At 68.0% G+C, this 52,048-nt stretch carries 41 protein-coding genes (1 of these 41 running past the window's edge); 19 read left to right on the top strand and 22 right to left on the bottom strand.

Annotated elements, in window-relative coordinates; translation table 11 throughout:
• Positions 1 to 475: 475 nt before the first annotated feature.
• The 3 genes from VF329_10130 to VF329_10120 all read left to right on the top strand — a co-directional run bounded on the left by VF329_10130 (position 476) and on the right by VF329_10120 (position 3,300).
• Positions 476 to 1,561: an ABC transporter substrate-binding protein gene (locus VF329_10130; protein ID HEX7081361.1), complete on the top strand. Its 1,086-nt coding sequence runs from the start codon at positions 476 to 478 to the stop codon at positions 1,559 to 1,561.
• 63 nt (positions 1,562 to 1,624) lie between these two features.
• A complete protein-coding gene (locus tag VF329_10125) occupies positions 1,625 to 2,503 on the top strand; it encodes an ABC transporter ATP-binding protein (protein HEX7081360.1) in 879 nt (292 codons plus the stop codon).
• Entirely contained in the window at positions 2,503 to 3,300 is a 798-nt protein-coding gene (locus tag VF329_10120; GenBank protein HEX7081359.1) for an ABC transporter permease, read from the top strand. Before VF329_10125 ends, VF329_10120 begins: the two co-directional genes overlap by 1 nt.
• A 79-nt stretch (positions 3,301 to 3,379) precedes the next feature.
• Here VF329_10120 and VF329_10115 read toward each other — a convergent pair whose 3' ends face one another.
• The 6 genes from VF329_10115 to VF329_10090 form a co-directional block, all read right to left on the bottom strand.
• Complete coding sequence (locus VF329_10115) at positions 3,380 to 4,234, bottom strand: TonB-dependent receptor (GenBank protein HEX7081358.1); 855 nt, start codon at positions 4,232 to 4,234, stop codon at positions 3,380 to 3,382.
• Positions 4,235 to 4,528: 294 nt separating this feature from the next.
• Complete coding sequence (locus VF329_10110) at positions 4,529 to 5,908, bottom strand: aminomethyltransferase family protein (protein ID HEX7081357.1); 1,380 nt, start codon at positions 5,906 to 5,908, stop codon at positions 4,529 to 4,531.
• A gap of 479 nt (positions 5,909 to 6,387) precedes the next feature.
• A complete protein-coding gene (locus VF329_10105) occupies positions 6,388 to 8,100 on the bottom strand; it encodes an amidohydrolase family protein (protein ID HEX7081356.1) in 1,713 nt (570 codons plus the stop codon).
• Between the two features lie 131 nt (positions 8,101 to 8,231).
• Complete coding sequence (locus VF329_10100; protein HEX7081355.1) at positions 8,232 to 9,146, bottom strand: TauD/TfdA family dioxygenase; 915 nt, start codon at positions 9,144 to 9,146, stop codon at positions 8,232 to 8,234.
• A 24-nt stretch (positions 9,147 to 9,170) separates the two neighbouring features.
• A complete protein-coding gene (locus VF329_10095; GenBank protein HEX7081354.1) occupies positions 9,171 to 9,536 on the bottom strand; it encodes a nuclear transport factor 2 family protein in 366 nt (121 codons plus the stop codon).
• A gap of 41 nt (positions 9,537 to 9,577) precedes the next feature.
• Complete coding sequence (locus tag VF329_10090; protein HEX7081353.1) at positions 9,578 to 11,782, bottom strand: TonB-dependent receptor; 2,205 nt, start codon at positions 11,780 to 11,782, stop codon at positions 9,578 to 9,580.
• Between the two features lie 533 nt (positions 11,783 to 12,315).
• Here VF329_10090 and VF329_10085 point away from each other — a divergent pair.
• Complete coding sequence (locus tag VF329_10085; protein HEX7081352.1) at positions 12,316 to 13,134, top strand: helix-turn-helix transcriptional regulator; 819 nt, start codon at positions 12,316 to 12,318, stop codon at positions 13,132 to 13,134.
• 10 nt (positions 13,135 to 13,144) lie between these two features.
• Here the strand turns inward: VF329_10085 and VF329_10080 are convergent, their stop codons facing one another.
• A complete protein-coding gene (locus VF329_10080) occupies positions 13,145 to 14,302 on the bottom strand; it encodes a cobalamin-independent methionine synthase II family protein (protein HEX7081351.1) in 1,158 nt (385 codons plus the stop codon).
• A 334-nt stretch (positions 14,303 to 14,636) separates the two neighbouring features.
• Between VF329_10080 and VF329_10075 the strand changes: the two genes are divergently transcribed.
• Complete coding sequence (locus tag VF329_10075) at positions 14,637 to 17,183, top strand: TonB-dependent receptor (GenBank protein HEX7081350.1); 2,547 nt, start codon at positions 14,637 to 14,639, stop codon at positions 17,181 to 17,183.
• A 70-nt stretch (positions 17,184 to 17,253) separates the two neighbouring features.
• Here the strand turns inward: VF329_10075 and VF329_10070 are convergent, their stop codons facing one another.
• A complete protein-coding gene (locus VF329_10070) occupies positions 17,254 to 18,429 on the bottom strand; it encodes a hypothetical protein (protein HEX7081349.1) in 1,176 nt (391 codons plus the stop codon).
• Between the two features lie 89 nt (positions 18,430 to 18,518).
• Positions 18,519 to 21,500: an FAD-linked oxidase C-terminal domain-containing protein gene (locus VF329_10065; GenBank protein ID HEX7081348.1), complete on the bottom strand. Its 2,982-nt coding sequence runs from the start codon at positions 21,498 to 21,500 to the stop codon at positions 18,519 to 18,521.
• Positions 21,501 to 21,823: 323 nt separating this feature from the next.
• Between VF329_10065 and VF329_10060 the strand changes: the two genes are divergently transcribed.
• The gene (locus VF329_10060) at positions 21,824 to 23,170 is read left to right on the top strand and encodes an amidohydrolase family protein (protein HEX7081347.1); all 1,347 of its coding nucleotides are present in this window, start codon (positions 21,824 to 21,826) and stop codon (positions 23,168 to 23,170) included.
• A 46-nt stretch (positions 23,171 to 23,216) separates the two neighbouring features.
• On the opposite strand, the gene VF329_10055 is transcribed toward VF329_10060, so the two are convergent.
• Entirely contained in the window at positions 23,217 to 24,815 is a 1,599-nt protein-coding gene (locus tag VF329_10055) for an AAA family ATPase (GenBank protein ID HEX7081346.1), read from the bottom strand.
• Between the two features lie 233 nt (positions 24,816 to 25,048).
• Here VF329_10055 and VF329_10050 point away from each other — a divergent pair, with 233 nt between their 5' ends.
• The gene (locus VF329_10050) at positions 25,049 to 26,755 is read left to right on the top strand and encodes an NAD-dependent malic enzyme (GenBank protein ID HEX7081345.1); all 1,707 of its coding nucleotides are present in this window, start codon (positions 25,049 to 25,051) and stop codon (positions 26,753 to 26,755) included.
• 75 nt (positions 26,756 to 26,830) lie between these two features.
• On the opposite strand, the gene VF329_10045 is transcribed toward VF329_10050, so the two are convergent.
• The 5 genes from VF329_10045 to VF329_10025 form a co-directional block, all read right to left on the bottom strand.
• A complete protein-coding gene (locus tag VF329_10045; GenBank protein ID HEX7081344.1) occupies positions 26,831 to 28,369 on the bottom strand; it encodes an ankyrin repeat domain-containing protein in 1,539 nt (512 codons plus the stop codon).
• 46 nt (positions 28,370 to 28,415) lie between these two features.
• On the bottom strand, positions 28,416 to 29,738 hold the full coding sequence (locus VF329_10040) for a DUF1552 domain-containing protein (protein ID HEX7081343.1): 1,323 nt from the start codon (positions 29,736 to 29,738) through the stop codon (positions 28,416 to 28,418).
• Positions 29,739 to 29,883: 145 nt separating this feature from the next.
• Positions 29,884 to 31,221 carry an MmgE/PrpD family protein gene (locus tag VF329_10035; protein ID HEX7081342.1) on the bottom strand — a complete coding sequence of 446 codons (1,338 nt, stop codon included), beginning with the start codon at positions 31,219 to 31,221 and terminating at the stop codon, positions 29,884 to 29,886.
• A 28-nt stretch (positions 31,222 to 31,249) separates the two neighbouring features.
• Positions 31,250 to 32,179 (bottom strand): Kdo hydroxylase family protein, encoded by a 930-nt coding sequence (locus VF329_10030; GenBank protein HEX7081341.1) that lies wholly within the window; start codon positions 32,177 to 32,179, stop codon positions 31,250 to 31,252.
• Between the two features lie 67 nt (positions 32,180 to 32,246).
• Complete coding sequence (locus VF329_10025) at positions 32,247 to 33,326, bottom strand: glycosyltransferase family 9 protein (protein HEX7081340.1); 1,080 nt, start codon at positions 33,324 to 33,326, stop codon at positions 32,247 to 32,249.
• A 225-nt stretch (positions 33,327 to 33,551) separates the two neighbouring features.
• Here VF329_10025 and VF329_10020 point away from each other — a divergent pair, with 225 nt between their 5' ends.
• Positions 33,552 to 34,709 carry an acyl-CoA dehydrogenase family protein gene (locus tag VF329_10020; GenBank protein ID HEX7081339.1) on the top strand — a complete coding sequence of 386 codons (1,158 nt, stop codon included), beginning with the start codon at positions 33,552 to 33,554 and terminating at the stop codon, positions 34,707 to 34,709.
• A gap of 361 nt (positions 34,710 to 35,070) precedes the next feature.
• Here the strand turns inward: VF329_10020 and VF329_10015 are convergent, their stop codons facing one another.
• The 5 genes from VF329_10015 to VF329_09995 all read right to left on the bottom strand — a co-directional run bounded on the left by VF329_10015 (position 35,071) and on the right by VF329_09995 (position 39,664).
• The gene (locus VF329_10015) at positions 35,071 to 35,862 is read right to left on the bottom strand and encodes a hypothetical protein (protein ID HEX7081338.1); all 792 of its coding nucleotides are present in this window, start codon (positions 35,860 to 35,862) and stop codon (positions 35,071 to 35,073) included.
• 29 nt (positions 35,863 to 35,891) lie between these two features.
• Positions 35,892 to 36,287 carry a DUF6152 family protein gene (locus tag VF329_10010; protein ID HEX7081337.1) on the bottom strand — a complete coding sequence of 132 codons (396 nt, stop codon included), beginning with the start codon at positions 36,285 to 36,287 and terminating at the stop codon, positions 35,892 to 35,894.
• Positions 36,288 to 36,289: 2 nt separating this feature from the next.
• On the bottom strand, positions 36,290 to 37,429 hold the full coding sequence (locus VF329_10005) for a hypothetical protein (protein HEX7081336.1): 1,140 nt from the start codon (positions 37,427 to 37,429) through the stop codon (positions 36,290 to 36,292).
• A gap of 8 nt (positions 37,430 to 37,437) precedes the next feature.
• Complete coding sequence (locus VF329_10000; protein HEX7081335.1) at positions 37,438 to 38,427, bottom strand: hypothetical protein; 990 nt, start codon at positions 38,425 to 38,427, stop codon at positions 37,438 to 37,440.
• Positions 38,428 to 38,548: 121 nt separating this feature from the next.
• Positions 38,549 to 39,664, bottom strand: coding sequence for a 5-methyltetrahydropteroyltriglutamate--homocysteine S-methyltransferase (locus VF329_09995; GenBank protein ID HEX7081334.1), 1,116 nt, complete (start codon positions 39,662 to 39,664; stop codon positions 38,549 to 38,551).
• 199 nt (positions 39,665 to 39,863) lie between these two features.
• Between VF329_09995 and VF329_09990 the strand changes: the two genes are divergently transcribed.
• On the top strand, positions 39,864 to 41,264 hold the full coding sequence (locus VF329_09990) for an APC family permease (GenBank protein HEX7081333.1): 1,401 nt from the start codon (positions 39,864 to 39,866) through the stop codon (positions 41,262 to 41,264).
• Positions 41,265 to 41,307: 43 nt separating this feature from the next.
• Here VF329_09990 and VF329_09985 read toward each other — a convergent pair whose 3' ends face one another.
• Positions 41,308 to 42,006, bottom strand: coding sequence for a response regulator transcription factor (locus VF329_09985; protein HEX7081332.1), 699 nt, complete (start codon positions 42,004 to 42,006; stop codon positions 41,308 to 41,310).
• Positions 42,003 to 43,592, bottom strand: a complete 1,590-nt coding sequence (locus VF329_09980) for an ATP-binding protein (GenBank protein HEX7081331.1) — start codon at positions 43,590 to 43,592, stop codon at positions 42,003 to 42,005. Before VF329_09980 ends, VF329_09985 begins: the two co-directional genes overlap by 4 nt.
• Before the next feature lie 379 nt (positions 43,593 to 43,971).
• Between VF329_09980 and VF329_09975 the strand changes: the two genes are divergently transcribed.
• The 10 genes from VF329_09975 to VF329_09930 form a co-directional block, all read left to right on the top strand.
• Positions 43,972 to 44,793, top strand: coding sequence for a DUF3450 domain-containing protein (locus VF329_09975; protein HEX7081330.1), 822 nt, complete (start codon positions 43,972 to 43,974; stop codon positions 44,791 to 44,793).
• On the top strand, positions 44,790 to 46,232 hold the full coding sequence (locus tag VF329_09970; protein ID HEX7081329.1) for a MotA/TolQ/ExbB proton channel family protein: 1,443 nt from the start codon (positions 44,790 to 44,792) through the stop codon (positions 46,230 to 46,232). Before VF329_09975 ends, VF329_09970 begins: the two co-directional genes overlap by 4 nt.
• Entirely contained in the window at positions 46,225 to 46,746 is a 522-nt protein-coding gene (locus VF329_09965; GenBank protein ID HEX7081328.1) for a MotA/TolQ/ExbB proton channel family protein, read from the top strand. The genes VF329_09970 and VF329_09965 overlap by 8 nt, the downstream gene beginning before the upstream one ends.
• 2 nt (positions 46,747 to 46,748) lie before the next feature.
• Positions 46,749 to 47,159 (top strand): biopolymer transporter ExbD, encoded by a 411-nt coding sequence (locus VF329_09960; protein ID HEX7081327.1) that lies wholly within the window; start codon positions 46,749 to 46,751, stop codon positions 47,157 to 47,159.
• An 8-nt stretch (positions 47,160 to 47,167) separates the two neighbouring features.
• Entirely contained in the window at positions 47,168 to 47,581 is a 414-nt protein-coding gene (locus VF329_09955) for a biopolymer transporter ExbD (GenBank protein HEX7081326.1), read from the top strand.
• 21 nt (positions 47,582 to 47,602) lie between these two features.
• Entirely contained in the window at positions 47,603 to 48,208 is a 606-nt protein-coding gene (locus VF329_09950; protein ID HEX7081325.1) for an energy transducer TonB, read from the top strand.
• Positions 48,209 to 48,212: 4 nt separating this feature from the next.
• Positions 48,213 to 49,460, top strand: a complete 1,248-nt coding sequence (locus tag VF329_09945; GenBank protein HEX7081324.1) for a tetratricopeptide repeat protein — start codon at positions 48,213 to 48,215, stop codon at positions 49,458 to 49,460.
• 66 nt (positions 49,461 to 49,526) lie between these two features.
• A complete protein-coding gene (locus VF329_09940; protein ID HEX7081323.1) occupies positions 49,527 to 50,216 on the top strand; it encodes a DUF3450 domain-containing protein in 690 nt (229 codons plus the stop codon).
• Positions 50,217 to 50,302: 86 nt separating this feature from the next.
• Complete coding sequence (locus VF329_09935) at positions 50,303 to 51,781, top strand: MotA/TolQ/ExbB proton channel family protein (GenBank protein HEX7081322.1); 1,479 nt, start codon at positions 50,303 to 50,305, stop codon at positions 51,779 to 51,781.
• Between the two features lie 238 nt (positions 51,782 to 52,019).
• On the top strand, positions 52,020 to 52,048 hold the 5' end (the start) of the coding sequence (locus VF329_09930) for a TonB-dependent receptor (protein ID HEX7081321.1). Its footprint extends 2,425 nt past the window's final position; only the first 29 of its 2,454 coding nucleotides appear in the window; the start codon lies at positions 52,020 to 52,022; its stop codon lies beyond the right edge, outside the window.

Below are 52,048 nucleotides of genomic sequence, written 5' to 3'. Positions count from 1 at the left end.
GCATCCGGAGACGGCGGCGCTGTTGCGCAAGCTGATGGAGGAGCGGGGGCTGGAGGTGCCGCCGCCTGGTCGGACTCTCGACTCGATCTGCATCACCGACCTTTGCAAGTAGCCGCAAGCTGAACGAGCCGTCCGGGAGCGCGAGCTCTCGGCGGCTTCTATGTCCCTGGGGCTCCGGTCCGATTCCTGCCGCCGCATTTGCATGAGGCTCGGCAATCGGACTAGTCTAGCCGTTGAGCGAGCGGCTGCGGCGGCGGGAAATCCGCCTTAGAATCAACGGGCAACGCTTCCCCGGGCGCACCGCGGCCGCTCGGCCCGCGGGTGCGCCCGGTTCGTGCGCGGCGGCGAACGCCGCCGGTCAGCGTGCCGCCCGAGCCTGCTGAGAAGCCGGCGCGTCTCAGCACGCGCTCGTCGCTCGATCGTCGTTGCGATCCCGCGGGATGTGAAGCTTTGGCGAGGAAGGGGAGATCGCGGAATGCACGATGTCATCTATCGTCCGGGCCGGCGCGGAGGGCTCACGCGGCGCGCGTTCCTGCGCGGGTCGGCGGCCCTCGGCGGTGCGGCCTTGCTCGGCGGGTGCGGCGCGGAAAGCCCGTCCGGCGAAGCGAGCCCCGAGCAGGCGGCGACCGGCGCCGAGGCCGCCCCGTTCACGTTCTTGACGATCCTCCCGCTCGCGAGCCTCACGTTCGCCCCGGAGCTCATGGCCGACGCGGGCGGCTATTTCGCCGATCAGGGCCTGAACGTTTCGTTCCAGGTCACGCGCGGATCGCCGCAGGCGATCCAGCTGGTGCTGGCCGGGCGGTCGCCGTTGACGCGCATCAGCCAGATCGAAGGGATGCGGGCCGCGGCGAACCGGGCCGCGCCGGTGATGAACGTGGGGATGGTGCTCAAGGAATCGACGATTCGCTTCGTCTCGAGCGAGAAGCGGGCGCTGCGCCGGCCCGAGGACTTCGTGGGCGCGACGATCGGTATCCCATCCGAAGGCGGCTCGAGCGAGACGGAGCTCGATCTTTTCCTGGCCGCCTCCGGCATCGATCCGGAGAGCGTGCAGCGCCAGGTCGTCGGCCTGACACCCGGTGTGTTCAACCTCGTCGAGCAAGGTCGCTTGGCCGGCTACGCCGTCAGCATCGATACCGCGAAGATACTCGAGCAGCAGCAGCCCGGGGTCGTGGTCTTCAATCCGGGAGAGTTCATGGCTTCCGGAGGACAGTTCTACATGACCTCCAAGGACGGATTTGCCGCGAACCGCGGCGACATCGCGAAGTACTTGGACGCCGTCCGTGCCGCGCTCGATTTCATGATCAACGACGACGGCTTCGACCGGACGCTCGAGATCATGCGCCGGAAATATTCCTTCGACGGTTTGAACGATACCGCGATCGCGAAGGAAAGCCTCGCCGAGTACGTGCGCATCTGGACGGCGGCCGGCCGCGAGAGCTTGCTCGTGACGCTTCCGGAAAGGTGGACGCGAGGATACGAGGAGCTCGTGAACGCGGGTCTCGCGGAACCCGGTGCGACTCCAGATGCGTGGTACACCAACGAGCTCGTTCGTGAAGCCTAGCGCCGCTTCGGCCCCGAACGGAACGCTCACGTCGGCCCACGGGACCGCGAGCGGAGGATGTGGATGATGATGGGGCACGGCACCATCGCGACACGCGACGCCGAGCCGGCCGAGGCGGCGCAGACTGCGCGTGATGCGCAGCCGGTCGAACGGCCCGGAGCGGCGGCCGAGCTCGAGCTGATCGACGTCAGCAAGGAATATCAGGCGCGCCACGGGTCCGTCGTGGCGCTGCAGAAGGTCTCGCTGTCCGTGCGGCAGCGCGAGTTCATCTCGCTCGTCGGCCGATCCGGTTGCGGCAAAACGACGTTGCTGAGGATTCTCGCGGGCCTCGTCCATCCGACGGGCGGGCAGGTGCTCGCGGGCGGGGCGCCGTTATGGAAGGACGGGACCCGCGATTCGGAGACGATTCGCCGGCTCGGCATCGTTTTTCAGGACGCGAACCTCTTTCCGTGGTACACGGTCGAGGACAACATCGCGCTGCCGCTCAAGCTGCGGGGAACCGGCAAGAGTGAACGCCGCGCACGGGCGCGCGAGCTTTGCGAGCTCGTCGGCCTCACGGGCTTCGAGCGCTCTTACCCGAGAGAGCTTTCCGGCGGCATGCGCCAGCGTGTCGCGATCGCCAGGGCGCTGAGCTATCGTCCGGGAATTCTGCTCATGGACGAGCCGTTCGGCGCGCTGGATGCGCTCACGCGCGAGAAGATGAATCTCGAGCTTCAGTCGCTCGCCGCGGCATCGGGTGCGACGGTCGTGTTCGTCACGCACTCGATCACGGAGGCCGTGTTTCTCGCCGATCGCGTGGTGCTGCTGTCGCCCCGACCGGGGCGGATACGCTCGGTCACGCCGGTCGACTTTCCGCGCCCGCGCCGGCTCGAGCTGGAAACGGCCCCGCAGTTCCAGGACATCGTCCGCGAGCTGCGCCGTCAACTGGACGAGGAAACGTGATGCCAACGCGCGAGCAGCTGCTCAAAGTGCTCCCGTGGATCAGCACACCGCTGTTGCTGATCGTCGTCATCGCCCTGTGGAAGCTCGCTACCGTCTGGTTCGAGATCTCCCGCTTCGTTCTGCCTCCTCCGGAGGACGTCGTCGCCGCGCTGGTCGACGTCGTGAGCCGGCCCGAGACGTGGACCGTGCATGCGCACGCCACGCTGCTCGAGGCGGTCGCCGGCTTCGCGATCGCACTCGTGTCCGGCGTCGTCGTCGGCGCCGTGCTCGGCAGAGTGCTGTGGCTCGAAAGGGCACTGCGCCCGATGGTCGTCGCCTTTCAGGTCGTGCCGAAAGTCGCGCTGATCCCGATCTTCGTCATCTGGTTCGGCTTCGGCATGACGTCGAAGGTGATCATTGCGGCGATTCTCGCGTTCTTTCCGATCATGTTGAACGTGATGCTCGGCGTGCGATCCGTGGATCCCGGGCACCGCGACGTCATGCGCAGCCTCAATGCCGGGCGCTGGGCCACGTTCTGGTCCCTCGAGTTCCACAACACGCTGCCGTACGTGTTCGCCGGCATGGAGGTCGGCATCGTCTTCGCCGTCATCGGGGCGATCGTCGGCGAGTATCTGGGCGGCAGCGAAGGGCTCGGCTACATGGTCGTCGTCACGCTGAACGCGCTCAACGCGCCCGAGCTGTTCGCGGTCATCATCCTGCTGGCCGGGCTCGGCTACTTGTTGTTCTTCGCGGTCAACGGCGCGAAGCGCCTGATGATCCCGTGGCACGAGTCGGTGAGCCCGAAGGACATCATCTGAGCGGCGAACGATGGAGAGCGGCTGATCGCACCGCCGATCAGCCGCTCGCTGCGGAGCCGAAGTGCCTGCGCATCGAGAGCTAGAAGCTCATCTTCAAACCGACGTATGCGCGCCGCCCCAGTATGTCGTAGTAGTCCGCGCGCGTCGTGCCGCGGTTCGCGTCCGGGGTGATCGTCGCCGTCCCCGGGTCTCGTCCGACCACCGGCGGGTCCTCGTCGAACAAGTTGTCGATGCCGGCGCGCAGCTCGAACCGCTCCGAAAACGAGTAACGCGCAAAGAAGTTGAACATGTCGTACGAGCCGACTCCGAGGATGCGCGTGTCCGGATCGTCGGCGGCCGTCTCGTCCTCGATCGACGGCAGATGTCGCCAAGACAAGCCGACGATCGAGTTCGTGAAGCTGTAGCCGAACGTCGTGAAAAGCTTGTAGTCGAACTGCCCGCCCTGGTCGAGCGTGCCGGCGGCGTCGAATATCGGCGAGTCGGGGTTATCCTGCGTCTTGAACTCGTCGAGGATGCTTCCGACCGCATTGATGTAGAACGAGCCCGGCCCGACGTCCCAGGTCCAGTTGACGGTCATGTCCACGCCCGCCGTTTCGAGGACTCCCGAGTTGAAGAACGGGGCGTCTACTTGAGCACGCTCGCCGGTGACGGCGTTTCGCCCGATCAGCCTGCACCATCCGCCGGGATCGTCGAGCACGAGGTCCGGATTGCTGGCGCCGTCGGCGTTGAAGCACTTCGAATAGACGAACACCGAATCGAGCGGTGCGATGGCGCCTTCGATCTCGACGTCGTAGAAGTCGACGGACGCGACGAGGTTCTCCAGTCCGCCGGGCCCGCTGAGGACGACGCCGAGAGTCCAGGTCGTCGCTGGTCGCGCGCGGGAGCATAGCCGCGCTCGGCGGCGATGCTCATGAGACCGATCGCACGCGGCCAGTCGTGCTGTCCGTCGAGGCCGGCCGCGGCGAGGACGCCGAGCCGGGCGGCGGCTTCGCCGCCGCCCCCATGCGCTGCCTCCAGAAGAAATCGAATGCCGTCGCGGGGCAGCAGCGGCGCGCGGTCCCCGGCGATCAATCGCTTACCGAGGCGTGTCGCCGCTTCGACGTCCCCGCGCCGCGTCGCGCGAGCAAGCGCGTTGACGGCCTCGTCGTGACGGCCGCACGCATCGTGCTCTTCGGCCAGTGCGATTTCGGGAGCGACGTCCGCGGACGTCACTTTCGTACACCTCCGATCAGGTGCGCCGATACGCGGTGCGCGCCACCTCCGAGTACGGCACGGGCGACACGATCGCGCGTACCTCGATCTGCCGATGCGGCTCCACGGTCGGCTTTTTCGTGCCGCCGCCTTCCTCGCCCCAGACGACCGTGACTTCCGTGCCGGGCTCGGCGTGCTCGGGTGCGACCATCGCGAGCGACAGGATCGAGCGGTAATTCCACGTATAGCCCGTCCACGTCGAGATCCCGATCGTCTTGCCGTTCTTCGTAACCTTGTCGTACGGGAGCGTGGAGTAGACCGCCGACGGGAAGTCGATGAACTTCGCCGGCTTGCCTTCCTTGTCGACCAGCGAGCCGAGCGCTTCTTTCACGTCGCTGTCGTTCCACGCGAGTGTGACCTTCTCGCGGTGCGGCTTCTCCGCGATCTTCTCGAGCGCCTCCCGGCCGATGAAATCGTGGTCGAACTTCACGATCTGCCCGTACCCCAGGTCGTACGGCGTCAGATAGTAGTCCTCGATGTTGTCGGAGACGAAGCTGCCGCCGAGCGATGCTCGCGCCTCGTACGCGGTGGCGGGCAACCATTCCCGGTACGGCTTCATCTTCTCGCCCGAGTAGACGGCGGGGAGCGGTGAGGGGATCCAGCCCGATTCGAGCGTGTTGCTCGAATAGGCCTTCGCGCCGACCTGCCGCAGGCCAAATTCTTCCCCGGCCTCGACGATTGCCGTGCGCACCTTCTCGCCGTCCTCCCAGGGCCCGAACAGCTCCCACCCGGGCTGCCCGACCATGCCGTGACGCAGCACGCGGACCTTGCACCCCGCGATCGTCATCTCGCCCATGTTGAAGAACTTGATCGTCGGGGCGGGGCCGCCGATCAGCTTCTCGACGACCTTCGGCGCGTTCGGCCCTTGAATCTGAAATCGGTACGCCTTGCGGACGACCTGGCCGCCCTTTTGGTCGACGGCGCGCTCGTCCCGCTCGATCTTGACGTCGTAGTCGCCGGTCTCGGCGTGGAATTGCACCCAATTGTGCACGGACGGGCGGCCGACGAGGTTGAACAGGTTCTCCTCGAGGTGAAACAGCACGACGTCGCCGATCACATAGCCGTCGTAATTGCACGGGACGAACTGCTTCGCCTTGTTCGGCGTGAAGTTCTTGAAGCTGTTGACGCCGAGGTAGGACAAGAGCTTCGCGGCGTCCGGCCCCGAGACGTACATGTCCGTCATGTGATAGGACTGGTTGAACAAGACGCACGTCTGCTGCCATGCGCGCTGCTCGTCGCGCCAATTCGTGAACTCCGGGGGCACGACCGGGTAGACGTTCGGGCCGCTCGGCGAGTTACGGAGAACCTCGACGGGGTTTCTGCCTGCGAGCAGACCCTCCAGGCTTTGATGATGCATCTTTTTCGATTACCTCTCGTGCATGGGTTCGGATGAGTCGGCGAGGCGGCCGGGCCGCCGCCGTTCATTTTTCGGCGAGATCGACGCCGGCGGCGGCCGGCACTGCGCACGCGACGCGAAGCAACGCGGCGCACGTCGCGACTGACGACGAGTAGCGAATGATCAACGCTCCGGGGCTCCCTGTGAACGGAACGATCCAGGTTGGCCGACCAGTCTACCAGGGCGATCCACGCGGCGTGTGGTGTTGAAAATGCTAGTGTCGCGGGTCTACCCGCCTTCGAGCGCGGAGCGCTGCACGTTCGGGGTTCCGACTACACTTTGTCCCCGGCGCGCCGGCGCCCGGAAAAGGGTTCGTGGTGTGGAAAAGCGCCCCGGCAACGCAGGCGCCGCCGGCGATCCCGCGCGTCGTCGCGGGGACAACGACCGCAGCCGGACTCGGGGACAGGGTCGGCGGCGGTCCCGGCGGCCCGTCGCAGGTCCTACAATGCGGCGCCGCTCCCGTGCACGATGCGCCCGCCGACGATCGTCAGCAACGATCGGATGTCGAGGATCGCCTGGTCCGGCACAGCCTCCTCGTCGAAGTAGTCGGCGCTCAGCACGACAAGATCGGCGTACTTTCCGACCTCGATGCTCCCGAGCACGTCCTCCTCCTTCAAGAACCATCCGTTCGCCGCCGTGTAGAGCCGAAGCGCCTCGTCGCGCTCGAGCGTTTGGTCCGCGTTGATCGGCTCGCCCCGCGCGTTCTTGCCCGTGACCACGTAGTAAAGGCCGATCCACGGATTCAGCGGCGAGATCTGCATACCGTCCGAGCTCATGCCGACCGGAATCCCGGAGTCGAGCAGCATCCGGAACGGCGGCCCATTCGCCTCGGCCGTGCCGCTGAGCCACCGCCATCCGCCCAGCACGCTGATCCCTCCGCCGAGGGCCCGGAGCTTCTCGACGTACTCGGGAGTGATGAACGGCGCATGCGCGAGCACCCAGCGAAGCTCGGTGATGCCGGGCGGGTCCAGTGCGGCGTTGACTCGCTCCCATCCGTCGATGATCGTCATGAAGTCGGTGCGCGTGAGCGAGTGGTTCTCGTTGCGCCAGCCGGCCTCCGCGACGAGTCGAGTCCCGTTCTCCCACGCCTCCGTCGCCGTGGCGACGATCGGGCTTGCGCCGGCCGTGAACTCGCCGATGCCGACGATTCGGAGCATGTCCCCGCCGAACTCCGGGAAGACGTTCGCGAGGCGCGCCTTGAGCCCCGGCGTCGCCGGATCGGCCTCCATGTGCAGGAAATTGAGCCTGATGCGATTGATCAGCCGGCCCTCGCGATACAGCTCGAGCAGCGCATCGTAGGCGTGGTACTGATCGAAATGCGCGGCGCCGTCGGCGTCGGTCCCCGTCGCGGGAAAGCCGCCCTGATCGAGGTGCGTCGTGACGCCGAGGCTCGCGGCATAGCGAAGCGCGTCGAGCGTGCCGCGCTTCTTGTCCTCGAACGTTTGCAGCTGCCGGAGGGCGTGCAGGGCGCGGCTCGACGGGTTCGGTGCGGCGCCGCCGGCGATCGCGCCGTCGTCGCCGACCTCGATGCCGCGGCTCTCGAAAAAGGCCTTGCCGAGGCTGTTCGTCACGGAGGGGCCCGCGAACGACTGCTGAAGGTAGACCGGGTGATCGGGCGCCACGCGGTCGAGCTCCGCGAGCGTCGGAAAGCGCGGTGCGTCCGGCGGCGGCACGAATTGATTGATGTCGAATCCGCCGATCGACGTGATCCACTCGCCCGCGGGGACCTCGGCCGTTTTCGCCTCCAGAGTCTCGAGCACCGCTTCGATCGAGCGCGCGTTCTCGAGGCGCGTGTCGTGCCCCGGCCGCAACCCCAGCAGCACGATGTGATTGTGGTTGTCGATGATGCCCGGGATTGCCGTGCGGCCGCGAAGGTCGATCGTCTCGGTGCAGGGGCCGGCGCCCGCCGATTCACCCACGGCCGCGAAGCGATCGCCGACGATGCGCACCGCGGACACGACGCTGCCCGCGTCGTCCATCGTATGAACGCGGCCGTTCACGAGGAGCAGGTCCGGACCCGGCGGGCAGGTCGCGTCGTCCTGGGCCCGTGCGGGCCCCGCGAGCAGGATCGAGCCCGCGAGCAGCACCGCGCCGCATCGCAGGATGGCGGGACGGGGCGCGGTGCGCGTCCTGTCGGCAATGACCGCTTCCATGAAGCTTTCCTCCCAGGCGAACGGCCCGCCGGCAGTCTAAGCGCTGCCCGCGTTTCGGCACAACGCCGGTACCGGGAGGAGCGCTTAGCCAGGCTCGGCGAGAGCGCTGTGCCGGGCGGTCGGCGCGCTCGTCAGGCGCTCGCTCGGGCCGGCAGCGGATCCGTGGACGCGCGCTCGGGGCCGTGCTCGTTGATCGTGGTCCGGCGGAGGTCGCGGACGTGTGCGAGGTCCTCGAAGGTGCCCGCGCGGTGGAGCGTGCAGCGGTTGTCCCAGATCACGAGATCGCCGCTTCGCCACGCGTGGCTGTACACGTATTTCGGCTGTGTCGCGAAGTCGAGGAGCTCGTCGAGCAGCGCACGCCCGGCGTCGACCGGCCAACCGACGATGTGCGAGGCGTGCGCGCCGATGTAGAGCGCCTTGCGCCCATAAGGCATTTCCCGCACCAACGGGTGGCGCACCGGCGGCATGCGGCGGCGCATGTCGTCCGTGATCTCGTCGAGCCCCGCGCGCTCGCGCGAATACCAGAGATAGTGCTCGGCCTCGAGCCCTTCGATACGCGCCTTCGTCTTCGCGGGCAGATCGTCGTAGACGACGCGCGTGTCGACGAACTCGGTGTTGCCGCCGTCGGGAGGCAGCACGTGCGCGCGCAGCAGCGACCACTTCGTCGGCAGATCGTTGAACGAGCTGTCGGTGTGGAACAGAAAGTTCGCGCGGTTGTACTTTCGGCGCGTGGAATCGGCCGAGAGCAGGCGGCCTTGCGCGTCGAGGTTCGAGGCATCGTACAGCTCGCGCCGCAGCCGGCGCTCGACGCCGGGGACGCCGAGCTCCGGAGGCAGCTCGAGCGGGCCGAACGCCCGGCTGAACGCGATGTGCTGCTCGTCGTCGATGTGCTGATCGCGGATCGCGAGGACCGCGTACTGCGCCATCGCCTGCTCGACGAGCGCCTTCAGCTCCGACGTCGGCGGCTGCCGCAGATCCGCTCCGATCAGCTCTGCCGCGAAAAGATCATGTAAGGGCTTGACTTCCATATCACCGTCAGCGTCCATACCGTGTCCCGCGGGACGCCACCTTTACCGGGCGTGCCACCATTCGCGCAGGCTCGTGCAGCGCCCGGCGTCGTCGAACTCGAGCAGGAAAATGCCGTTCAGCTCGGCGGCCGCTCCGGTCGACGCGAGCTTGAACTTCGCGGACCATCGGGCCACTCCGGTGCGCCCGAGGACGCCGACGACCTTGCTTTCGAAGCGGATCTCGCGTTGGTCCTTCGTAACCGAGGACCAGTAGCTGCGCACGCCCTCCGGGCCCCGAAATGGATCGGCAAACGGGGTCTCGAAATACAGGGCATCGCGGGCGAACAGCCGAGCGGCGGCGTCCGCATCGCGAGTTTCCCAGGCTTCGCCGTACCTCGCGAGCCAGCGCTCGAGATCGTCGTCGTTCATGCGTACATGTTACCCGGCCGGGACCTAGCGGTGCAGTCGGCTCAGAATTCCTTCGTGAAGTCGACGCCCCACCGCCGCGGCTTCGCCTTGAACAGGAAACCGCCAGGCGAGAACTCGGCGTTGTACTGCACGTCGTTGAAGTTACGCTGCCAGCCGGTCACCGACCAGCTGTCGCCGCGAACTCCGATGCGCCAATCCAAGAGGTTGACCGGGTTACGCACCGTGATGTTGTCCGGCTCCCAGTACGTGTCGCCGATGCGCTGATAGTCGGTGCGCACGAAGAGCTCGAGCCCGGAGTCGCCGAGGGGACGGTTGAGCTGTGCGCCGAGATTCACCGTGTCCTCGGTGACGAGCGGCGCCTCGTTACCGACGTGGTCCGGATCGACCGCCGCCTTGATCTCGCTGTCGGTGGCGCCGTAGCCGAGGAACACGTCGAAGTAATCCGTAACCTGCGCCGTCACGTTGAGCTCGAACCCGCGATAGTCGACCTCGCCGAGGCTGCCGAGGTTCTGCGTCGAGCTCTCCGCGAGGAAGACGAAGAAATAGCCGCCGTCGGCGTCCGTGTCGAACACGCTGAAGTTCAAGTTCACGCGTCCGTCGGCGAGCCGGCTCTTCACTCCGAGCTCGAGCGTGTCGGCGACCTCCTCGTCGAACAGGTCGCCGACACCGAGGAAGCCGGCTTCGAGCGCGGCTTGGCCGACGCCGGTCTGGTTGAATCCGCCGCTGCGGAATCCGCGGCCGTAGCTGCCGAAGATCGTGAGATCGTCGGAGGGGAGGAAGGTCAGTGTCAGACGCGGCTGGAGCTCGTCCCATGTGTGCTCGCGGACCTCGCCGGTGAACGTCTCGAGGCCGAGGGGCGCGAGGAACGGCTCCGGCGTCAGCGTCGTCTGCTCGCGCGTATCCTCGTCGTAGCGCAGCGCGAACGCGAGCTCTGTCCGGTCGGTGATGTCGTATGCGATCTCGCCGAACAGCGCCCAGGCGAAGTTGTCCTGCGCGTCGGCGAGGAACGTCGTCTGGAAGCTGTCCGGGAAGCTCACGGGATCGAACGGGAAATCGCCGCGCGGCGTGCGAAACACGGGGAACGCACCGAGCCCCCGGTCGACGATATTGCCGGTCGAGATGAAGCGGTCGGTGGTGATCGCATACGCTCCGGCGATCCAGCGCAGCCGCTGATCGTCGCTCGACGTGAACCGCACTTCCTGGCTGACGGTCTCGACGTCGAGGAACTGGCTCTGCGCCCAGTCGTCGCCGAAGAGCGCGCGGAAGAGTGATTCCTCGATCGGCAGAAAATCGAACTGGTCACCGGTCAGGATCTCCTCGATCGTGTCGAACGACGTGATCGACGTGAACGTGCCGGCGTCGAGCTCGTAATCGAGCTTGAACGCAAGCTGCCCGAGCTCGCGCTCGTTCATGCCCGGATTGTTGACGCGCACCGGGAGGCTCGTGTTGTTGACGTCGTTGTTGAAGTCGATGTTGAAGTAGAGCGCCTGCGTGTCGACTTCCGAATAGTAAAGGCGCGCATCCGTCTGCAGCCGGTCGTTCGGCTCCCAGAGCAATCGAAGGCGGCCGGAGACGTCCTGGAACGGGTCGGCTTCGTCGTTCAGATAGGTGTTCGGGATGTAGCCGTCCGTGTCGAAGTACGAGAGGGCGGCGTGATAGCTCAGCGTGTCCGAGCCGCGGAGCGGGCCGCTGCCCATGACCTGCGCCGTCGTGCCCGGGCCCGAGTCGTACCCCAAGCGTACCCTTCCCTCGAACTCGTCGCCGGGCTCGCGGGTGGTGATCACGATCGCGCCGCCGATCGCGTTCCGGCCGTACACGGCGCCTTGCGCGCCCTTCAGCACCTCGATCTGCTGCACGTCGAAGAGCTCTTGAGTGAACTGCGCGGGGTTCGACATCAGCACGCCGTCGACGAGCACGGCGACGGAAGGCTCGCTGTTTCTCGCCTGCGAGATGCCGCGGACCGTGATGAACGACGTCCCCTGATTCTGCGTTTCGACGAGCGTGACGTTCGGCGTGAGCGAGATGAAGTCTTGAGGGCGCTCGATGCCGGCGGACTCGATGTCCTGCTCGTCGAAGACCGTAATCGTGACCGGCACCTCCTGGAGGGCCTCGGCCCGGCGGCGGGCGGTGACCACGATTTCCTCGAGATCGTCGGGTTGCGCCGCGGCCGGCTCGGCGGATGCGGCGGCGATCGCGCCGGCCAAGAGCGCCGTGCGAACGAAGCGATCAGCGTGGCTTGCGATCATGTCCTGACTCCCCTTCCATCTCCGGCCGATCCGCCGGTCGATCTCACGAAGCCGAAAGCGTCGGCGGGTGCATTCCTCCGGGGGCCCGGCGTGCTGGGTGCCCGGCCGGGCGGGTTTGGGCCTGCGATCGAAACCGGACGAATGCACAGGGGGAAAGCGGGTCCGGCTCCGGCCGCCTACGCGGGCGTTGAATCGGGCGTCGCCGCACGTGTGGATGTCGAGATCCGGGATCGCTCGTGGGCGCGAATCGACCGCGGGTGCGTTCGCGCAACGGCCGCGAACGCTCATCTCGACCTCGGCACCCGGAAACGACCGCAGGCCCAAATTCTCGGTATGCGCAGCGGGGCGGGACGGCGAGCCGGGAATCATCGCCGCAGATCGGGTCGGCAGTGGCTCGAAGCATCCGCTCGTCTCGCCCGCGTGGTCGACACGCAACGCTAGCGAATGCGCGGCGCCTTGACAATTCCGGTCGTTGTGCTAGTGGGGAGATTACTGGTAGAAATTGCAACATGACGGCGGCTCGTGAGCACAGGATGGATTCTCGAAAGAGGCAGCTGAGCGAGTTTCTGAAGAGCTGCCGGGCCCGCGTCGCGCCGGCGGACGTCGGCCTGCCGGTGGCGGACCGGCGCCGGACGCCGGGGCTGCGCAGGGAGGACGTTGCGGCGCTCGCCGGCGTCAGCGTGACCTGGTACACGTGGCTCGAGCAGGGGCGCGACATTCAGGTTTCCGATGCGGTTCTGGAGCGCATCTCGTCGACGCTGCACCTCTCCCGGGACGAGCGCGAGTACCTGTTCGCGCTCGTGCAACATCGCCCGGCGCCGCCTCGAGGATGGCACGACGTGGAGGTGAGCGCGGCCGTCAAGCGTATGATCGATTCGCTCGCGGTGCCCGCGATCGTGATGACGGCGCGGTGGGACGTCGTCGCGTGGAACCGGCTCGCGGTGCTCACGTTCCGCGACTACGACCACATTCCGCAGGAGCGGCGCAACCTGCTGCGGATACTGCTCGTGGACGAGCAAGTGTACACGCGCGATCCGGAGATCTTCGACGCGATGGCGCACAGGGTCATCGCGAAGTTTCGTGTCGACTACAGCCAGTTCACCGGCGATCCGGACTTCGAGGAGCTGATCGCGGAGCTCGAGCGCACGTCGGAGACGTTCAGGCGCTTGTGGAACAGCTCCGAGGTCGTCGGCCGGTCGCAGGCCGTCGTTCGCCACCCGCAGCTCGGCGGCGTCACGCTCGAGCACACCTCGTACGTGCCCGAGGGGAGCCCGGGGCTGCGGCTCGTGATCTACGCCCCGTACGACGAGGAGAGCGCCGCGAAGATCGCGGCGCTGAAGCGCCGGCACTGAGCGCCGGCCGTCACGCGCGCGGCCGGCGCCCCCACAGCTCGTCGCTCGCGAGGCGCGCGCCTTCGACGAGTGCCTCGAGCTTCGCCCACATGATCGAAGGATGCACGCGCTCGATGTTCTCGATCTGCGCGAAGCCGCAGTCCGTTCCGGCGATCACGTTCTCGCGGCCGACGAGCTCGGCGTAGCGGACGATGCGATCGGCGACGAGGCGCGGATGCTCCACGGTCGTCGTGTGGTGGGTGACGACGCCCGGGATCAGGATCTTGCCTTCCGGCAGGCGGCCGTTCCGCCACACTCGCCATTCGTGCTCGTGACGGGGATTCGCCGCCTCGATCGAGTACGCGCCCGCGTTCACCTGAAGGACGAGGTCGACGATCGCATCGAGCGGAGCGTCCGCGACGTGCGGCACGTGCCAGCTGCCGAAGCACACGTGATAGCGGACGCGCTCCGGCGGAATGCCGTCGAGCGCGTAATTCAGCGCCTCGATCCTGAGCTCGGCCCATTCGCGATAGCGCGCCGGGTCGATCCGTACGAGGTCGTCGTACATGTTCGCCAGGACCGCGTCGTCGACCTGCAGGACGAAGCCCGCGTCGTGCACGGCCAGGTACTCGTGCCGCAAGGCCTCCGCGATCGCGAAGACGAACTCGCGTTCGCTCGGATAGAACTCGTTCACGCCGTTGTACGCGGTGCTCGCCGGCGCGACGGCGGTCATGAACACCTCCCGGGCGCCGGCGCGCGCCGCGGCGTCGCGCAGGTTCGCGATGTCCCGCGCCGCGCAGCAGCGCTCGTCGCGGTAAGCGATCGGGCCGACGCACGCCTCGGTCGGCATGCCGTTCAGCGCGCGCGGCATTTCGCGCGCGAAGAAGTCCGCGAAGCGCTCCCGGTCGCGGCCGAGCCAGCGCAGCGGTATCGGCTGATCGGCGCGAATCTCGAAGCCGGTGAGGCGCTCGAGGATGTACGCCGCCCAGCTCGATTTGCCGAACTCGCCGTCGTTCACGACGTCGAGGCCGATCGCGACCTGCCGTGCGACGACGTCCTCGACCGCCGCGCGCAGCCGCTCGTCGCGGGCGGCCCGCTCCTCGTCCGTGCCCGGCTCGCTCGGCAGTCCGGCGGGACGCACGAGGCTGCCCGCGTGCGTCGTCAGAATTCGGTTCTCGCTCCGCAGCATCGGCCTCCTCGCGCGCAGTGCGACGGAGTGTAGAGGGGCGGGGCGGATTTGCCGATAGCCCGGCCGCAAGCAGATCGCTCAGTGGCCCGTCGGAACGGAACCGGAGAGCTTGTGGTATCGATGCGACAATTTGGGGGAATCCCTATTAGTATTACTACCAGTATCACTGATGGCTGGTTGGGATTCTCAAGGCTGGTACACAATCCGGCCGAACCGGCGTCGAAACAACAAGAAGATTCCCATCGATGCCGGAGATGTTGCGAAGGCCCATCAACGGGGGAGTCCGAAGATGTCGCGACGATTGCATGATGCAAGGGGCCGTAAAAGTTCCGGCATGCGGTCCATGATGCCGTCCCATTCCCGCGCGCGTTGGTTGATTCTCACCGGGCTTGCGCAGGCCTGCGGCGCGGTTTACGCGCAGGAGCAAACCGGCCCGCTCGAGGAGATCATCGTCACCGCGGAGTTTCGCGAAGCGAACGTGCAGGAGACGCCGGTCGCGATCACGGCCGTGAACTCCGAGATGCTCGATGCGCGCAGCCAGACGAACATCGTCGACGTCGCGGCGCAGGCGCCGAACGTCACACTGAAGCCGGCGGATCAGGGGAGCGGAAACGCGATGATCGCGTTCATCCGCGGCATCGGCCAGACGGACTTCAACTATGCGGTCGAGCCGGGCGTCGGCATTTACGTCGACGACGTCTACTACCCGAACTTGACGGGCTCCATGGTCGATCTGCTCGACGTCGATCGTGTGGAGATTCTGCGCGGGCCTCAAGGCACGCTGGCGGGCCGCAACTCGATCGGCGGCGCCGTGAAAATCTATTCGCGCGCGCCGAGCCCCGACGGCGGCGGCAGCCTGTCGATTACCTACGGCGACTTCGATCGCGTCGACGTGCGCGCGAGCGCCGATTTGACGGTCGTCGACGAGAAGCTCTACGCCCGCGTAGCCGGCGCGAGCAGCACGCGCGACGGTTACGTCACGCGTCTCGACTACCGATGCGTGCATCCGGAGTCGGATCTGCCGACCTACATCGCCGGCGGCGATCTCTCCGACTGCGAGATCGGCACCGAGGGCGGCCGGTCGTTCACGGGCGGGCGCGTGTTCTTGCAGTGGCTGCCGAGCGATCGCGTCACGGTCGACATCATCGGCGACGTGATCGACGACGAGTCGGAGCCGGTTCCAAACGTGCTGATCCGGGTGAACGAGGCGCGAAACAATCCGAACCTCGGTCAGCCTTTCGGCATTTTCGGCGATCCGATTCTCACCGAAACCGGCCAGCCGAGCTACAACGGCGCCGACTTCGACGGTGACGGCCTCGCCGACGGCACGTTCCACGACGTGGACGGCGATTACACCACCACCGACGACCGCGTTTATTACAGCAACGCGTTCGTCACCAGCGGCCCGTTCGCCGGGGATCCGGTCGTCAGCGATCCGTATGTCAGCTACGCCACGTATCTCGATCCGGAGCAGCCGCTTCCGAATCGGCCGTTCTCGCCGGTCGCGATTCCACCGGTCACCACGCTCCAGCAGCGCGGCCTGTCGGTGCAGATCGACTGGGACATCACCGACAACCTTCAGTTCGAGTCGATCTCGGCGTTTCGCGAGTACGACTCGGATTGGGCGCAGGACGTCGACGCCTCGCCGCTGAACAGCCAGAACCTGCTCCAGCGCCTCGAGCATGATCATTGGACGCAGGAGTTCCGTTTGAACGGCACCGCGCTCGACGGTCTGCTCGATTACACGTTCGGCGCGTTCCACGTCGATCAGGACGGCACGCTCGAGGCGAACGTCAACCTGTATTACGCGCAACTGAACTTCATCCACGGCCCCGATCCCACGCCCTCGGAAGCCTCCGCGCTGTTCGCTCATACGTCATGGCATCTCTCGGACGCGCTGAACCTCTCCGTCGGCGTGCGCGCTTCGGATGAGAGCAAGACGTACATCTACCGGCGCCGCAATCCGGACGGCACGCTTCCGCAGGTGTGCAACGGGCCCCCGGCGAGCGTCAACACGTTCCCGAATTGCGTGCTCGCGGGGCTGTTCAACGTGAGCGGCGAATTCGACGACTCGCGCACCGACTGGCGCCTGGCGCTCGACTGGCGGCTGACGGACGACGTCATGCTGTACACGCAAGCGGCCACGGGCTTCAAGGGCGGCGGCATCAACCCGCGGCCGTTCTTCCCGATCCAGATCGAGTCGTTCCAGCCTGAGGAGCTCACGTCGTACGAGATCGGCGCGAAGACGCTCCTCTTCGACGGCCGCGTGCGGTTGAACTCGGCTGTATTCTTCAACGACTACACGGACATTCAGATCAATCAGACGCAGTGCGAGGTCCCGCCGTTCATCGACGCCGACGGCCTGGGCGCGCCGTGCATTCAGCCCGGCAACGCCGGAGATGCCGACGTCGAAGGTCTCGAAATCGAAGCCGAGATCAGTCTCGCGGATGCGTGGCTGATCGACTTCTCGTTCGCGGCGCTCGACTTCCAGTACACCAGTCTCGCGCCGAACGTCGCGGTAACGCTCGACATGGTCACGCCGTTCACGCCCGAGACGACGTGGAGCTTCGGTGCGCAATACGAGGCGCGGCTCCCGGGCGGCGGCACGCTGACGCCCCGGATCGACGTCGCGTACCAGGACGAGATCTATACGGAGCCGCTCAACAATCCGGCGAGCCTGATCGACGACTACACGCTCACGAACGCACGTCTCACGTGGCGTTCGGCGAGCGACGAGTGGGAGGCGGCGCTCGCGGTCACGAACGTGACCGACGAATTCTACTTCAACAACATCTTCGAGCAGTTCGACAGCTCCGGCACGGTGTCCGGAACGCCCGGGATGCCGAGGATGTGGGCGCTGAGCCTGAAGCGTAACTTCTAGCCGGCGGCGCGCGGTCCTGGGTCGCGCATGACACGAACGGCGGGGATTGCCCCCGCCGTTCGCCTTCACGTCACTCTTCCGGGCGCTCCCAGCCCTGCTCGAAGTGCTCCTCCCAGTTCTGCGCCCACGGCCGGCCGAAGTAGTCGACGTAGCCCTCGTCGAGCGGCGTCAGCTGTGTGGGCCTCCCGTCCGGCCCGTTCACGATCGTGCTCTGCACGCGGCATTCGACGAACGTGTAGCGCCGCTCGGGAGCGTCGATGCCGGCGGCGTAGTTCCACGGCGTCACGATGTGGAGCGGCTGCTTGAACGCCTCCGGATCGTAGAACGTGGCCTCCACGACGAGGCCGCCGCCGTCCTCCTGCGGTCGGATCACCTCGATCACCTCGAGTGAGTTGCTGAACTCGAACATCGAGTGGGTCAGCGTCCAGCCCTGGACGTTCGCGGTCCATGCGACGAGCGTGTCGCCGTCCCAGAAGCCGACGGTCTCCCCGTACCACTGCGGGACCTGCTGCACGTGCTTCTGGCCGATCAGCACCTTGCGGATGAAGTTGTCGGCGACGCCGGCGAGGAACTGCACCTGGTGCGGCGTCACGAGGACCTCGATGTCGTTGATCGCGTATTCCGTCCACCAGCGCATCAGGCCCTCCGGGTAGCAGAAGGCGGCCATCCACTGCGGCGCGTTGCTGACCGCCTCATGGTAGTTCATCTGCGTCATCCGCTTCTGATACTCCGGCGTCAGCAGCGACAGGATCGTCGCGGTCTGAACCCCGCGGCCGTAGAGCCATTGATCCTCGTACCCGCCGCGCCGGTACCAGCCGTCCCAGTCGGGCAGCGTCTCGCGCGTGTGCCGGGTGGGCCCGCCGTGCGCCTTCGCTTTCGCGAGCAGCGCGGCATAGTGCTCGGCCGCGGTCTCGTACTCGTACGGGCTCACGATCTCCTCGACCGGGCGGTCGACGCTGCAATCGCCCCACTCTCCGAACCGCCCTTCGGACCACGTCTCCGCCAGCTGCTCCGGCGTGTTGCAACGCTGGTAGCGCGGATCGGTCCAGTACTTCCGATCGAAGTAGAAGTTCTCGGTCGTGAAAAGGTCGACGGGCAGGGGCTCTACGCCCGGAGGCGGCGGGTGATCGGCCGCGCGCGCATCTTCGGTCTGGGACCGGGCGGCCGGCATCATCGCGACCGCGGCCGCCAGCACCGCGCCCGACACGGCGCGATAGGAGGTGTTCCGTGATCTCTTCTTCGGCATGACTCGCAATCCGGCAAGTAGTTAGGCGGCCAGCGAAGCGGGACTTCGCCGGAGTGACTCGTACTGAGACCCCGCGACCGGGGCGGCGTTCACGCGAGCGCGTCGGCGATCACGCGAACCGCGTGCACCGCTTCGCGCGCGGCGCCGTCGCGGATCTGATGGCGGCAGCTCGTTCCGTCGGCCACGATCACCGTGTCCGCGTCCGCCGCGCGAACCGCCGGCAGCAGCGCGGCCTCGGCCATCTCGAAGGAGACTTTGACGTGGCGCCGGTCGTAGCCGAAGGCGCCCGCCATCCCGCAACAGCTCGACGCGACGACGTCGACATCGAGACCGGGCACGAGCCGCAACGCCCGCGTGACGTCGCCCATCGTGCCGAAGGCCTTTTGGTGGCAGTGGCCGTGCACCAGGGCCTTCGAGCGGGCCGCTTTGCGGAGCGGAAGGCGCAGCCGGCCCGCTGCCGCTTCCCGCACGAGGAACTCCTCGAGCAGGAACGCGTGCGCTCCGAGCCGCTCCGCGTCGCGGCCGGGAAGGAGCACCGCGAGCTCGTCGCGGAGACCGAGCAGACAGGCGGGCTCGAGCCCGATGACCGGCGTGCCGCGCTCGACGTGCGGCGCGAGGGCCGCGAGCAGACGCCGCGCCTCGGCCCGCGCATGCTCGACCATGCCGGCGGCGAGGTAGGTCCGACCGCAGCAAAGCGGCCGGTTGCCGTCCTCGGCCCGCGGCGTGGCCGCGTGGACCGCGTAGCCGCCGGCGAGGAGCACGTCGATCGCGGCCCGAAGGTTCTCGGGCTCGAACCAGCGATTGAACGTGTCCGCGAGCAGGACGACTTCGCGGCCGGATGCCGCGCCGGTCGCATTGCGTCCGTTCGCCGCGTCAGGAAGCGCCGGCGCGCCGCCGCCGGTCAGGGCGGCGCGAGCTCCGCCGGCCCGGGCGGCGACGTCGGCCGCATCGCGGAACGGTTCCGAATGCCAGACGGGCAGCGAGCGGGACGCGGCGAGCCCGAGCACGAGCGCCGACACGTGCGCGGCGCCCGGCACGCGGTCGCGCAGGTTCAATAGCGGCGCGAGCCGCGCCGCCCGCGGGGCCCAGCGCGGCAGATGAGCGATCAGCAGCTCCTTCGCGCTGCGCCGGCGCTTGCGATGGTACTGGTGCAGGAACTCGATCTTCATCCGCGCCATGTCCACGCCGGTCGGGCACTCGCGCTTGCAGCCCTTGCACGAGACGCAGAGCTCGAGCGTGCGGTACATCTCCTCCGAGGTCAGCGCATCCGGGCCGAGCTGGCCGGACAGCGCGAGCCGCAGCGTGTTCGCGCGTCCCCGCGTCGAATCGCGCTCGTCCCCGGTTATGCGGAACGACGGGCACATCGTGCCGGCGTCGAACTTGCGGCAGTAGCCGTTGTTGTTGCACATCTCGACGGCCGCGGCGAACCCGCGGCTCGAGGCGGCGCCCGCAACATCGTGCGCGGACCAGTCGAGCCCGGTGGCGATCGAAAGCGTCGCGTAGCCCGGCTTGAAGCGAAACAGGGCACGGTCGTCCATCTTCGGCGGAGCGACGATCTTGCCGGGATTCATCAGCCCGTTGGGGTCGAACGCCCGCTTGATCTCGGCGAAGGCGGCGGCGAGCCGCGGCCCGTAGACGCGCTCGATCCATTCGGAGCGAACGAGGCCGTCGCCGTGCTCGCCGGAGTACGAGCCCTTGTACTCGCGCACGAGCGCGCACGCTTCCTCCGCGATCGCGCGCATCGCCGCCGCGCCTTCCGGCGTCTTCATGTTCAGGACCGGGCGCACATGCAGGCAGCCGACCGAGGCGTGCGCGTAGAACGTGCCGCGCGTGCCGTGCTTCTCGAACACTTCCGTCAACCGCTGCGTGTAGTCCGCGAGGTGCTCGAGCGGGACGGCGCAATCCTCGATGAACGACACCGGCTTCCCATCGCCCTTCATCGACATCATGATGTTGAGGCCGGCCTTGCGTACCTCCCAAACGTCGCGCTGCAGCGCGGGCTCGGTCACGTCGACGACGCTGCCGGGCAATCCGAGATCGCCCATCAGCTCGCTCAGCCGGGCGAGCTTCGCGAGGGACTCGGCGCGATCCGCCCCGGTGAACTCGACGAGCAGAATCGCTTCCGGCTCGCCGCGCACCGTCGCCTCGACCGTGGTGCGGAACGCGGCGATCCCGCGCGACAGCTCGATCATCGTGCGGTCGACCAGCTCGACCGCGTCCGGCCCGAGCTCGACGATGTGCTGCGCAGCCTCCATCGCCCGGTGGAAAGTCGGAAAGTGCACGACGCCGAGCGTCTTGTGGCGCGGAAGAGGGGACAGCTTGAGCTTGATGCTGCGCAGCCAGCCGAGCGTTCCTTCCGAGCCGACGAGCAAGTGCGCCATGTTGAACGGCGCGTCGCTCGCCGCCATGTCGAGGTTGTAGCCGGCGACGCGACGCTGCACCTTCGGCACGCGCGCGGCGATCTCGGCGTCCTCGCGGGCCCGCAGGCGGCGAATCGTCGCGACGAGAGCTGCGTAGCGTCCTCGTTCACCCTCGTCGCCGGGGCGCACCTCGCCGAAGCGCAGCATCTCGCCCGTCGGCAGCCACGCGTCCGCCTCGAGCACGTTGTGCACCATGTTGCCGTAGCGCAGCGAGCGGGCGCCGCAGCTGTTGTTGCCGGCCATCCCGCCGATCGTGGCCTGCGCGGAGGTCGAGACGTCCACCGGAAACCACAGGCCGTGCGGGCGTAAGGCGGCATTCAGCCGATCGAGGACGACGCCCGGCTCGACGCGAACGAAGCCGGCTTTCGTGTCGAGCTCCAGGATCCGGTTCAGCCGCTTGCTTTGATCGATCACCAGCGCTTCGCCGACCGTCTGTCCGCACTGCGAGCTGCCGGCGCCGCGGGGAAGCACCGGGACGCGCGCATCGGCCGCGATCTCGAGCGCCCGGAGCGCGTCATTCGCGTCGGCCGGCACGACCACGCCGATCGGCTCGATCTGATAGATCGACGCGTCGGTGGAGTAGCGGCCGCGGGAGAATCGGTCGAAAAGGACCTCTCCGCGGAGCTCTCGCTTCAGGCGTGCGTCGAGCATCGGGAGATCGGTGCGCAGCGCGGGAACCCGCTCCGGGCGCGGGCGCTGCGAGGACCCGCCGGCGGCAAACGCACGGCGCGGCGCGAAGCGGAGCGAACGGGACGAGGTCACGGTGCGTGCTCGGTCATCGGCCTCCAGTATATCGGCTTCACGTGCGGCGGCTGCTCGGCGCGTGCGATCGTGGCGGTCCTGCGGGTGCGTCGCGCGGCTGTCGCTCTCCGCCGACCGGTTCGGCGGCCTCGGGCCGGCCACCCGAAAAAATCTTCCGCGCGGGCCGGCGGTTCGGGCTGCCGGGACGCGGGCGCCGTGTATGATCGGCCGATATGCGACAGAGACGACTCCTACGGGGCCTGCTCCTTTGCGCGGGCCTGACCGCGATGACCTTTGCCGGGGCCGTCGGCGCGCAGACCGGCCGGCCGCGCGCGATCGCGTTGGTCGGCGGCACGCTGATCGACGGCAGCGGCGGCACACCGCTCCACGACAGCGTCGTGCTGATCCGCGGCGAGCGGATCGAGCGCGTCGGCACGCTCGACACGCTGAGCGTTCCGCAGGACTACGAGCGCATCTCGACGGAAGGTATGACCGTGCTGCCGGGACTGTTCGATCTGCACGTCCATCTGCTCTACAACGGTCACCCGGATGTCGATCACTGGTTCGCCGCGTACGCGGCGCGATTCGAGGAGGTGACGATCCCGGCGTCGGCCGAGCAGACGCTGCTCGCCGGCGTCACGAGCGTGCGAGATTTGGCGGCTCCCACCGACGCGATACTGGCCGTAAAGCAGCGGATCGACAGGGGCGAGCTGCCCGGTCCCACGATCTACGCGTCGGGCGCCGCGATTCAGCCTACGGAGGCGCCGACCCGGCCGCACATTCTCGCCGTTTCCGGCCCCGACGACGCGGCCGCGAAGACGAAGCAGCTGGCGCAGGCCGGAGTCGATCTCGTGAAAATCCTCGGCGCCGAGGGACGCCCCCTCGAGGAGATTCGCGCGATCGTCGACGCGGCCCACGCGGCCGGGCTCAAGGTCGCGGCGCACGGCCGCAGCGACGCGGAAATCCGCATCGGTCTGGCCGCGGGCGTCGACGAATTCGAGCACATCGGCGTCGAGAGCGACGAGCTGCCGCCGGACGTCGTCGCGGCGATCGCCGAGCGCGTCGCGACGGGTCCGCCGCTCTACTGGTGCGCGACCGTCGGCGTGCTGCTGAACGGGGACGAGCTCGCGGCCGATCACGAGTTCCTCGACGATCCGCGCCACTTCGCGGGCCTGCCTCCCGAGATCGCCGACGACGTGCGCCGCGCCGTCGCGAAGGCCGAGATCGTGCCGCCGCCGCCCCGCGTCGCAGCCGTCGTCGAGCGCAAGATCGAGCAGCTGCGCGAGCTCGGCGTGCGATTCGTCGTCGGCAGCGACATGGGCACTTTCGGGCTCCCTGCAGCCGAAGCGCTCTGGCGCGAGCTCGAAGCCTGGGTGCGCGAGCTCGGCATGCCGCCGATGGAGGCGGTCCGCTGGGCAACGGCCGATGCGGCCGAATACCTCGGCGTCGGCAGCGACTACGGCACGATCGTGCCCGGCAAGTTCGCCGACATCATCGCCGTCCGCGGCAATCCGCTCCTGCACATCGACGTGCTGCGCGATCCAGCGATCGTGCTGAAGCACGGCAAGCGCTACAAATGAGCGCACGCATTCGGCACGTGCGCGACGGCCGAATGCGAGACGCGCGTCACCTGCGCTTGGCCGGGATGCGCGGGACGGCCGCTTGCGCGCGGATCGCGGCGCCGAGCTCGTCGTAGCGCACGCCGGCGGAGGTGTCGACCCGGATCACGGCGACGCCCTCGGCTGCCGCGGGCCGCTCGACTTCCCTGAGCTGCGCGTCGAGGACCGCGCCGGTGGCTTCCGACGCGTCCGCGCGCGCGGCGGCTCGCGTCGCGATCCGCTCGCGCAGCGTCTTCTCCGACGCAACGCACTCGAGGATCGCGGCGCGCGCGCCGCATCGGGCGGCGAGCGCGACGAACGGCGCGCGCCGCGCGCGAGTCAGGAACGTCGCGTCGACGATCACGTCGAGCCCGCCAAGCAGCGCGTCCTCGGCGAACGCGGCGAGCGCGGCGTAGGTCCGGTCGGTCGCCGCGCGGCCGTAGCGTCCTTCCCCGACGCCGAGCTCCTCGTGCACGTCCGGCGCGACGCCGTGCAGGCGCTTGCGCTCGAGGTCGGAGCGGATCCGGAGCGCCGGCAGCCGGGGGACGAGCTCGTTCGTGACCGTGGTCTTGCCGCTGCCCGAAAGGCCGTGCGTCAGCACGAGAAGCGGCGCGCGCGGCTCGATCAGGCGGCGGGCCGCGTCGAGATACGGCCGGACGCGGTCTTCCGCGGGTCCGCTTCGCGCGGATTGAGCCGCCTTGATGGCGCGGACCTTCGCCCGCACGAGCGCCCGGTAGACGAGGTAGAACGTGGCCGTGCGCGTGCCCGAGTAGTCGCCGGTGATCTCGAGATACCGGTTCAGGAACAGCAAGGCGAAATCCGGCCGCGAATGCACGATCAAGTCCATCGCGAGGAACGCGGCCTCGTCGAGGACGTCCACGGCGCGCAGCGACGCGTCGAACTCGAGCATATCGAACGGGCGCAGCCGGCCGTCGATGACGGCGACGTTCTCGAGGTGCAGGTCCCCGTGGCCGTCGCGTACCGCGGAGGCTCGGCGCTCGGCGAAGACCGGAGCCAGGCGTCGGGCTTGCGCTTCCGTCCAGCGGCGGAAATCCGCGATCGGCTCCGCCACGCCGGCGCGCGCGAGCGCCTCTGTGAGCTGGTCGAGGTTCTCGAGCGCGAGGCCGCCCGGAGGCCGCCCCTCGGCCCGCTCCGCGGCTTCGTGGAAGCGGGCCAGATCCTCGGCGAGGCGCAGAATCGCTTCCGGTCGGATCGCGTTCTGCGCGAGCATTCGGTCGGCCGTCGCGTCGGGATCGAACCGCCGCAGCTCGATCGCGTACTCGATCGCTGGCGTGGCGCCGATCGACGGCTCGTCCGGCGTCCCGCCGATCGGCACGACGCCGAGATACAGCTCCGGGGCGATGCGCCGGTTGAGCCGCAGCTCCTCCTCGCAGAACCTGCGGCGCTGTTCCAGGGTCGAAAAGTCGAGAAACGGCAGCTTTACCGGCTTCTTGATCTTGTAGGCGAACGCGCCGGCCAGCAGGACCCACGAGATATGCGTCTCTATGAGCTCTACGGAGTCGGCCGGATTCGGATAGCGGTCCGGCGACCGCAGCGCGGCCACGAGCCGCTCGGCGCGCCGCATGCCGTTCGCGCCGTTCGTCCGCTTGCCGTTCGCCTCGCGCATGGAGCCAGTCTAGCAGCGGCCGCACGCCGATCCTCTCTCGGGAAGGCGCAGCGATCGGCGGCCGGAAACCGCGGCCTCGCCGGGCCGCGGCGAAAGTCGGGCGTCCGCCTCGGAGGTACCCTGCCGCTTGAATTTGTATACACTGTCACGCCCCGGGGGCGCCGCGAAAAGTCAGCCGGGCGTCGCATGGTCGTGGACGACACGGGCTCGAGGCCCGCCGGAGTGCTGTTGAGTTGACCGCCGAGAATCGTGCTTGCCGAGGACGCCGGATCGAAATTTCGGCGCGGGGAACCGACCTGATCCGCAACCCGCTCTTGAACAAGGGCACGGCTTTTTCCGCCGAGGAGCGCCACCGATTCGGTCTCGAGGGCTTGCTGCCCGTGAAGGCCAAGAACATTTCCCAGCAGGCGGCGCGCATCTACGAGCAGCTTCAGAACCAGCCGGACGATCTCCAAAAGTACGTTCTCCTCAGCGCGCTGCTGAATCGCAACGTTCACCTCTTTTATAGAGTGCTCGTCGATCACCTCGAGGAGCTGATGCCGATCGTCTACACGCCGACGGTCGGCACGGCCACGCAGCGCTTCAGCCGAGTGTTCCAGGGCGGCGGCGGCGTCTGGATCACTCCGGACATGAAGGGCCGGATGGCCGACGTGCTGAGCCGGGTCGTCGCGCGAAAGGAGATCCGGCTGCTCGTCGTCACGGACAACGAGTCGATCCTCGGGTTGGGCGACCAGGGCGCCGGCGGAATGGCGATCTCCGTCGGCAAGCTCGCGCTCTACACCGCCGCAGCCGGCATTCATCCGGCGCAAGCCCTGCCGGTGAGCCTGGATTTCGGCACCGACAACGACGAGCTGCTCGCGGACGATCAGTATCTCGGCTGGCCCGCGCGCAGGCTCCGCGGCAGCGAGTACATCGAGCTCGTCGACGAGTTCGTCGAGGCCGTGGCCGCGGTGATGCCGAACGCGCTCGTGCAGTGGGAGGATTTCCGCAAGGACAACGCGCTGACGATCCTCGATCGCTACGTCGACCGTATTCCGTCTTTCAACGACGACATTCAGGGCACGGGCGCCGTGGTCCTGGCCGGCCTGAACAGCGCGCTCCGGATAAAGGGGGAGCGGCTGTCCGAGCAGCGCATCGTGATCCTCGGCGCGGGAGCGGCGGGCCTCGGTGTCGCGCGGCAGATCAAGACCCAGCTCGCCGAGGAAGGCGTCGGCCACGCGGAGCGTCTCGCGGAGGTTGCCGTGCTCGATCGGCACGGCTTGCTCGTCGACGACGGACGCATCATGGATCCTTACAAGCGGGAGCTGGCCTGGTCGCCGGCGCTCGCGGAGCGTCACGGGCTTCACAACCCTCGCGAGCGGATGCTTCTCGATGTCGTGCGGAAGTTCCGGCCGACGATACTGATCGGCGTCTCCGGGGTCGGCGGTGCGTTCAGCGAGGAGGTCGTGCGCGAGATGGCCGCGCACGTCGAGCGCCCGATAATTTTTCCGTCCTCGAACCCGAGCTCGAACTGCGAGGCGAAGCCGGCGGATCTTTACGCGTGGACGGACTGCCGATGCCTCGTGGCCGCCGGCAGCCCGTTCCCCGACGTCGTCTGCAACGGGCGCCGGTACAGGGTCGGTCAGGGTAACAACGTCTTCATCTTCCCGGGGCTGGGGCTCGGTACCCTTGCCGCGCGCGCGCGCCGGGTGACCAATGGCATGACGAACGCCGCGTCGAAGGCGCTTGCGGCTCGCGTCACCGACGAGGAATGCGCGTCGGGCCTGCTCTTTCCTTCGATCGACCGGCTTCGCTCCGTCTCCTACGCGATCGCGGTCGCGGTCGCGCGCCAGGCGCTCGAAGACGGCGTTGCGGACATTTGCGCCGAGGACATCGAGCACGAGGTGGCCGCGGCGATGTGGGAGCCCGCATATCCGGAGTACGAGCCGACTGCGCGTTGAGCGCAGCCGCTGCCGTCGAGCGGCGGCCCGCCGCGGGTGAGGCGGGCCTCGAGCGCGTGAGCAGCCGGGGCTCGATCAGCGGGCGCCGGTCGCGGTCTGCGCCGCCGCACTGGAGGCCGTACGCTGCTCGCCGAGCAGCTCGCGGAGCAGCGCGGCCGTGCTTTCGCGGACCACGCCTTCCTTGCCGGCGAAACCGAAGCCGCCGGCCAGCCCGAGCGCCGTTTCGAGCGGGGTGAACCCGTCGCCGTCCTCGACGTCGAGGCGCGCGCCGTTCGCCGCGAGGAACCGGATCACGTCGTCGTAGCCCTGCAGCGCCGCGCCGTGTACGGCCGTCCTTCCGCGCGCATCGACCTCGTTCACGTCGAGGCCTGCGTCCATCAGGATGCGGATCGACTCGATCGCCTGCGCCTCCGTCTTGTAGCGGCCCGTGGTGTCCTGCTCCTGCGTTCCTAGGCCCGCGGCGGCCATCAGCGGGTTGATGCCGTCTTCCGTGGCGAGCGTCGGATCCGCACCGTTCGCGAGCAGCAGGCGGATCGCCGGAACGTCGCCGGCCTTCGCCGCGCGCAGCAGCGGCGTCGTGCCGGTGGTCAGCATCGTGTCGTTCCCGCGGTCGAGCTTCGCGCGGTACGGCGCCATGCGCTTCAGCCGGACATTCACGTCCGCCCCGTGCTCGAGGAGCAGCTCGGCGACGTCGAGCGCGGTCAGCTCGTTCTCGAGCACGTGCGGTGCGGGCCGGTTCGAGCTCGGCATCGTATTGAAATCGATCGCGGCATAGAGCGCGCTGCGTCCGGTCTCGTCGACGAGGTTCGGGTCCGTGCCCGCCTCGACGAGCGCCGCGGCCGCATCGTAATGGCCGTTGATGAGCGCCGACACCACTGCGCTGATCCCGTCCGGAGTCACGGCATTCACGTCGGCGCCGAGCTCGGCCAGCACGCGGATGCATTCCACGCAGCCTTCGCGGGCCGCAAACAGGAGCGGGGTCATCGCGCCGGGCGGGAGCCACTTCGCGCGCGGCTCGGCCGTGTACTGCCGTTCCCACTCCTCGAGATTCGAGCGCGCATCGACATCGGCCCCGTGCTCGACGAGAAGCCGCAGCATGTCCGGGTGGCCCTGCGCGGCGGCCCACATCAGCGCCGTTTGCCCGTGCCAGCTCTCGCGTGCGTCGACCTCGGCGCCGCGCTCGAGCAGGACTCTCGCCGCGTCGACGTCGCCGGTGCGCGCGGCCGTCATCAGCACCGTCTCGCCGTCGTTGCCGATCTCGTTCGGCTGCGCGCCGGCGTCGAGCAGGCGCTCGATCATTTCGGCGCTGCCGTTGACGGCCGCGAGATAGAGCGGGGTGACGCCGTAGCGATTGCGCGCCGTCGGGTCCGCACCCGCGTCGAGGAGCCGCTCGGCCAGCTCCGCATCGTCGTTCCGCACGGCCCAATGCAGCGCCGTCGTCCCGTCCGCTTCCGCCGCGCTCGCGTCCGCGCCTGCGCGAAGCAACGCGCTCGCGCGAGCGTCATCTCCCGATTTGACCGCCTCGACGAGCGGCGGGACGCCGGCGAAGGCGGCGCCGGCCGCCGCGGACAGCGCCGCGGCCCACAGAATGCGACGCATCGAACCGGCACTCATCCGAACTCTCCTCGCCCGCCCGCGGGGCGCCCTCCGCTCGCGCGGCCTACAGCTCCGCGATCATCCCCGTGCTGTCCCCCAGCGACTCCATCGGCACGTCCGCCTTGTCGAGCATCGTCAACAGCAGGTTCGTCATCGGCGTATGATCCGCGCACTTCACGTGCTGCCCCCCGGTGAGGCGCGCGCGGCCGCCGCCAGCGACGATGCTCGGCAGCGGATAATGGTCGTGCGCGTTGCTGTTGCTCATGTTGCTGCCGTAGAGCAGCATCGAGTGATCGAGCAGCGTCCCGTCGCCGTCCTCGACTGCGTCCAGCTTCTCGAGGAACCGTGCGAACAGGCCGACGTGGTAGCGATTGATCCGCGCGTTCATGTCCATCTTGTCCGGGCGGTTCTGGTGATGCGACACGGCGTGGTGGCCTTCGACGACGCCCACTTGCGGGTACGTTCGGTTGCTGATCTCCCGCGCCATCATGAACGTGAAGACCCGTGTGATGTCGGCCCGGTAGGCGAGCGTCAACAGGTCGAACATGATGTCGACGTGATCCTCGTACACGAACGGGATGCCCGGAGGCGCCTCCGGAATCTCGAGGTCGCGGTTCGCGGCGATCTGCGACTCGGCCCGCTGCAGCCGGCGCTCGATCTCGCGGACGCTCTCGAGATAGATGTCGAGCCTTTCCCGGTCCCGCGGCCCCAAGTCGGACCGGAGCGTCCGCGCCTGCTGCGAGAGCGCGTCGAGAATGCTGCGGTCCTCGCGCCGCCGCGCGATCTGCTCCTCGATGCTGCCGCCATCGCCGAACATGCGCTCGAACACTTTGCGCGGATTGATCTCCATTGGCAGCGGCGTGGTCGGGGTCCGCCACGACAGCGTGTTCATGTAGATGCAGCCGTAGTCGCGGTCACACGCGCCGATCAGCGAGGAATGGTCCTCGGTGGCGAGCTCCATCGACGGGAGCATCGTCTCCTGCCCGATCGCCATCGCGGCGTACTGATCGGCCGTGACGCCCGCGTAGGCGTCCACGCCCTGAGTCGGCTTCGGCCGGACCCCGCTGAGCCATGTGGTCGGGCTCAGCGAGTGAACCGCCGTGGTGTCGGCCGCTCGATGGTGGAGGCCGCTGACGATGGAGAGCCGATCGCGAAACGGTTCGAGCGGCTCGAGGATGTCCTTGAATTCGAACTCGCGGCCGACGCCGTCCGGCGTCCACCGGCTCATGATCGCGCCGTGCGGCACGTAAACGAAGCCGAGACGCGGCCCTTGCTTTGCGTTGCTCGCGAACGCGGGCACCATCGCATCGAGCAGCGGCAGCGCCAGCGCGGCGCCGGCGCCGCGCAAGAACGTTCGCCGGGGAAGAACCTTCTTCGTCAAGAACATGCTCTGTCTCCGATGCGGCGCAGGGCCGGCGGGCACTGCACGCGAGAACGTTTCGCGGCCGAGGCGTTCGCGCGGCATGCCCGAGCTTAGCAAGATTCCGCGGCGCGATCACCGGGAGCCGCCACGGACGCGATCCACAGCGGGTTCACGGCACGGCGGCGCGTACGAGCTCGCCGACGTCGTCCAGCTCTTCGATCCGCCGGCAGCGCTCGATCACGGCGTCGATCCGGCCGGCCGGGAGCGCGCGCGCAGCCAGATCGCGGAACTTTTCCTCCAGCTGCGCATCGGTCAGCGGGCGCCGCAGGTTGCCGAGCGACTCCTCGACGAAGAGCTCGAGCACGTCGCCGTCGTCGAGCTCGACTTCGATCCGCACCTGGTCTTCGCCGATCCGCGGGTTCGGTACGGCCGTCGTCCTCGCTCTGAGGCGCGCGAGCATCGGGTCGGCGACCGCCTCGTCGGTGAATTCCTCGAGCCCGCCCTTGCCGCGGGCGAGGCCGATCGCGGCCGCGTGATAGATCGAGTACTTGCTCTGCAGCGCGCGGTGCAGCGTCTTGTGGTTGCACAGGTCGAGCACGAGCGGCGCGACCTCGAGGCGCACGGCGCGCACGCGTGCGGGGTCGAGCCGATGGCGCTCGCGCAGGCGGCTGCAGCCGTCGATGATCGGATGCACGACTATTCCGCACGCGTAAGGCTTGTACGCGTTCTCGCGCAGGCTGAAACGGGTGCCGAGCCCGTCGGTGATCCTCGTGAGATCGTGTCGCGCGGCCGCGACCGCCGCGAAGCCGCGCGGCCCCTCGATCGCGCGCTCGCCGGCGGTGAAACTCGCGGCAGCGAGCAGGGCCGCGGTATAGCCGTTCTGCGCCGCGCGTCCCGGCTGAAACGACTTCGCCATCGAGCCGAACATTTCGCGGATACCCGCCGCCTGAGTGGCCGCGAGGCCGAATGCGAAGACCATCTGCTCGGCGGAGAGCTGAAGGAGTCGCCCGATCGCCGCCGCGGCGCCGAACACGCCCGCGGTCGCGGTGATGTGCCAGCCGGCCTCGTAGTGGGCCGGATAGACGGCATCCCCGACGCGCGACTCGGCCTCGAATCCGAGGATGAACGCGTGCACGAAATCCGCGCCCGAGACGCGATGCGCGGCCGCATGAGCGAAGAGGGCGGACGCGACGGGCGGGCTCGGATGGATGTAGTTCTTCGGCGTGGTGTCGTCGAACTCGTGAACGTGCGAGGCGATGCCGTTCAGCAGCGCGGCGTGGAGCGGGTCGAAGCGCTCGCGGCGGCCGAGGACCGCGGACCGGGGCGGACCGGAGTACGGCGCGAGCACGCGGACCGCGACGTCCACGGCCGGCTCGACGCTCCCGCCGAGCGCGCAGCCCACGTAGTTGAGCAGGGCGCGTCGGGCTTCGCGGCGGACGTCGTGCGGAACGGCGTCGAGGTCGCTGCCGGCGACGTACTCCGCAAGCGCTCGCGTTTCCGACGTCACCGCATTCCGGTGCACGCGGACGAGGACCTCACGCGGCGCCGGATGCCGCGAGGATGTGATACGGCGCGAGCTCCGGCCGCCGGCAGCGCTCGAGCGGCACCAGCAACGTCGTGACGAAGGCATGCCGGCCCTCGCGCACCGAATGGCTGATTCCGTCCGTGAACACCATCCACGCCGACATCGGCGGGAAGTGAATCTCCATGAAGCCCTCCGGGCTGTCGCGGAAGCTCGGCACTTCCTTCATATGGTTGTGGATGCGGCGCATCGCCCGGTCGTAGGGGCTCGAGTCGATGACCTTCACGAGCGGATACACGCGGGCGACGCCGCGCACCACGCCGCTCCACAGCTTGTCCATCGGCGACGGCTCGAGGGTCACTTTCGGCTTGCCGCCGCGCGCCGCCGCCCAAAGCTCCTCGTGCCGCCGCATCAGCTCCGCGAAGCTGCCCTTCGTGCCCCAGACGCGGGCCCGATCCGGATGCACGTTGACGAAAAAGCGCAGGATGCGGGCGCCCTTCGTCGCGCCGTACGCGCCGGCATCGATGTGCACGAGCTCGTTGCTCGACCGGGGAGGAAGCTTGCGCCCCTGCTCCTCGACCGGGCGGAAGCTCGTGGTGCCGACGGTCCACCCGTCCGCGTAGTCCGGGAGCACGCTTCTGAGGAAGGCCTCGACCCGCTGCCCGTGCGTGCGCAGGATCGACTCCACGCGCCGCCGGGTGTCCGGGTCCGCCTCGAGGCGCGGCACAGAGTCCGACTCCGGGTGGTAGCTCAAGTTCTTCGCCTTCAGCGCGCCGGGCAAGCCGTTCCGCAGGAGATCGAGATCCTCGGCCGGCGGCAGCTCCACGGGGCAGCGCTCGAAGTACACGACCTCGGCGCGCTCGAGCGCGTCCTCGATCTGCTCGGGTGAGGCGCGGTCGAAACTGCGCAGCGTGTAGCGGGCGGCGGGCGTCGTGCCGGTCATGACTCTCGTGAGCTGCGTGAAGCTCGGTGAATTCTGCCTCGGAGCGGGCGGCGGTCCAAGCGGCGGATCAACGGATGGGCGCAACGCCCCGCTCCGCGAACGCGAGATCGAGCTTCTCGATCACGTCCGCGGTCCGGATCAGGCTCATCGCATTCGGGTCGCGCACACGGCGGCCCCAGCGAATCTCGCCGACGGAGCGCCCGAACTCGCGGCGGACGGCTTCCGGGTACTTGTCGGCGACGAGGTGCTGGCTGAAGTAGGGCCCGGTGCGGTGGCGATTCGAGGTCGCGTAAAGGCCGACGACGGGCGTGCGGACGGCCGTCGCCATGTGCGCGGGGCCCGAGTCGGGGCAGACCAGCACCGTGGCCCGGGCGAGCACGGCCAAGAGCTGCTTCAGGGTCGTCCGGCCGATCAGGTTCACGGGCGGCGCCTTCGTGAGCGCCGCGATGCCCTCGCCGTACGTGCGCTCGATCGCCGTCGCTCCGCCCGTCAGCACGACTTGCGCGCCGTAGCGGCTGCGTGCGTAGTCCGCGACCTCGGCATAGCGCTCCACGTTCCAGTTTCGGTAGTTGCGGAACCGCTGACCGGTGCACGGGCTGATCACGAGCGACGGGCGCTCGCCGTCGATCACGGACGCGGCGAGCTCGACGTCCGCGTCGCCGAGCGGAATGTCCCACCGCGGCTCGCCGCGGCCGATGCCGAGCGCTTCGGCGAACTGGAGGAGGCCGTCCATCACGTGCATGTTCGCCCGCGCGGGGATCCGCCGGTTGCAGAAGCACCACTGGAAGTCGCGGGCACGGGCCCGGTCGAAGCCGAGGCGGACGTCGGCGCGCGCGGCAAGGGAGGCCGCGTTCGCCCGCGCCGAGGCGTGCATGTGCAGCAGCACCGGAAAGCGGCGGCCGCGAAGCTGTCGCCGCAGCGCGCGGTAGCCGGCGAGGCCGCGGGCCTTGTCCAGCACGGCGAACTCGACGCCGTCGAGCCCAGCCATCAGCGCGTGCTCCACCTTGCCGATGATCCACGTGATGCGCGTCTGCGGCCACGCGTCTTGAATGGCGCGCACGACCGGAACCGTGTGGCACGTGTCGCCGATGGCCGAGAGGCGGACGATGCAGATCTCCGACGGAATCGAAGCGACGATGGGTTCCACGCGATTCGAGGGACAGAGGCGGCGCAAGCGGGGCGGTATGGTACATGATCGCCGCGAGCGGCGGCGTGCCCGCGCCCCGGCCGGCACGCCGGGTGTTCGGTACGGCGTCCGGCCCGCCCGGGCCGCCTGCCGAGAAACACGGCCGCCGCCCGAGTTCTCCGCGCCGCGCGACCTGAGCTACGCTCCCCCGGCGCGCGCCGCATCCGGTGCGCACGGGAGAGCGCGATGAATGCCGACGCCGAGCACGCCGAGATCCGGGACGCCGTCGCGCGTCTGTGCGAGCGTTTTCCCGGGGAGTACTGGAGGCGGCTCGACCGCGAGCGCGCCTATCCGGCGGAGTTCGTCGCTGCGCTGCAGGAGGCGGGCTTTCTTTCGATCCTGATTCCGGAACGCTACGGCGGCAGCGGCCTCGGCGTGTCGGAAGCGTGCGCCGTGCTCGAGCAGATTCACGCGAGCGGTTGCAACGGCGCGAGCTGCCACGCGCAGATGTACACGATGGGCACGTTGCTGCGGCACGGCAGCGACGCGCAGAAGGAAGCCTACCTGCCGGCCATTGCGCAGGGCAGGCTGAGGCTCCAGGCCTTCGCGGTCACGGAGCCGGAGAGCGGCACGGACACGAGCCGCATCCGCACGACGGCCGTGCGCCGTGGCGACCGCTACGTCGTGAACGGGCGGAAGGTCTTCATCTCGCGGACCGAGCACTCCGACCTCATGCTGCTTCTCGCCCGCACCGCGCCGCGCGGCGCCGGCCCGAAGCCGACCGACGGGCTGTCGGTGCTTCTCGTCGACCTCCGCGACGCCGTCGGGCACGGGCTCACGGTCCGCCCGATCCAGACGATGATGAACCATTCGACGACGGAGCTCTTCTTCGACGGTCTCGAGGTTCCGGCCGCGAACCTGATCGGCGAGGAAGGCAAAGGCTTTCGATGCCTCCTCGACGGCATGAACGCCGAGCGGATCCTGATCGCCGCGGAGTGTATCGGCGATGCGCGGTGGTTCGTCGACCGCGCATCGCGCTACGCGTCGGAGCGCGAGGTGTTCGGCGCACCCATCGGGCGGAACCAGGGTGTGCAGTTTCCGATCGCGCGGGCCCACGTGCGGACCGAGGCGGCCGTGCTGATGGTACGGCGCGCCGCGGCGCTGTTCGACGCGGGTGAGCGCTGCGGCGCGGAGGCGAACATGGCGAAGCTGCTCGCGTCGGAGGCGTCGTGGGACGCGGCCGACGTCTGCATGCAAACGTTCGGCGGGTACGGCTTCGCCGAGGAGTACGACGTGGAGCGCAAGTTCCGGGAGACGCGCCTCTACCGGATCGCGCCCGTGGCGACGAACCTGATCCTGTCCTACGTCGCAACGCACGTCCTCGACATGCCCCGATCTTTTTGAGCACTCGAACGAGGCCGCCCCTTTCGCTCGACGCAACGACGACGCGTCAGGAGGCGGCTCGAGGTTAGCCTTCCGAGACCGTCTGCAGCCAGGATGGCGACGACGCGCTCGCGAGCGCTCGAACGAGGCCGCTCTTTTCGCTCGATGCAACGATGACGTGTCAGGAGGCGGCTCGAGCTTGGCCTTTCCGGGACCGTCTGCCGCAGGGACGCGGCAGACGAGCCTACAGGGAAGTATCACGGCGTGTCCCGGAAAGGCCAAGCTCGAGCCGCCTCCCGTGCGCCGTCCTCAGCGAGCCGCCTCCCGTGCCGCCGTGCCCTGAGGAAACGAGCTCCGATGCTGCTGCCGCGGCGCTCTACAATCAACGCGCCGAGCATTCCGTCGGCATGCGCTTCGACCCGTCCGGCTCGCGCTTGAACTGCATCGTGCGGACGAAATGCTCCGCCAGGTACGTCGGATCCTTCACGAAGGTTTGGATGACGAGATACTCGTTCCCGTCGTCCTCGGCGATCAGGTTGTAGTACTCGGTCATCAGCGCGTCCTCGCTGTACGGGACGCCGTTCTTTCTGAGATATCCCGGCCGCAGGTGCGTCGTATCGACCTTCAGCGATCCGAAAGTCTCGATCTCCTCGAGCGAGCCTCGCAGCCGGTAGAAGCCGCGGCGCCGGCTCGTGTCGCCCGAGAACACCCACTCCGCAGTGGACCAGCCTTGCCAGCTCGGCGGCCCTTCGGGCTCGCTGCCATCGAACCGGAACAACCGGGTTTGCATGCCCGTATCGATGTCGAGCTGCAGCGTGTTGTCGTCCCGCCAAGTGATCTCCACGCGGCTCGGCAGCCGCATGATCGCCGGCGCGCCGTAGCCCTTGCATTGCTCGCCGGCGGCCTCGTCGCGCGCCGGGTCCCACGCGTCTGCGACGCGGCGCCCTTCGTCATTCAGCGGCACATAGGAGTAGTCGCCTTTCGCCGGCGTGAGCATTCGGTACACCCAGTCGTCGGTGATCAGCGAGACCCAATGCCCGGTGATGTCGAACGGCGCGGCCTCGCGCGCCGAGGCCGGCGGCACAGGCGGCTCCTCCTGCGCCTGCGCGGCGCTCCAGAGCAGCGCCGCGCACGGCGTCAGCGCCTTCAGCCGTTTTGCCCGCCTCGATTTCATCGCGCTTGGCGGCCGCGCGGGCGGCCCGATCAGTCGAACGTCTCGCCTTCGAACCCCCAGCCGAAACCGTCCGACGGGCGGAGCAGGCTGCGCATCCGGATGCGATGATCCACGGGATTGCGCCCGGGGTTGCCGGTGATGATGACGTGATCGCCCGGCTTCAGCGAATCGCGCGTGACGCCCTGGCCGCTCAGCTGCCCGGCGCCGCCCCATTCCACGCCCCAGCGCACCATCTCGCCGTTCTCGTCGGGCGCGAGCACGTGCACCCAGGCGTGCGGATTGCGAAACATGAACTGCACGAGCTCGCCTTCGATCGTGATCTCCTTGTTCTCGTCGTAGGTGGCCGTGAACGAGTGGTGGGCCTCGGCTGCGAATCCGACCGTCAGCAGGGCGGCAAAAGCGGCAATCGTCGATTTACGTCTCATCGTCATCCTCGTCCTCCTGGAGTGGAGATTGCTGGCGTGGGCCGCTCCTTCAGGCTGCGGTAGACGGCCTCGATGAACATTTCCGTCGTCCACGGTCCCGTATCGGAGCCGAAGCGGCCCTCGTAGCCGAACGTCGGCCGTTCCATCAGAACTTGCTCCAGCGTCATGCCCCGATCGATCAGCGCCTGCACCTGGTCGCGGATGATCGTGAGCATGTCGCGGTAGTACCCGACGTCCGCGGAATCCGCCAGCCGTCCGCGTCCGGGCACGATCATCGTGCCGCCTTCGGTCCGAAATTCCGGGATCGCGAGGTCGAGTATGTAGTTCAACCCGTCGATGACGCCGTCGATGTGTCCGCCGCGCTCGACGTCGATGATGGGGAAGCTGTCCATGTCGAAGAGGTCGCCGGCCGCGATCACGTCGGCTTCGCGGAAGTACACGAGACTGTCGCCGTCCGTGGTGGCCGCCGGGATGTGCACGATGCGGATCCCGTCGCCGTTGAAGAACGTGCTGAGCTTGTACTCGTCGACGAAGAACGTTTCCGTCGGTAAGGCCTCGAAAGGGGCGCCCGCCGAGACCATCCTCACCAGCACGTTCTCGTGCGCGAGCACCGCGGCACCGACGGCGGCGTCCGCAATCGTGCCGACGACGTTGCCGCCGCTGAACGTGACGCCGCTCCGCGCGAGGAGCTCGTTGCCGCCGACGTTGTGCGGCAACGCGCTCGTGTTGACGATGTAGCGGATCGGCTTCGGCGGCGCGTGCGTGTTCACGGGGAAGTGCGATATCGTCTCGGAGCCGCCGCGCGGCGGCTGCCGCACGTCGAGCTTGCCGAATTCGTTCAGCCGCGCCTGGAGATCCCCGATCGCGGCGAGCACGGCTTCCGCGGTCTGGGCCTCGCCCGCGTTCACGAGGAATATGCCGTCCGGGCCGATCGAAGCAGTGATGTTCGCGCCCGCGCCGACGAGCATCCACACGCTCTCGCGAATCGGCCACCAGTGGAGCTCGCCGGCGGCGTCCGGCTCGCGGGCAGCGCGCTGAGCGCCGGCATCGGACGGAAGGCCGGCAGCGCCGAGCGCCGCGGCGAGCATGGCCGCATTCACCCTGGTGAGGAAGCTCGCTGCAGGCCCCGACCGCTGCGCCATCCGCCGTCTCAATTCGGCGCCTCGGCTTCGCGCGCCTGCTGGAGCCTCAGCCGATACTCGGGATACATCGTCGCCGCGCCGTCGAAGTAGAGGCTGCGCGGCAGGTCGTACGCGTCGCTGAAGCTGTAGATCTGATCGTTCGTGCCCGGCAGGTAGTGCGGCACGTACCCCTCCGGTCGGACGACCTCGGTGACGACGGTGCATGGATACGGCGGGATGCGCTGGTTGAGATCGAGGCGGTACTCCGTGCTGCGAATCAGCGGCTCCGTCAGATACACCGGGTCGTAAGCGACGACCACCCACGTCAAGTAGTCCTCGCCGTCGAAGCGGCGTCGAATCAAGTACTCGGTGAGCGTCGCGAGATCGCTTTGCGGCACGCCGTTGCGGCGGTAGTAGTCCTCCTTCAGATGCGTCGTGCGGACCTTCAGCCGGTCGCCCTGAAACTCTCCCGTCGAGAATCCGCCCCACGTGTGCCCGGCATGTTCCGGCGGGTGCGGGCGTCCGTCCATGTAGATCGGTGTGCTCACGGACCGCAGCCATTCCGCATGAAACGCGACGATCTCGCGCGACGCCGGGTCCACCTCTTTCCAGATTCTGAGGTTCGACGGCCCTCTCTTGATGTAGGCGCCCGAATGGGGCCGACACTGCCATTCGGGCAGCGATTGGATCGACGCGTCCCAGATCTCGGCCCTGCGGATCGCTTCGCGGCTCAGAGGCAGCCCGACGTACTCGCCAAGGTGCGGGTTGTCGGTGTTGTCCTGAGAGCGGACCACCGCCCACTCGCCCGAGAAATCCATCTGTGCGGCGGCGGCGGGCGGCAGGACGGCCGCGAGCAGCGCGGCGAGCGCCGCGACGAGGCCCTGGAGCCCGAGCCTGTCCTCGCGCCGGCACGTGCGCCGCGGCTCGCGGTCGGAGGGCGGGACAGCGGCTCGGAGCGGGGGAAAGACCTCGCGCCCGGGTGCGCGAGCGGCGCATCGTGTGTCGAGGCGATCGTTCATCTTCAAAGGGCCGCGCCAAGCCGGGTCGCGGCCTTCTCGGGCCCGTGCGAGGCATGTTAGCCGTGGCCTCCGGGACCGGCAACCAAAGCGCCGCCCGCGACTGCCGATGGAGATCGGACCCTCAGGCGTCGGCCCAGACGCGCCGAGCCACGTCGACCACGAGCTCGAGCTTGCGCCACTGCTCGTCCTCCGTCAGCAAGTTGCCTTCCTCCGTGGAGGCGAACCCGCATTGCGGGCTGACGCAGAGCTGCTCGAGCGGCGCGAAGCGGGCTGCCTCGTCGATGCGCCGCGCGATTGCGGCGGCGGACTCGAGGCGCCCGGACTTCGTCGTGACGAGGCCGAGCACGACGCGCTTGCGCCCCTTCGGCAGGAAGCGCAGCGGCTCGAAACCGCCCGCCCGCTCGGTGTCGTACTCGAGAAAGTACCCGTCGTAGTCGATGCCGGCGAGCAGCGTCTCGGCGACCGGCTCGTAGCCGCCTTCGGAGATCCAGCTCGAGCGAAAGTTGCCGCGGCAGACGTGCGTGGTGACGAACATGTCCGGCGGCTTGTCGGCGAGCACGCGGTTGATCATGTCGGCGTAGATCGCCGGCAGGCGCCCCGGATCGTCGCCGCGGGCCCTGGACTCGGCCCGCTCCTTCTCCGAGCAGAGGTACCCCCAGACGGTGTCGTCGAACTGCAGGTAGCGGCAGCCGGCGTCGTAAAAGGCGGCGAGCACCTTGCGGTAGGCCGCGGTCGTATCCTCGAAGAACGCATCGAGGTCGGGATAGACCTCGGAGTCGATCGATTCTCTGCCGCCGCGGAAGTGCAGGACCGGCGGACCGGGCAGCGTGAGCTTCGCCGCGGTGCCCGCGACCTCGTGCAGGTACGCGAAGTCGGCGAGCATCGGGTGCGACGAGAAGCGGACGCGGCCGGTGACGGCGATGTTCTCGCTCTTCGTCTCGATGCCGTGAAAACGGATCTGCTTCCTGCCGTGCGTCAGCTCGACGCCGTCGAGGCCCGCGAGGAAGTCGAAGTGCCACCACGACCTGCGGAGCTCGCCGTCGGTGCAGGCGCGGAGGCCGAGGTCGCGCTGCTTGCGGACTACGGCCGCGATGCACTCGTTCTCGATTTCCCGCAGGCGCTCGCGGTCGATCCTGCCGGCGGCAAGATCCGCGCGCGCCCGTTTGACCGCGGCCGGCCGGAGCAGACTGCCGACATGGTCGGCTCGATAGGGCGGGTGCGGTGAAGACCCGTTCATTCGCGGACGGTTCGAGCCCATAGCGCGCCGCCTTCTGCGGCCGTCGGGAGGTTAGGTCAATTTCGGAGCGCGGGCAACGCGAGGCCGTCGGCCGCGCTCATGTGGTTAGAATGGCGCGCTAATGCGCTCGGCGCGCGGGAGACCGCCGAGCTCCACCGGGGACGAGTCACGATTACCGTGGCGCCGCACTTGGGGTGTGATGAACGATTCCGGAAAGACCGTCGGCGCGGCCGCGCCGCAGCTCGCGCGCAGGGTGGGGCTTCTGAGCCTGATCGTCTACGGCGTCGGCGACATGGTCGGCTCGGGCATCTACGGCACGATCGGCGTCGCGGCCGGGAGGATGGGCAACGCGGTGTGGATCGCGTTCATCGGCTCGATGATCGCGGCCATGCTCACCGGTCTTTCCTATGCGTCGCTCGCGTCGCGGTATCCCCACGCGGGCGGTGCCGCGTACATCGTCCACCGCGCCTACCGCGGGGCGTTTCTCGCGTATGTGGTCGGCCTCGCGGTCGCCGCATCCGGCCTGACGTCCATGGCGACCAGCAGCAACGTCTTCGCGACGACGCTCGCGACGTTCCTGGACGGCGTGCCGCTCCTGTCGGCGACCGAGCCGTGGATGGCGCTGCTCGCGTTCATCGGTGCCGTCGCTTTCGTCAACTTCATCGGGATCCGCGAATCGATCCTCGCGAACTGGGTCTGCACGGCCGTCGAGGTCTCGGGCCTCGTCTTCGTGATCGCCGTCGGCATCCGTTTCTGGGGAAGCGTCGACTATCTCGCGACGCCGCCGTCTCCAGCCGGCGGAGGCGCCGGCGCGCTGGACCTCTCGCTCGTCGCGTCCGGGGCGGTCCTCACTTTCTTTTCGTTCGTCGGCTTCGAGGACATGCTGAACGTCGCCGAGGAGGTGAAGGAGCCGGAGCGTACGATGCCTCGCGGCATCGTGATCGCCGTCGCCGTCACGGCGATCTTGTATCTCGCGGTCGCGGTCACCGCCGTCTCGGTCGTCCATTACGCGGACCTCGCGGACGCGAGCCGCGGCGCGCCGCTTCAGCAGATCACGGCCCGTGCGGCGCCATGGCTGCCCGAGTGGGTCTTCGCGTTCGTCACGCTCTTCGCGGTAGCGAATACCGTGCTGATCAACTACATCATGGGCTCGCGCCTGCTCTACGGCATGGCGAAGCAGCGCCTCCTGCCGGCCCCGCTCGCGCGCGTGCATGCCCGCGCGCGTACGCCGCACCTGGCGATTCTGACGCTGCTCGTGCTCGTCGTGGCGCTCGCCGCGATCGGCAACATCTCCCAGCTCGCATCGGCCACGAGCCTGCTGCTGCTCTTCGTCTTCTGCCTCGTGAACGCTGCGCTGATCGTGTTGAAGCTTCGGGCGAACGAGCCTCGGAGCAGGTTCGAGGTACCGATCGCCGTGCCGGCGCTCGGCGTGCTCGCCTGCGGCGGGCTCGTCGTCGCCCGGATCGCGCGCATGATCAACGACCCCACCGAGAGCTGGGTCGGCGCCGCCGTGGCGGCCGGGCTGATCGCCGTGATCGTGGCGCTCTACTACTGGCTGCGCCCGAGCGGCGTGCCGGAAACGCTGCCCGAGCCGGACTGAAAGGGGAGGTGGCGGCCGCGGGGCGCGGACTCGGGGGACCGGCTCAGTCCAGAACCTGGAGGCGATAGCCGACGCCCGGCTCGGTCAGCACGTACCGCGGCTGCTCGGTGGAGCGCTCGAGCTTCTGCCGGATCTGGCGAATGTAGACGCGCAGATACTGCACGTCCGCGCCCGTCTCGCTGCCCCACGCGACGCGCAGCAGGTGACGGTGCGTCAGCACCTTGCCGGCGTGGATCACGAGCTCGCGAAGGATGTCGTACTCCTTTCTCGAGAGCTTCACCTCGCGGCCTTCGACCGTCACGAGCCGCCGGGTCAGGTCGACGACCAGCCCGCCGCTCGTGAAGATCGGCGCGCTGCCTTCGGCCGCGAAGCGATGGCGTACCGCCGTGCGCAGCCGTGCCATCAGCTCCTGCACGCCGAACGGCTTCGACACGTAGTCGTCGGCGCCGAGGTCGAGCGCCTCGACTTTCCCCGCTTCGTCGTTGCGGCTCGAGAGCACGACGATCGGCATTCTCGAGAACTCGCGGATGCGCCTGATCACGTCCATGCCGTCCATGTCCGGCAGCCCGAGGTCGAGAATCACGATTTCCGGATTCAGCTGCCGGGCCAACGACAGCCCTTCTCCGCCGCTTTCCGCCTCGCGCACGTCGTAGTGCTGCACGCGCAGCGTGTTGCGCAGGAACCGCTGGATCGCCGGGTCGTCCTCGATGATCAGGACGCGAATGTCGCCCGCGGCGGTCATCGACGCCTCTCGCCCCGGGTTTTCGCCACGGCCACGGTGAAGACGGCGCCGCTGCGGTCCGTCCGATTTCGGGCGCTGATCTTCCCGCCCATGGCCTCGACGAACCCCTTGCAGATCGCAAGCCCCAGCCCGGCGCCCGCCCGGCGATGGTCCGCGACGCGCGCGCGGAAGAAGCGCTCGAAGATGCGCTCGAGATCCTCCTCCGGGATGCCCGGGCCGCAGTCGGTGACGGTGAGGCGCAGCTCGTCGCCGTCGTCGGCGACGGCGACCTCGATCGGCGAGCCCTGCGGCGAGTACTTCGCCGCGTTGTCGAGCAGGTTCACGAGGACGTGCTCGGCGAGCACGAAGTCGAGCGGAACCATCGGCAGCTCCTCGGGCAGCTCCGTGCGCACGACGTGGCCCGCGGTCTGCTTCTCCGTTCGCTGGAGCGCGGAGCCGATCAGGTCCGAGACGTCGACGTCCTCGATGTTCGGCCGCAGGGCGCCGGCGTCGATCCGCGTCATTTGAAGCAGGTTCTCGACGAACTGGCCGAGCCGCAGCGTCTCGTCCTCCGCATTGGCCAGCATCTCCGCCCGCGTGGCCTCGTCGTACAGGGGCCAGTACTGCCGGAGGCTGCTGACGTTGCCGAGGATCGACGCGAGCGGCGTCTTCAGGTCGTGGGAAATGGACGTGAGGAGCGCCGTGCGCAGCTTCTCGGTCTCCGCGAGCATCATCGCCGAATGCATCTCGTCCGCGAGCTTCGCGCGGTCGAGGCTCATGGCCACCTGGTGGCACAGCGCCTCGAGCAGGCGCGTCTCGTCCGCCGTGAGCGGGGGATCGCTCTTGCTGCGCCGCAATCCGAGCACCCCGACCGTGCCGCGGCCGGTGTCGAGCGGCAGGTACCGGTGCGAGGCGCCGCTGAACACCGGCGTGCCCGATCCGGCCGGCCGCCCCTGCTCGTAGCACCAGGTGGCGGCGAGCAGCTCGCCGGGCGGGATGAGAGCCGACGGCGAGCGCGGCCTGAGCGCGCCGTTCTCGTGCGTCAACACGACCGCATCCGCGCGAAGCATCGAGTGGACCTGCTTCGCGGCCTCGACGGCCAGCTCGTCGACCCCCGACAGCGCGGCGAGGCGCGAGCTGAGCTGGTAGAGCTGCTCGATCAGCCTGCTGTGGCGGCGCTCGGCGGCGGCCCGCTGCTGAATCTTGGCGGCCAGATTGCTCGTGTAGGCGGCCACGAGCATGAACATCAGCAGCGCCCAGAGGTTCCCCCGGTCGGAGAGCTCGAAGGAATACGCCGGGTCGCTGAAGTAGCTCGTCGCCGCGACGCTCAGCAAGGACGTGAGCGAGGACGCGACGAAGCCGTAGCGGACGGCGGCGAACAGCACGACCGGCAGGAAAACCAGCAGGACGTTCGGCACGGCGAGAAAATGCTGTACCGTCAGCCCGATGGCGAGGGCGACCCCGACCGCCGCGGTGCAGACGGCCGCCGCGGCAAGGCCGGTCCGCAGCGACCTGGGCACCCGGTGGAGCGGCTCGAAGCGCTTCGACAGGCCCCCGATCCGGGCACTTGCCCGGTGGAGCGGGTGAGGACCTTCCAGCTCGTTCATCCGATTCGGGGGCACGTGCTTTCCAGAAGGTTAGCGCAAGACGCAAAGGTGAGGTAAGGTAGATAGGAAATCCATGCCGGCATGGTGGCAGGCCCATAAAGAAGGCATAGAATCGGGCCTCGGGAGGCACCGGTCGGTCTGCGGGACCCGTTGCAGTCCCGCTGGATTATACCTAGAATCAGAAGGTAACTCGCAGGGGGTCTTCGAGAGTGTTGACTTTCACGGTGCAAAAGCACTCAATCGCGCTTATGAAATTCCTACGCCCACACCGCCGAATTCGAATGGATTTCCAATCTGCGCCGCGCGCAAGCTGGCTGTCCGCCGGACAGGGTCGAATCCGGTCGGCCGATTACTGAGTTTGATGTCGAGGGGAGTTTCGATGATTGCGTTCAGTTCGCACTTCGCGGGGCGACATGCACGACGTCTCGGTCAGCCGCCGTCGCGACGGGCGGCGATCGCATTGACGGTGGCGGCGGCGGTCGCGCTTGTCGGGCCCGTCTGGGCCCAGGTCGATCGCGTGCTCACTGCTCAGGCGGAAGTTGACCGCGCAGCGGCCGAGTCTCAAGAGCGCATCGACTCGATCCGCGAGCGCACGCTTGATGCGGCCTCACGTTATGCGCAGGCGACGGCGGAGGCGGAGAGCCTCGAGAAATACAACGAGCAGCTGGCCGCTCAGGTCCAGTCTCAAGAAGAGGAGATCGCTTCCATCGAGCGGCAGCTCCTCGAGATCGAGACCACGAACCGGGAGATCCAGCCGCTGATGGAGCAGATGGTCGCCGCGCTCGAGCAGTTCGTGGCGCTCGACGTGCCGTTTCTGCTCAGGGAACGCCAGGCTCGCGTGCAGAACCTGAAGAACCTCCTGGCGCGCGCCGATGTCCCGATCTCGGAGAAGTATCGCTTGATTCTCGAGGCCTATCAGATCGAGCTCGAGTATGGCAATACCCTCGAGGCCTATGAAGGGCGGTTGGGCGACGGGCCCGACGCGCGTACGGTCGAGTTCGTCAAGGTCGGGCGTGTCTCATTGATGTATCGCACGCTCGATGGATCGGAGACCGGCTATTGGGATGCACGGCAAAGGGAGTGGGTCGTGGACGACAGCTATGCGGAGAGGGTGGAGCAGGCGCTGCGCGTCGCGAACGGCGACATTGCGCCCGAGCTCCTGATCGTGCCGGTCCCGGCCCCGCAGGAGGCGCAGTCATGAGGGGCGCGTCCAAGGTATTCGGCGCCGCGATTGCAACCGGCTTTGCGCTCGCGGCCGGGCTTTCGGCCCCGGCGGCTGCGCAGCAGTCTACGACTACCACGGCGGCGGCCGCGCCGGCAAGCTCGCTGGACGAGCTGCTCGACCATGTCGCGGCCGCCAGCGAGGCCGAGCGGCGGCTGTTCGAATCGCGGGTCGCGGAATTCAACGCCGCTTCCGAGGACGAGCAGCAAGCCATGCTCGAGGAAGCCGAGACCCAGCGTGATGAGGTCGCGGCCGCATCGATGATGCTCTCCGACCAATTCTCTGCGAACGAGCTTCGGATCACCGATCTGAACAGTCAGCTGAACGCGAAGTCGCGCGAGCTCGGGCTCGCCGAGCTGTTCGGTCTCGCGCGGCAGGTCGCCGAAGAGACGGCCGGCGTGCTGGAGCAGTCGCTGATCACCACGCAGTTTCCGGCGCCGGAAGGCCAGCAGGGGCGCGCGGAGTTTCTGCGCAGCTTCTCGAACAGCCGGCTGATGCCGAAGCCGGAGCAGCTCGAGCGGCTCTGGTACGAGATTCACCGGGAGATGACGGCCCAGGGCGAGGTGGCTCGCTACACGACGACCGTCGTCCAGCCGAGCGGCGAGCCCGTCGAGGCCGAGGTCGTGCGGATCGGTCCCTTCACGGCGATGTCCGACGGGCGGTTTCTCTCGTACCTCCCCGAGCTCGAGACGCTGAGCGTGCTTCCCCGGCAGCTCCCGAACGAGTTCATGGAGGCCGCGGCCGACTTCCTCGGGACGATGGAAGGCTACGCGCCCGCCGTTGTCGACTACACGCGCGGCGTTCTTCTCGGTCTTTATGTCGACCGGCCGACCTTGATCGAGCGTATCGAGCTCGGCGAGGCCGTCGGCTACGTGATCATCGCGGTCGGGATCGCGGGGGCGCTGGCCTTCCTGTTCCAGCTGTTCCATCTGATCTCGGTCCGGATCAAGGTCGCCAGCCAGCTCAAGAATCTCGACGACCCGAGGCAGAACAATCCGCTCGGCCGTGTGCTCTTGGCGTTCAAGGGCGATCCGAGCCGCATCGAGGAGGACGCGGACGTCGCGGAGCTCCGAATTTCGGAGGCCGTGCTGCGGGAGGTCCCGAAGCTCGAGCGCTTCCAGGCGTTCCTGCGCCTCGCGGTCGCGGCCGGTCCGCTGCTCGGCCTGATCGGCACGGTCTGGGGCATGATCATCACGTTCCAGAGCATCACCGAGGCCGGCACGAGCGATCCGAAGCTGATGGCCACGGGTATCGGCCAGGCCATGATCGCCACGGTGCTCGGGCTCGGTGTCGCGATTCCGCTGCTGTTCGCGAACGCCTTGCTGAACTCGTTGTCTAGAACGGTTGTACAGATCCTCGACGAGCAGAGTGCCGGCATGTTGGCCGAAAGCATCGAGAGGCGGCGCGCCAATGCTTGACCAAGTGCCCCTGATCCGCGGAGTCGTGGCGCTGTCGGACGACGGCGGGCCGTTCGTGATCTGGATATTCTCCGCGGGCGTGCTGATGTGGGCGCTGATCCTCGAGCGGTACTGGTACTTCTCGAGAGTGTTCCCTCGTCAAGCGGCGGCGGCGCGCGCGCAATGGGAGGCTCGGACCGACAAGACCTCCTGGTGTGCCCGCCAGATCCGCCAAGCGATGATCTCGCGGCTGAACGTGTCGATGACGGCGGGCTTTCCCGTCATGCAGGTGCTGGTGCCGATGTCTCCGCTGCTCGGCCTGATCGGCACGGTCAGCGGCATGCTCGAGGTCTTCGACTCCATGTCGATCCGGGGCACCGCCGATGCGCGGAGCATGGCGAGCGGTGTGTCGGCGGCGATGATCTGCACGATGACGGGTCTCGCCGTCAGCATTACCGGTCTTTACCCTGTTCACTATTTCCGAACGCGGGCCGTGCGTGAGACGGAGTTGCTCGCGGACGAGTTCAGCTTCTGACCATGCGTATTCGTCGTCATTCGGAAACCGAGGCACATGGGTCGCACGGCATCGACCTCGCGCCGATGCTCGATTTCGTGATCAATTTGCTGATCTTCTTCATCATCACCGCCGTGTTCGTGAAGGAATCGGGGTTGGTCGTGAATCGGCCGACGGCCTTCGAGCAGCCGTCGCAACCCGACACCGAGAGCATCCAGATCCAGATCACCAACAACGGTGAAGTGTGGGTCGATAACCGCGAGGTCGACGTTCGCGCGGTGCGGGCAAACGTCGAGCGGCTGAGCGCTGTGAATCCGGACACCGGCGTGCTGATCATCGCGCAAGAAGGCGCTCCCACGGGGCGGCTCGTCGAGGTCGTGGACCAGGTTCACCTCGGCGGCATTTACAACATCACGTTCGCGACTCAGGAGTAGAGGCACTCATGCGCTCGCGCCGGCACACACCTGAAACCGAGGAGACCGGCATCGACCTCGCGCCGATGCTCGACTTCACGATCAATCTGCTGATCTTTTTCATCATCACCACGTCGTTCATCAAGGAAGCAGGCGTCGTCGTCGCGAAGCCGAACGCAAGCACCGCGGAGCACCGGGAGTCCGGCAATCTGCTGATTGCGATTCAGGAGAACGGCGACATCTGGATGGACCGCAAGCAGATCGACTTGCGCGAGGTGCGACCGATGATCGAGCGGCTGCACATCGAGCGTCCGGACGACACCGTGGTGATCATTGCGGACGAGGACTCGGACGCCGGGGTCGTGGCACGAGTCATGGACGAGGTGCGTTCCGGCGGCATCACCGAGGTATCGATCGCCGCGGATCCCGATAGCGGCGGTTGAGCGCTTTCGGAGGGCAGTCACATGATGCTACTCAGGCTTCCGTTGACGGTGCTGCTCGGCGGCTCGTTTACCGTCGCCGTCTTCTGGTTGCTTTGGAATCTCGTCGAGCAGAGGCCCGACGTCGGTGAGACGATCGAGGCGCGGCGCATCGAGTTCACGCGAATGCGGCGCGATACCGAGGTCGCTACCAAACGGGAAGAGCGCGTCGAGCGCGAGCCGCCGCCTCCGACGCCCGAAATGCCGCGCATTGCCATCAGCCGCGGCGGCGTCAGCAACAACATCGTGCCGTTGACGCCGGTCGTCGACACGGCCGGGACCCTCACGGGGATTGGGCTGAGCGCCGGCTCCGACACCGAGGTCGTGCCGCTCGTGCGCATCCCGCCGGAGTACCCGCCGCGAGCGCTGAGCCGCGGGATCGAAGGCTGGGTGCAGGTGCAGTTCACGATCACCGAGACCGGTGCGGTCAAGGACGCGATCGTCGTCGACGCCGAGCCGGAGGGCGTGTTCGAGGAGGCCGCGTTGAGGTCTATCGCGCGCTGGCGCTATAACCCAAAGGTGGAGGACGGCGTAGCCGTCGAGCGCGTCGGCGTACAAACCATCATCCGTTTCGAGCTCGAGGACGGCTAGACCCATGCAGGTGGTTCAACGCAACCTCTTGATCCGATTGGCGGCGCTGAGCGCGCTGGTCCTCGTCTCGTTGCCCGTCGCCGCGCAGCGCGCCGACGACGACGAGGAGGCCCCACCACCGTCGATCGGCGCCACGACCGGCCGCATTCTGAACGAGGCCATCGAGTTTCTGAATATGGATGACTACGTGAGCGCCCGAGAGGCGCTCGCGGATCTCCGATTGGACAGGCTGAGCCCGTACGAGCGCAGCCGCGTGGAGCAGATTTTCGCCGGCATCGACCTCGCTCAAGACAACTACGCGTCGGCGCGCGACCATTTGGCTCAGGCGATCGCGGCCGGCGGGCTGAACCAGCAGGAGACCGAGCGGCTGCAGTTCCAGATTGCGCAGCTGTACATGACCGAGGAGATGTACGCGGAAGCGGCGGCGGCGCTGGAAGAGTGGTTCCGGACCGCGCAGATGCCGAACGCCGGCGCGTACTACCTGCTCGCGGCGGCGTACTACCAGCAGGGCGATCTGGAGCGAGCGCTCGAGCCGGCGCAGAAGGCCGTCGAGCTCGCCGAGATGCCGCAGGTGGGCTGGATCGAGCTGCTCGTCTATCTGTACGTGGAGCGCGAGCAATACGAAGAAGCTCTGCCGTTGGTCGAGCGTCTCGTCTCGATGGAGCCGAAGAAAAAGCAGCACTGGATGCGGCTGTCCTCGTTCTACTTGCAGCTCGAACGGCCCGAGGAGGCCCTCGCCGCCATGCAGGTCGCGTACAACGCGGGCCTGTTCACGGAGGACAGCGAATACCGTCGTCTCGCGGACATGCTGGTGTTCAACGAGATTCCTTATCGCGGTGCGCGCGTTCTCGAGAAGGCCATCGAGGAAGGAAAGGTTTCGGAGGATGCGGACCTCTACGAGAAGCTCGCGAATTGCTGGATTGCGGCGCGGGACTTCGACGAAGCCCTTCCGCCGCTCGAGCGCGCGGCGGAGCTGTCCGATGACGGCGACCTCTATGTCCGGCTGGCGGAGGTGAACATTCAGCTCGAGGACTGGGAGGCCGCGAGCAACGCGCTGCGGAACGCGATGGACAAGGGCGACCTGTCGGATGAGGCGAACGCACAGCTGCTGATGGGGGTCGCGCTGTTCAACCAGGATCAGCTTCAGGATGCCCGCGAGTGGTTCCAGCGGGCCTCGCGGTCCGACGAGCGCCGTGATATGGCAAGCGACTACATCAAAGTGATCGATGCGCGCATCGCTGCGGGGGCATGAGAGCGCGAGGGGGAGCCGGGCTTCGTGCCCGATGAAATGGCGAGGAGCGCAACGGGATTTGAATCGATGAGTCGGAGAGGTTTTTACGGCATCACCGCGGCGGCAGCCCTCTGCGCGTTGTCCGTCGCGCCGGGTGCGGCGGTGCTTGCTCAGGAAAGCGAAAGCACGCCGGCGACCGAGTACGCGGCAATGCTGGCGGACATCGACAGCATGCGCCGCTACAACGAGCACCTGGAGCGCTTGATCGAAACTCAGCAGGTCGACATCGAGTCGCTCACTGCGCAGACCGCATCGCTCGACGCCGTCGCCGAGGCCGTCGATCCGTTGCTCCAGCGAATGTACTCTGAGCTTGCCGAGTTCGTGCGGTCGGATCTTCCTTTCCTCGTCGAGGAACGCATGGAGCGCCTCGATCGGCTCGAGACGCTGATGGCTCAGCCCGCGATGTGGGCGGAGAAATTCCGGCGCCTCATGGAGGCGTACCAGATCGAGATCGAGTACGGGCGGACGATGGCGGCCTATGAAGGCGCCCTCGACGACGGACGTGACGCTGAGTTCGTGCACCTCGGCCGCGTTTCGCTGATGTACCGGACGGTGGACGGCACCGAAACGGGTTACTGGGACGCGGAGCGAGGCGCCTGGGTGGCGGATTCGGATTATGCGCGGGCCATCGACGAGGCGCTGCGGATGGCCAAGGAGGAGATCGCTCCGGATCTCGTGATATTGCCGTTGCCCGCGCCACGGGAGCCGCGTTCGTGATTCGTATCATTCGTTCTTTTCCACACTCGTGGCCGGGCGCGTCGCGGCCGGCCTACCTAATTGGTATCGTCCGCAAGTCCGTCCTGATGGCCGGCCTCGCTGCGCTCTCCGCCGCAACGCTGCCCGGCGCATCGGCTCAGGAGCAGCAGGCGGCCGACGAAGAGGCTCAGGCGCAAGCGGAGGCCGCCGCAGAGCAGGCGAGAGCCGCCGCCGCGGCCCAGGCGAGAGAGCAAGCATTCGCGGAGCTGCTGGAGCAGGTCAATGCGCTTCGCGCGGAAGAGGCCGAAATGGCGCGCGAGCGGGAAGCCGAGGCGCAGGCCGAGCTCGAGGAGCAGGAGCGGCTCGCGCGAGAAGCCGTGGCGCGCCGCGACCGGGCGGAAGCGCGAAGCGCCGAGCTCGACATGCGATGGGAGGCGAACGAGGACCTGATCGAAGAGACGACGGCGCTGCTTCGCCAGCACGAGGGCAACCTCGGCGAGCTTTTCGGCGTGACCCGGCAGGTGGCCGGGGACGCCGCGGGAACCCTCGAGGAGTCGTTGCTCAGCACGCAATTCGAGCCGCCGCCGGGGCAGGAGGAGCGAGCGGAGTTCATGCGCCGGATCGCGGGCGCGACCGCACTGCCGTCCATCAATGAGCTCGAACGCGTGTGGTACGAGCTGCTCCGAGAGATGACGGCTAGCGGGAAGGTCGTGCGCTATCAGACGGACGTGCTCGACCTCCAGGGCAACCGGTCCCCGCGCGACGTGGTTCGTGTCGGCCCGTTCACCGCAATTTCCGACGGCGGATTCCTGGGCTACCTGCCGAGCGAGACGACGCTGGCCGAGCTGGATGGGCAGCTCGGCGCAAACTTCCGTGCGATCGCTCGGCAGCTCGAGCAGACACAGGCCGATGCCGGCTATACCGCTGCGGTCGTGGATCCGGCGCGCGGAGCGCTGCTCGGTCTCTACCTAGAGCGGCCCAACGTCGTTCAGCGAATCGAGGAGGGCGAGGTCGTCGGCTATGTGATCATCGCCGTCGGCGTGATCGGCGCGTTGCTCGCGCTGTTCCAGGCGGCCTACCTTCTCCGCACACGCTTTGCGGTCCGTGCTCAGCTGCGGGATCTGTCCGTTCCGCGGCCCGACAATCCGCTCGGACGCGTGCTGCTGGCTTTCCGCGGCGACGGCGATCGCGACCGCTCGCCGGAGAACCTCGAGCTCGCCGAGCTGCGCCTCTCCGAGGCCGTGCTTCACGAGGTTCCGAAGCTCGAGCGCTTCCAGTCGTTCCTGCGTCTCGCCGTGGCGGCCGGGCCTCTGCTCGGCCTGATCGGCACGGTCATCGGCATGATCATCACGTTCCGGGCAATCACGGCGTCCGGCTCGAGCGACCCGAAGATCATGGCTCACGGTATCGGCCAAGCGATGATCGCGACCGTCCTCGGCCTCGGCATCGCGATCCCGCTGTTGTTCATCAACGCGGGCCTTACCGCGTTTTCGCGAAGCCTCACGCAGATCCTCGACGAGCAGAGCCAGGCGCTGCTGGCGGAGACCATGAATAGCAGGAACGGAAACGGCAACCACCGCCGGTAATAACAAGAACGGAAACGGCAACCACCGCGGGGCGCGCTGACTTCGAGCCGGCCCGTCAGTAGAGTCCCTCCTGCGCAACAGATTGTGGTACGCTCTTCCGGCTGAGAGCCGGAGGTGTTGCATGGATGCAACGCCGCATGACGCGGATGCCGAGGACGGTGCCGGTTGCAGAGCGGCGCGGCGGTGAAAGTTCGCCGCAGGGCCCGCGAGGGGAGTCCACCATCAGGGGGTCGAATCCATGGCTACGTTAGTACGCAGTGCCGGCGT

It is taken from the genome of Gammaproteobacteria bacterium, assembly GCA_036381015.1.
Classification (GTDB): Bacteria; Pseudomonadota; Gammaproteobacteria; order Steroidobacterales; family Rariloculaceae; genus ZC4RG20.
This window is presented reverse-complemented; position numbering and strand designations above follow the sequence as displayed.

Coding starts and splice junctions, on each gene's coding strand:
- VF329_10130 (HEX7081361.1), top strand. CDS start 476: ATGCACGATGTCATCTATCGTCCGGGCCGGCGCGGAGGGCTCACGCGG.
- VF329_10125 (HEX7081360.1), top strand. CDS start 1,625: ATGATGATGGGGCACGGCACCATCGCGACACGCGACGCCGAGCCGGCC.
- VF329_10120 (HEX7081359.1), top strand. CDS start 2,503: ATGCCAACGCGCGAGCAGCTGCTCAAAGTGCTCCCGTGGATCAGCACA.
- VF329_10110 (HEX7081357.1), bottom strand. CDS start 5,908: ATGCATCATCAAAGCCTGGAGGGTCTGCTCGCAGGCAGAAACCCCGTC.
- VF329_10105 (HEX7081356.1), bottom strand. CDS start 8,100: ATGGAAGCGGTCATTGCCGACAGGACGCGCACCGCGCCCCGTCCCGCC.
- VF329_10100 (HEX7081355.1), bottom strand. CDS start 9,146: ATGGACGCTGACGGTGATATGGAAGTCAAGCCCTTACATGATCTTTTC.
- VF329_10095 (HEX7081354.1), bottom strand. CDS start 9,536: ATGAACGACGACGATCTCGAGCGCTGGCTCGCGAGGTACGGCGAAGCC.
- VF329_10090 (HEX7081353.1), bottom strand. CDS start 11,782: ATGATCGCAAGCCACGCTGATCGCTTCGTTCGCACGGCGCTCTTGGCC.
- VF329_10085 (HEX7081352.1), top strand. CDS start 12,316: ATGGATTCTCGAAAGAGGCAGCTGAGCGAGTTTCTGAAGAGCTGCCGG.
- VF329_10080 (HEX7081351.1), bottom strand. CDS start 14,302: ATGCTGCGGAGCGAGAACCGAATTCTGACGACGCACGCGGGCAGCCTC.
- VF329_10075 (HEX7081350.1), top strand. CDS start 14,637: ATGCGGTCCATGATGCCGTCCCATTCCCGCGCGCGTTGGTTGATTCTC.
- VF329_10070 (HEX7081349.1), bottom strand. CDS start 18,429: ATGCCGAAGAAGAGATCACGGAACACCTCCTATCGCGCCGTGTCGGGC.
- VF329_10065 (HEX7081348.1), bottom strand. CDS start 21,500: ATGCTCGACGCACGCCTGAAGCGAGAGCTCCGCGGAGAGGTCCTTTTC.
- VF329_10060 (HEX7081347.1), top strand. CDS start 21,824: ATGCGACAGAGACGACTCCTACGGGGCCTGCTCCTTTGCGCGGGCCTG.
- VF329_10055 (HEX7081346.1), bottom strand. CDS start 24,815: ATGCGCGAGGCGAACGGCAAGCGGACGAACGGCGCGAACGGCATGCGG.
- VF329_10045 (HEX7081344.1), bottom strand. CDS start 28,369: ATGAGTGCCGGTTCGATGCGTCGCATTCTGTGGGCCGCGGCGCTGTCC.
- VF329_10040 (HEX7081343.1), bottom strand. CDS start 29,738: ATGTTCTTGACGAAGAAGGTTCTTCCCCGGCGAACGTTCTTGCGCGGC.
- VF329_10030 (HEX7081341.1), bottom strand. CDS start 32,179: ATGACCGGCACGACGCCCGCCGCCCGCTACACGCTGCGCAGTTTCGAC.
- VF329_10020 (HEX7081339.1), top strand. CDS start 33,552: ATGAATGCCGACGCCGAGCACGCCGAGATCCGGGACGCCGTCGCGCGT.
- VF329_10015 (HEX7081338.1), bottom strand. CDS start 35,862: ATGAAATCGAGGCGGGCAAAACGGCTGAAGGCGCTGACGCCGTGCGCG.
- VF329_10010 (HEX7081337.1), bottom strand. CDS start 36,287: ATGAGACGTAAATCGACGATTGCCGCTTTTGCCGCCCTGCTGACGGTC.
- VF329_10005 (HEX7081336.1), bottom strand. CDS start 37,429: ATGGCGCAGCGGTCGGGGCCTGCAGCGAGCTTCCTCACCAGGGTGAAT.
- VF329_10000 (HEX7081335.1), bottom strand. CDS start 38,427: ATGAACGATCGCCTCGACACACGATGCGCCGCTCGCGCACCCGGGCGC.
- VF329_09995 (HEX7081334.1), bottom strand. CDS start 39,664: ATGAACGGGTCTTCACCGCACCCGCCCTATCGAGCCGACCATGTCGGC.
- VF329_09990 (HEX7081333.1), top strand. CDS start 39,864: ATGAACGATTCCGGAAAGACCGTCGGCGCGGCCGCGCCGCAGCTCGCG.
- VF329_09985 (HEX7081332.1), bottom strand. CDS start 42,006: ATGACCGCCGCGGGCGACATTCGCGTCCTGATCATCGAGGACGACCCG.
- VF329_09980 (HEX7081331.1), bottom strand. CDS start 43,592: ATGAACGAGCTGGAAGGTCCTCACCCGCTCCACCGGGCAAGTGCCCGG.
- VF329_09975 (HEX7081330.1), top strand. CDS start 43,972: ATGATTGCGTTCAGTTCGCACTTCGCGGGGCGACATGCACGACGTCTC.
- VF329_09970 (HEX7081329.1), top strand. CDS start 44,790: ATGAGGGGCGCGTCCAAGGTATTCGGCGCCGCGATTGCAACCGGCTTT.
- VF329_09965 (HEX7081328.1), top strand. CDS start 46,225: ATGCTTGACCAAGTGCCCCTGATCCGCGGAGTCGTGGCGCTGTCGGAC.
- VF329_09960 (HEX7081327.1), top strand. CDS start 46,749: ATGCGTATTCGTCGTCATTCGGAAACCGAGGCACATGGGTCGCACGGC.
- VF329_09955 (HEX7081326.1), top strand. CDS start 47,168: ATGCGCTCGCGCCGGCACACACCTGAAACCGAGGAGACCGGCATCGAC.
- VF329_09950 (HEX7081325.1), top strand. CDS start 47,603: ATGATGCTACTCAGGCTTCCGTTGACGGTGCTGCTCGGCGGCTCGTTT.
- VF329_09945 (HEX7081324.1), top strand. CDS start 48,213: ATGCAGGTGGTTCAACGCAACCTCTTGATCCGATTGGCGGCGCTGAGC.
- VF329_09940 (HEX7081323.1), top strand. CDS start 49,527: ATGAGTCGGAGAGGTTTTTACGGCATCACCGCGGCGGCAGCCCTCTGC.
- VF329_09935 (HEX7081322.1), top strand. CDS start 50,303: ATGGCCGGCCTCGCTGCGCTCTCCGCCGCAACGCTGCCCGGCGCATCG.